The organism is Solitalea lacus (genome assembly GCF_022014595.1).
Taxonomy (GTDB): Bacteria; Bacteroidota; Bacteroidia; order Sphingobacteriales; family Sphingobacteriaceae; genus Solitalea; species Solitalea lacus.
This window is the reverse complement of the sequence record NZ_CP091740.1, coordinates 2,768,228-2,825,898: the sequence shown is the minus strand read 5'-3', so window position 1 is coordinate 2,825,898 and position 57,671 is coordinate 2,768,228. Positions and strand designations below refer to the sequence as shown.

The window sequence follows — 57,671 nt, the reverse complement described above, 5'->3', positions numbered from 1 at the left end:
ATTGCTGGTTCATTTGCAAAGTTTCTGGTTCCTTCAGCAATTTTCATATCTATCACCGAAGGACAATCATTAAAACATCCTTTTACGCCCGCATCAACAATCTTTAATTCAATATTATGCTGGCCTGAAAACACATTAATTGCTGCTCCGCCGTTGATAAAATTGAGCACCATTTGATATGTTACCTCTTGGGGGTATTTACTCACCCCTGATTGAGCAATGCCATGATCGGCGGCAAAAACTACAATATGGGGATTGATAAGTTCTGGATTAAGCGTTTGTTGTATGGCAGAAACTCTACAAGCTATAGTTTCTAGATTGCCTAATGCACCCAACGGTTTGGTTTTAAAATCAATTTTATGCTGAATTTCTTTATGCAAATCGTGATTAGGTTTATTAATAGTAAAGCTTTTCATGTTAAAAAATTAGTGAACAGGAATTAAATCGGTGAACCAAAAGCCATGTTGAAAAGTTCCTTCGGTTGTTTTTGTGCTGTAGGGTTTAAAAATCGTTTCGCCTATTTCAAAATTTATTGGTTTAGTAAAGATGGGGCCATCAAAACAAAAACTGTGGAATTCACCATTCTCACCGCAAGGGTCTACTGTTTCTGGCAACGAGTTTATATAAGTGGTATCAATCTCCTTGCCTGACTGTTCTTTATTTAGCAGTTCTGATTTTACGCAACAGATAATGGTTCGAAAACCTTTGTCAATAAAGTCTTTAACTAATGTACTTGTGTTCTTTTTCCAAAGCGGAAAACAACCTTGAAGGTCTGCTTTTTCTAATAGCTTCTCCCTGTAAATTTTCAGATCATCTAAGAAGATATCTCCATAAATAATGGTAGTAATACCTTCTTGTTTTAGCTGTTTAAATAAGCCAAGTAGTACAGTTTCATAATCTTCATTAGTACAGGTAGCCGGCACGTACATTTTTTTTAACGGAATGCCAATGCTCTGGGCTTGTTGGTCAAGTAGATCCTCTCGAACTCCATGCATTGAAATTCGTTTATATTCTTCATTGATAGTGGTAACTAAACAAGACAATTCAATTTGAGGATGATCATTCAGGATTTTGTAAAGGGAAAAAGCCGAATCTTTTCCTCCACTCCAGAATAAGGCTGCTTTCGTTTTTATCATTGCTATTCTTTTACCGTTAATGGTATGCCTGAAACCATTAATATTACTTTTTGCGCTTTTTGAGCAACATACTGATTGGCCAAGCCTTGTAAATCGGTAAACCTGCGTCCAATGGCAGTTTCTGCATGAACACCCATGCCTATTTCATTGGATACTAAAATAAACGTTCCGGCTTTTTCCATTAGTTGGTCAATTTCAAATTTGAACTGTGTAAGGCATGAATCAATGTTTTGCTTATGATCGATAAAAAAGTTGGTGAGCCATAGGGTTAAACAATCCACTACAACTGTTTTATTGTCAATTGGCAAGGAGCTTACAGCATGTGTTTCTTCAAAGTTTTCCCATTCTGGTCCGCGATCAGACTGATGGCGCTGAACTCTTTCTTTAAATTCATCATCCCAAATTTTGGCGGTAGCCACATAAACAGGATTATCGCTTAAGTTTTTTGCCAGATTATGAGCATACCTGCTTTTACCTGATTTAACACCTCCTGTTACGAAAATAATCATGCTGTTAATAACGAATTATATTTAAAATGAATACTGCGTCTTTGCACCTCGGCGGTAATGATAGATTAGGCCGTAGAGATGCGAAGACGCAGAGAAAATAATTTATCAGCCGAACTGACAAGTTATGCTTGATGAGCCAATACTGGAAAACGGTATTTTACCAGCTCAAACCCACCAAATAATAGAGCACAATAAATGAAGTTAGCCAAAATTGATGTGTTTAAATATGGTAAACCGGCAATGTAGCAGGTGGTAAGTCCTGTTAGATTCATAGGATACATAGTTCCTCCCGCCCAAACACCAAAATTGGTAATAATGAAGAACAATAACCCTGATGCAACTGCACATGCTGCAATGTTTAAAGCTTTTGGTTTTTTAATAGCTATTGAGGCTATAATAACCATTAATATATAGCATCCGTATTGCCAGTAGAAACCATCATAAAAGGGAACGATTTTGTGGTAAAACTGAAGGTTTACAATTTGGTCGCTAATCCAAACAGCAATTAACGGACTGATAAACCCAAGCCAATTGCGGCCAAAATATGCGCCACTGAAAATGGCTATAGCATCAATTGGAGCAAAACCATGGGTCGGGAATAGATAAATTCTGCTAATCAGCGCCAAAGCAATAAAGCTAAGCAGTGCAAAAATGCGTGGTTTGTTGTTCATAATATACAGATTTAGATTATTATAGACTTAGACTTAAACCGGTGCTAAAGTTAAATCCGCGAGTGTTGTATCCTGTTATTTCAACATACTTCTCATCGGTTATATTTTTTATGTCAGCAAAAAGTTTAAGCTTTTTTAACAGTTTATATTCTGCGTAAGCATCCAATAATGCATAACTTTTTAGTGTAAGATTGGTTGACTGATAAGTATTTGAATCGAAATACGGATCAATACGTTCACCGGTAATTTTTAAGTTAGTTGAGACAAAAAAGTTATCGTTAACCTTGTAACCTAAATTTAATCCAAAACTGTTACGTGGACGACGGTAAAGGTTATTAAAAGTAGCATTTTGTGTGGTAACTTTTCCATAAACTAAAGAATAAAAAGCCTTTAAAGTTAAGTCTTTAACAGGTATAACTTCAGTTTCAACTTCCATACCACGATCCTTTTGTTTGTTGTAATTCACATATTTATTTGTAAAGGCTATCACATCTTTACCATCACGTCTGAATGCGTTTAACCCAACTTTAACCGTTCCATCAGAAAATACAGTTTGGAAACCAGCTTCATAGGTAGTTGCCTTTTCAGGACTCAGATTTTTATCCCCATAAATTGAATACAGTTGGTAAAGAGAAGGTGCTTTAAAGGCTGACGAAATATTTACAAAAAGCTTGGTGTTTTCATCAACCAAAAAAGATGGATTTATGGTGTAAGTAAAGTTATTTCCGTAAATAGAATGATGGTTAAATCGAGCCCCGCCTTCAAAATTAAAACCATATAGATTTTTCAGGAAAAATGAAGCGTATACACTGGCAATAGAGTTTTTTGCTGAATCACCATTTAGCTCTGACGTAGATTGCCAGTAAGGGCTTATGTATTTGCTAATCTGATTGGTGTTAGCAAAATGGTAGCTAGTTCCTGTTAAAAGCTCAATATAATTAGAAAGGTTAAACTTACTATAAACTTCTGCATTATGAAGCTGACCTTTCATATCGCTTAAACTATATTCTTGTGGGCCTGTAATGCTATCGTTCAGGAAATAACGCTTTACATTATTGTAGCTATAATTGAAAAACAGGTCGGCTGAATTGAGTTTTAAATTACTTGTAAAACCACTAGCAAGTTCAGAGGATTTCCCTTTATAATCTTTATCATCGGTAAATGCGCCATAATCGATCATCGTTTTTGAGTCACTGTATCGTACAAATGGTCTTATCATTAAATTTGATGTAGCAGCCCATCCTAAATTTGCATTAATTGCTTTTAGATGAAAATCATCATTGTCAAATTCTCCGGTATCTCCAAATTTTTGAGCGCTTGAAAAACCTTTGGAATCTTCGTTAGTAAGAGAAAAGTTGTAATCTACTTTTTTAAAGCGTCCATTTACACCTAAGTTTTGTTTAAAAGTATTGTAACTGCCCCCTGTTAAGAGTGCATTTAAACTTACAGGCTTATCTCCACCTTTTTTTGTAATAATATTTATTACACCTGCCATTGCATCCGAACCGTATAAGGTTGAATGTCCGCCGCGTAAAATCTCAATATGGTCAATCATTTCCAAGCTGATTAAATTCAGATCATAATCATTTGAAATTTGGGAAGGATCATTCACCGGAATTCCGTCAATTAAAATCAGCACGTAACCGCTTGGGGCTCCACGAAGAAAAGTTGAAATATTTATGCCACGGTTAGAGTTAGCTCCATTAAGAGTTAAAGAGGACTGAATATTCAGTAGGTCGTTAATGTTTTTACCTCCGCTACGTTCTAACTCTTCTCTGGAAATGATAGAAACTACTTTTCCGGTCTCAGATGATTGTTTGGCAAATTTAGTAGCTGTAACGTTAACTTCGTCCAGGCTTAACTTCTTGTCCTGGCCAAATGCTGTTAATGAAACGGCAGTAAGCGTCAGTAAAGTAATTGTTTTTTTCAATTTTGATAGTTTATGAGTTGAAGAAGCTCATAACTAACAAGGAAAGTAAATGGAAATACGCTAGCAGTATTCACATTCCAGCTTTGGTCCCCGAAAGCTATGAAATAATTATCGAGCATTGGCAGGTCTTCTGACTTACTCTTTTCTTGCAGCGCCTTCCCGTTGTTGTGTGTTCAACAGTGGCTTGTAGGCCGAAGAAATTTTTACTCTTTAATTCAATGAATACTATTTAAACAATGAACTATAAGTAATTGAGTTTACAGCAGCGGGCCTGTTCAGGATTTTCACCTGATTCCCTTTTAATTGCGTTTCTGAGTAGGGTAAAACGCAAACCAAATGCAATGCAAAATTAGGATTTGCTTTTATAAATTGCAAAAGTTGAAATTGAAACGCTTTAAGAGTTATTATATGAAGAAAGTTTTAGTGCTCTTGCTTATTATTTTATTTAATAAAGTTGCCACAGCGCAAGCAGATAAAAATTTCATTGAAAAGCTGCTTAAATCTAAACCGGAACTGTTTAAAGAAATATTCAATGATCCGGATAAACATGAAGTACAAGTGGTTTACACGCAAATTAATCGTGATAAAAACAACCGTCCCTCTTTTAAAACGTATACTTTTAATGTAGATAGAAACCGTTTTTTCTATGCAGCAAGCACTGTAAAGCTCCCTTTGGCACTTCTTTCTCTTGAAAAGATCAATAAGCTAAATATTAATGGACTAAACAAGGAAGCTGCGCTGAAGATTGACAGTGCTTCCCGCAAGCAAATCGCTGTGAGTGTTGATACTTCGGCTTCAAACGGACTTCCATCGATTTCTAATTATATAAAAAAGATTCTTCTTGTAAGCGATAATGATGCCTATAACCGTTTGTATGAGTTTTTAGGACAGCAATATATCGATGAAAGGTTGAAGGAAAAGGGTTTTCGAGATGTTAGAATTTTAAACAGGTATGTGGTGGGCGATGATACGATTACAGCCAGATATACCAATCCTATGCAGTTTTATTCTGGTGGTAAAATGGTTTATAGTCAGCCCCAGGTTTATAACTCAAACAATATTTATAAAGGACTAAAGCCCATTTTTAAGGGTAAAGGGTATCTTAATGCTAAGGACTCTCTCATAAATAAACCGTACAATCTTCAGTATAAAAACTTTTATCCGCTGCAAGAGCAACAAAAACTACTGAAAACCTTATTATTCCCTGAATCTGTTGCGGCCTCTCAGCGTTTTGGTCTCACTGATGATGATTATAATTTTGTATACTAGTACATGTCGATGTTGCCACAGGAAAGCAAACACCCCAATTATAGCAATACCAAAGAGTATCACCCTTCCTATGTTAAGTTCTTGATGTTTGGTGATAAAAAAGACCAGTTGCCTGCCAATATTCGCATATTCAATAAAGTGGGCGATTCTTACGGTTATATGCTTGATAATGCTTATATAGTTGACTTTGATAATAAAGTAGAGTTTTTGCTTTCGGCGGTGGTTTTCAGTAATAAAGATGAAATTTTTAACGATAGCAAATACGAATATGAAAGTATTTGCCTTCCGTTCCTGGGTAATTTAGGTAGGGTTATTTATGATTTTGAGTTGAAACGGAAGAAAGCTTATTTACCGGACTTAAGTAAGTTTAGGTTTGAGTATACAAATTAGAAGAGTAGTCCATAGTGCTTAATTGAATATAATTTTATATTGGCTATCGAATTTGGTCTTTTAAGTTTTATTCAAACCAACTAAATAATTGATTTAGTTCCAGTTCCTGTTTTGTTTCAGCGGATAAATCCCTTATAATTTTTCCTTCCGAAAACTGGATAATCCGGTTGCCATAGGTGTAGGCATCTTTAAGATTATGTGTAACTAAAATGGCTGTAAGTTGATAGTCGGAAATTAGTTGGTTGGCAGTTTGCATTACAAAATTAGCCGACCGCGGATCAAGAGCTGCCGTTGGTTCATCCAGTAATAGAATCCTGGCTTCATCCATTACACTCATTAATAAGGTAAGTGCCTGTCGCTGTCCTCCAGAGAGAGACCCCATTGGTTGATCTAATTTGTTTTCCAAGCCCATTTTTAAGGTAGATACCTTTTCTTTTACCTTCTGAATAAATGCTTTGGAAGTGCCTATTTTAAGTTTCTTGGACTGTGTTCTAATGGCAGCAAGTCTGAAATTGTCGAGAATATTCAATTCGGAAGCCGTTCCACTTAACGGGTTTTGAAAAACACGTGCAATCCATTTGCTACGCTTGTAATCGGGTAAATTAGTGACGTTTTGCTGCTGAATCTCAATCGTTCCTGAACTTGGAAACAGATTTCCGGCAATTAAATTTAAAAAAGTAGACTTTCCTGAGCCATTGGCCCCAATTACTACAGCAAATTCGCCCCTGTTGATTGTTAAATTGATGTCAAGCAGCGCATTAACCTCATTGGCCTTTCCTTTATTAAAATTCTTCGAAATGTTCTTTACCTTAATCATGATTGCTTACGGAAACGGATTTGAGGAATGCTTACAATTATCAGTACAAAAACAGCAGTAATTAACTTTAACAAATTAGGATCTATACCTAAGGATAATGTAAAGGCCAGAACCAGTTGAAAAGCAATTGCTCCTAAAATAACCAGTAAGAGCTGCATCCAGATGCTTTGGATATGGAACCAATGATTTAGCGCCTCTCCTATCATTACCGAACCTAAGCCAACAATCACAATCCCTATACCCATATTAATATCTGCAAAACCTTGGTATTGAGTCACTAAAAAACCGGCGGTAGCAACCAATCCATTTGAGATTGCTATGCCAATAATTTTCATCCGGTTGGTATTTACCCCTAAAGCCCTTATCATGCTTTCACTGTTGCCAGTAGCACGCATGGCCAAGCCAAAGTCGGTTTTTAGTAAAAGTGTTAACCCGGTAAACAACAAGCCAATAAACAGTAAGAGTAGCATTAAACTATTAAGAGTGTCATTTGAGCTTAGCTGCAACGTTTGGAATAGATTTCTAACGTTTACTAAAGGCAAATTAGAGCGCCCTAAGATGCTTAGGTTGACAGAATACAAAGCCGTCATTGTTAAAATGCCCGCTAAAAGGGCATTTACCTTTAATTTGGTGTGAATGAAGCCAGTTATGCTGCCAGCAACGGCCCCGCTCAATACCGTAAACAAAAAAGTTGGTACCATTGAAATACCATTGGTTAAACAAATAGCCGTAATTACTGCGCCAAGTGTATAACTTCCATCAGTAGTAATATCAGGAATATTAAAAATTTTCATTGAGATGAAAATTCCCAAGGCAATGGCAGATAAACTTAAGCCCAATAAGATTGCAGATATGTAAAAATTCATTGGGTCTAATTTATCCTTTTTGAGGGAAAGATTAATGGTTTTGCTATTTCCTAGTTTCACGCCGCACTCAAAAGAATCTCATGATGAATGTGAGCTTTGGTGGCAGATTTTGTTCAAGTTTACACTCGTGAAAAATAAAATTCTTAGGAACAAAACCCTTTCAGCTAGTGCTTGCCGAATGTGCATTGAATGCATTTTTTAAATTTTAGAACGTTTTTTCAACTCCCAATAACACTTAGCTGTTGCTTTAATATCAACAAATGCATTGTGAGCTTCTTCAAATGTTTCTCCAAAAAGCTTAAAATACAATTCCGAAAGCTTGGGCCATTTATATCCATAAGGTCCATTAATAGCACAAAAAATTGTTGTTTTTTCCATGGTACAGATCTTCCTTTTGGTTCCGACTCCATTTGTCATTTGGTTTCTCAAAAACTCAGCTCCAATGACTTTTTCATCGAAGCTCATGTTATGCGCAACAAGGCATTCTGCCTTATTAAGTAATATTTGAAAATCCTTTAAGACATTAATCAATTCTTTTCCTTCTCTATTAGCTCTATCAGTAGTAATTCCATGAACTCTTGAAGCTTCTAATGGAATGGTAAACCTATCAGGCTTAATTATATGGTTTCCTTCGGTAATTTTGTTTCCGTTATTGTCATATAGTAGATATGCCAATTGAACAAGCCGAGGCCAATTATTTAAATCCGTGACTGGAGCCTTCAGTTAGAAGGAAGTCCTGTTGTTTCAGTATCAAAAAAGAGCAGCATAGAGTGGATAGTTATAGGGTATAAAAAATTATAACTCAATATAATTTTTTATAACAGCTAATTAATATTAATATTTAATTATTTAATAATATTATTAATATGGTACTAGAACGCGCGAGTCGTTACAAGCTGAGAGAAGATGTAGCAACACGTTATGGGTCAGGTTGTGTAGGTCATGATGTTCTTTACCATGCCAAAAATTTCACCTATCATTAGTTCCAAGACACTTGCGAATGGTGTGTAGTAGCGAACCCAAATCATGGGTAAGCACTTTTTTTACCTTTTTTGCCTTAGGTTTTGGCTAAATTATTGGTGATTTAAAACAAATTCTAGATAATAAAAATGAGGAAATTGAATAATCAATTTGTTTTTTCTGCATCTGATTTATCCAATCATGTGCATTGCAAACACTTGTCAAAACTTAACAAAGACGTTGCCGAAGGTTTATTGGAAAAGCCTGTAAATACAAACAGAGTTTTGGATTTATTAAGAGAAAGAGGCCTCGATTTTGAAAATTCATTTTTGACAACTCTTGAACAGCAAGGTCACAGTATTTTAAAAATTGGCCAATATGAATCAGGTGCTCAACAAAAGACGATTGATGCCATGAGAGAGGGAATAGATTATATTTATCAGGCAAGGCTGTGTAATGAAAAATGGCAGGGTTGGGCAGACTTTTTAATGAAAGTGCCAGTGCCAAGTGAATTGGGCGATTGGTCTTATGAAGTTATAGATACTAAATTGTCGACAGAAACAAGAGCAGGTACAATTTTGCAAATTGCCCTTTATTCTGAAATTTTAAAAGAAATACAAGGCGTGTTGCCGGAATATATGCGTGTAAGGACCCCTGAAGATGAAATGAAATACAGGGTAAATGACTACATTTCTTATCTACGCTTAATGAAAAGGAGACTGGATGAAGCTGTTCAAACTCCGGTTTTCACTTATCCTGACCCTTGTTCACATTGTGAAATTTGTAATTGGTGGGAACATTGCAATAAGATAAGAAGGGACGATGATCATTTAAGTTTTATAGCCGGTATGGGAAATTCTCAAATTAAGGAAGTAAAACTTCATGGAGTTGAAACATTGGATGCGATGTCGAAACTGCCTCTCCCGTTACCATTTAAACCAACAAAAGGTTCCATTGAAACATTTGTAAAGTTGAGGGAACAGGCACGTCTTCAGAATGAAGCTAGGACTACAAACAAACCTACATATGAAATTTTAGAAAGAGTTGAGAATACAGGCTTTTACAATTTGCCTGAACCTACTGGTGGAGATATTTACTTAGATTTTGAAGGAGATCCTTTGGTTGAACCGACTGGATTGGAGTATTTATTTGGATGGGTTTATCAAAATGATTATCATAAGATCTGGGTAACCAATATAGAGCAGGAAAAAGCCGCTCTGGAGGAATTTGTTGATTTTGTATTTAAAAAAAGAAAGGAATACCCGAAACTTCATATTTATCATTTTGCTCCATATGAAACCGCAGCACTGAAAAGAATGATGGGAAAATATGCGACAAAAGAAAATGAAATAGATATTCTTTTGCGTACTCAATCATTTGTTGATTTGCACCGTATTTTAAGGCAATCCATCAGGGCGGGAATCGAAAAGTATTCATTGAAAGATTTGGAAAAATATCATGGTTATACCAGGGAAATGGATTTACGCTCACTTTCGAAATTCAAGTCAATGTTTGAATTTTTATTGGAATCTAATAGGTTGGAAGAAGTGACAGAAGAAGTGATGAATGAAATGAAAGAGGCCATTGAACTTTACAATCGGGATGATTGTTTTTCAACTCAAAATCTTCACAAGTGGCTTGAAAAAGAACGGGAAATTCTAATCATTAATTCTGAAAACATACCAAGACCTGTTCTAAATGAAGTAGAAGTGTCTGAAAATATAATTGCCCATTTAGAACGTATTGAGCCTATATATAAAGCCCTGATGCACGACGTATCTCCTTTATCTGAAGAACGGTCTTCAACCGAACAAGCTAAATATCTCCTTGCCAATATGCTTGATTGGTATCGTCGGGAAGAAAAATCTTTTTGGTGGGAGTATTTCAGAATCAAAGAGTTGCAACTAGACGAATTATTGGATGAAAAGGCTGCACTTACCTGTTTACAATTTAAAGGAGAAAGAGTTACCGACAAGCGTAGTGTAATAGATTCTTATACTTTTCCTAATCAGGAATGTGAACTAAAAGTAGGAAATCAGATAAAAAATGAAAGCGATATTACTTTTGGTGATATTGTTGAATTTGATGAAACTAAAAACATAATTAAATTAAGAAAAGGTCCTAAAATTAAGGATATACATCCTGAAACATTGTTCAAATTTGAAAGATTCCCAACTAAAGATAAAGAGAATGCTTTAATACGGTTCGCAGAATGGATCGTGGAGAACGGATTCGATAGCACTAGCTCTGAATACAAGACTGCTCGCGATTTATTATTAAATAATATTCCAAGGGTTTCCGACACTGTTATGAGCAGTAATAATACTGTAGAAAAAAGTATCGATTGGGCGACAAAATTGGATAACAGTTATTTACCGATTCAGGGACCTCCAGGAGCCGGAAAAAGTTATACTGCAAGTCATATGATTTTTGAATTGCTTAAAAACGGGAAAAGGATTGGAATTACTGCTCTAAGCCATAAAGTTATTGTCAATATTCTTTATAAAGTAAAGCAAATTGCAGACAGTGAAAATTTTGACTTAAAAATACAATATAAAGGCTCCTCATCCGATGAAAAGGAATACCCGTGGGATATTGCTAAGAATGTGGATCAGGTAGTTTCTAAACTTTCTGATAATCATATTATAGCCGGGACTAGTTTTATGTGGTGTAACGAAAAATTAATTGGTTCAGTGGATTATCTGTTTATAGATGAGGCAGGTCAATTTGCCTTGATTGATACAATTGTTGTATCGCATTCTGCAAAGAACATCATATTATTGGGTGACCATCAACAGCTTAAACAACCTATCAAGGGAGTCCACCCCGAAGGAACTGATGTGTCTGCATTGGAACATTTGCTTGAAGGAAGAAAAACAATTCCTGAAACAAAAGGAATCTTTTTAGACAAAACATGGAGAATGCATCCGAGTATCTGTTCTTTTGATTCTGAAATGTTTTATGAGTCAAGACTTCATTCTGTTGACGGTCTTGATGAAAATCAAAAAATTGAAGGCAATACCTGTTACAAAGGTTCAGGCCTGTTTTACAAGCCGGTAGAGCATGAAGGCAATACGAATTTGAGCATTGAAGAAATTGATGAAATTGTACAAATCATTCAGGAACTGACAAAAGGAGATGTTTTTTGGGTAGATGAAAAAAATAACAGCCGTCTTTTACAATTTGGTGATATAAAAATTATTACGCCATATAACAGTAATGTTTTTGAATTGCAAAAAAGAATACCGAATGTAGAGGTTGGGACAGTTGATAAATTTCAGGGACAGGAAGCCCCTGTGATTATTTACAGCTTGGCAAGTTCATCACCTGAAGATGCCCCTCGGGGAATGGACTTTTTGTATAGCCCCAATAGATTCAACGTAGCTGTCTCAAGAGCAAAAGCGATTTTTATTATGGTTGGGAGCCCAAGATTATTTGAACCTGATTGTAAATCACCCGAACAAATTAAGCTTGCCAATCCATTTTGTAGGTTTATGGAATTAGCGACAATTGAACGATTGATAAAACAAACAGAAACGAATTAGAATTCTTGGGAATAGGTGATTTAGATGAAGGCAAATAATAAAAAATATCGGTACAAATTTGATTGAGTGATTTCAACAAGACATTCCGACAGGAAGATTTGAAGCTTTCGGATTTATACTTTTTTTGCTTGATTTCTTTTGTGTAAGCAAAAGAAATGAAGGGAAAGTTTATATATGAGCATAAATTGACTTATTGAGGTATTAATATGGTGCTTTCATTGCATCTTTTTAAATTGCATGCTCAATACACAACCTTAATGAACACTATAGAGGCCTTTTTAGCCAGTCAGTTAACCAACCTACAATCAAAGCATTTACTTAGGGCACTTAAGCCCGATTCTGATTTGGTTGATTTTTCATCGAATGATTATTTAGGCTTAGCCCACTGTGCAGAGCTTAAACAACTTATTGATGAAGAATTGAACAAGTATCCCGATTATTTGATTGGTTCTACTGGCTCAAGATTAATTTCAGGCAATACCAATTACGCGACAGAATTGGAGCAATGGTTAAGCGCTCAACATAATGCTCAGGCGGGTTTATTGTTTAATTCGGGCTATGATGCCAATTTGGGCGTTTTTTCCTCCATTCCGCAAAAAGGCGATACAATTATTTTAGATGAAAAGGTTCACGCCTGTATTATTGATGGGGCAAGATTGAGTTATGCAACCAGGTATAAATTCATGCATAATGATTTAGGCAGTCTGGAGCAGAAACTAAAAGTAGCAAGGGGCAACATTTTTATAGGTATTGAAAGCATTTATTCAATGGATGGTGATTCGCCTGATTTAAAAGCCATGGTTGAATTGGCAGCCAAATACAATGCAAATATCATTATTGACGAAGCGCATGGAGCCGGCGTGTTAGGGTATTGTGGTAAGGGTTTGGTTTCCGAATTAGGACTTGAAAGTAAAGTGTTTGTGCGCATTCACACCTTTGGGAAAGCCATTGGTTCTCACGGGGCCATTGTTTTAGGCTCAACTAACCTGCGGGATTTCTTAATTAATACAGCACGCAGTTTCATTTTTACAACAGCAGCGCCCTTTCATTCGTTGGTTGCCGTTAAAATGGCTTATCATTATTTAAATGTGCATCCAGAACTTCAAAAATTATTAAGGGATAAGATTGACTTGTTCAAGTCGAAACTGAGTAGCAGAATTCAGTTGTTAGAGAGTAGTGCTCCTATTCAGTCTATTATTGTGGAGGGAAATGAGACGGTGGTTGCTGCAGCAGAAAGTTTGAAAAAAAACGGGTTTAGTGTAGGAGCGGTTCGCTCGCCAACCGTTGAAAAAGGCAAAGAAAGATTACGCATTTGCCTTCACTTGTTTAATAGTGATGAAGATGTAGCTAGATTGGCAAATGAAATCAATCAAAACTTATAAAAAATAACTATTGGTAGTTGGTAATCAAGAATCTATTTACTCTATTTATCCCTTGTAAAACCAAACCTTTTAGTATGTATGCGATAACAAATTCTACCATTTACACCGGAACCGGTCTCGAGTATCGTAAGGCTATTTTAATTGATGAAAACAGTATCATTGATATTATTAACGAAAAAGATCTGCCAAGTGATATACGGACCTTTAATTTAAACGGATTAAATCTTGCTCCGGGTTTTATTGACTTACAGGTTTACGGGGGCGATGCCATTTTATTTTCTACCAATGCAAGCAAACAAGGGCTTTATCGAATTGCCGAAAGTTTTCAAAAAGTAGGTACCACCAGCTTTTTGATCACCATTCCAACCAGTTCACCAGAAACCATCTCTAAATGTATTAAAGCAACCAGAGAGTACCTGGACGAAGGCGGACCGGGTTTAATTGGTTTGCATTTAGAAGGACCTTTCATAAATGCGGAGAAAAAAGGAGCTCATATTGAACGGTTTATACAGCCCTTAACAATCAAACACCTGAAAAAACTGGTTGACGAAAGTGCAGGAGCTGTAAAAATGATTACAGTGGCTCCGGAACAGTGTACTGAAGAGTGTGTTGAGTTCTTACATGAAAATAATATTATTGTTTCTGTAGGGCACAGTAATGCTACTTATGATCAGGCTAATGGTGTATTCAATATGGGGGTAAAAGTAGCTACTCATCTGTTCAATGCCATGTCAGGGTTTAATCATAGGGAACCAGGTTTGGTTGGTGCCATTTATGATTCAGAATCGGTTTATTCAAGTATTATTCCTGATGGTGTTCATACTGATTTTGCTTCAGTAAGAATCAGTAAAAAAATTATGAAAGACCGCTTGTTCATCATTACTGATGCAGTGGTTGAAAACCTGAAAGGAGATTATGTATATAAGGCTGAAACAGATAGGTTTGTGGATGTAAACGGGACTTTAGCAGGTTCGGCTCTCACTATGATGAAAGCAGTTAAAAACTGTATTGAAAAAGCGGGTATTGATGTTGAAGAAGCGCTTCGCATGGCTTCTACTGGTCCTGCAAAGGTGATTAATCTGGATCATTATTTGGGTAAAGTTGCGCCAGGTTATGCGGCTGATTTTGTGGTTTTTGATGATAATTACAATGTTCATTATACAATTGCCAATGGTGAAATAATTACTAATGATTAATTAATAAGATTGTATAGAAGGTTTAAACGTAAATCTTCTATACAATGAATTGTACACTAAGTATTCCAAGTCTCTCTGGGGTCACAATTAACGCCATTAATCATTGTATTAATGACGTTTTTAATAGCTTGGTATATAATTTTCTTCCTCGTCCTTTACCTATCATTTGAGCTCTTTTTTATATTTTTCTTATTGATCGGCAGTATCAGAGAAGGTGTATTTGAGAAACCTGAGGGAGAAAATATGTTAACGAATAATTCGTCGCTTCAAATATATGCCTGAATAGAGGCCCCTACTTATAGTTAGTAGTTACTTATTTGAAAGAGATTTTTCAAACCTCCTCTAGCGTTATTAAATAGTAGATAGCAACTATTATCTACATCGAAGCGGTGAGAGAAAGTTATACGACCAAATTTATTCCAAACTAAATAAGAATAAATCCTAAATCTTCTAGTATCACTTTTACTTTCCCCTTTTGACGGAGAACCGGTAAAAACAAATGATACATTTGGGTTAGTTTGATAAATTTTAAACATTATTAAAACACATGTTGCCATTATTCTTGTTGGGAAATGCGTTTTTTTTAGCGGTAAATGATTTGTAAGATTAAATTTGTTTGATGATAATGAATGATTTTTATCAAAATATTTTATTGCATAAAGATCATTGTCAAATTGTTTTAATTCGATTAGCCAATCGAAAATCATAGGAAGAGTCAAACATTCAAAAAACTAAGGCAATAGAAGGGTATAACCAGTAACACGATTCTTATCAATAAGTTCTTTTGGGACCTTTCTGAAATTAAGTACGTGACTGATCTGTGTATTAGTTTTAGGATCCATTGCTATTTTAGCATCTTTAGAAACAACTATAACACCACCTACATTATTATTAATAAACTTATTTTTCCCCATGACAATAACCGGTTTATAACTATAACTATAAACTTGTATCAATACAAATATATAATATTATAATATATTATATAATTATTGAAAATCCCTATACATTTGAGTTTTTTAGATTTCAGTATTTCATCCACTTTATACCCTTCGGAATGTTTTTTAGCTTATTTCGTTAACTCATAAATTAACTAAAACTATAACTTTGGCCCCTGAAGTTATGTTCCCCCATAAATGAGCCATAGTCAAAAAAAACCTTATTTTATTACAGGAATTGGTACCGGAATTGGAAAAACATTGGTATCGGCAATAGTAGTTGAAAAGCTACATGCTGATTATTGGAAACCGGTACAATCAGGTGATTTGGATACTGCTGATACCCTAACCGTACAATCATTGGTTAGTAATCAAACATCAATTTTTCATCCTGAAACATACCGATTAACCCAACCATTTTCACCACATAAATCTGCTGAAATTGATGGTGTAACTATTGAACTGAATAAGTTTAAGCTACCTCAAACCAGCAATCAATTAATTATTGAAGGTGCTGGCGGTTTAATGGTTCCCTTGAATGACAAGGATTTGATTGTTGACCTTATCCAAAAGTTAGGTGCTGAAGTGATTTTGGTTTCCAAAAACTATTTGGGAAGCATCAATCATACCCTGTTATCCATAGAATTATTAAAAAGCAGATTGATACCTATAAAGGGAATCGTTTTTAATGGTGAAACTAATGCCAATTCTGAAGAGTATATCCTTAATTACTCAAAATTGAATTGCTTAGGCAGAATTCCAGAAATTTCTGACATATCTAAGGAGACTATTTCAGCCTTAGGAAATTTAATTAATTTAACAGCTTAGTTATTAGCAAAAAAAATTACATGAAAGCTTTTTATCTTATTGGAGCTTCGCTTTTCGTTAGCGGAGTTGCTTGTTCCCAATCTTTAGATGGTATTTTTAATGAAAAAGAAATAACCAGAGTAGAGACGATTCTGGCTCACGACAATATGAAAGGAAGGGCTACATTTACTCCTTCTATTGATAAAGCTGCAGAGTTTATAAGTACTGAATTTAAAAAGGCTGGTCTGGAGCCTTTAGATAAAAACGGCTCTTATTTGCAGACTTTTTCAATGGTACAGCCTAAATTTATTAGTACTAGTGCAACTATAAATAACAAAAATTTTGAGTCGAAAAACGTATTGGTGTTTACTGCTCAGCCGAAGGTTAAAATTACTGAACAATTAAACTATGAAAAAGGATATATAAAAGCCGGGCAGAATTTATTTGGTGCTGCTCAATCCTTTATTCAAGCAGATAAAAATTATATTGTTCAGGTTGATTTATCTTTTGCAAAAAACTTTAACAGGCTCATTTTTCTTAAGAAGTATCTGTTTAAAACCGATAAAAACGTAGTGTTTGTTCTTTCAAATGAAGAGATAAAGGGTTACACAATTGAAGCCGAACACGAAATCCAGGACTTAAAATTATCTAACGTTGTTGGGGTGTTGCCTGGAAGGAAACTCAAAAATGAATATGTAATCTTCTCTTCGCATTATGATCATATTGGAATTGAGAATTCAGGAAAACCGGATTCTATTTATAATGGAGCAAATGATGATGCGGCCGGAACAACTGCTGTGATTTCTTTGGCTAAGTATTTCAAATCACTAAAAAATAACGAACGCTCGATAATTTTTGTAGCTTTTACAGCTGAAGAAGTCGGCGGATTTGGTTCCCAGTATTTTTCAAACCAGTTAAATCCTGCAAAGGTTGCAGCCATGTTTAATATTGAAATGATTGGTACCGAAAGTAAATGGGGCGAAAACGCAGCTTATATTACCGGTTTTGATAAATCAAATATGGGTGAGATTATGCAGAAAAACCTTGATGGAACTCAGTTCAAGTTTTATCCGGATCCTTATCTAGAGCAAAGTTTGTTTTACCGAAGCGATAACGCTACCCTAGCCCGTAAAGGTGTGCCTGCGCATACTATCTCAACCTCTAAGATGGATGTTGAGCCAAATTATCACAAAGTTTCTGACGAAGTAAGTACGTTGAATTTAACCAATATGGCTAATATAATTAAAGCTATTGCTTTAAGCTCTACTTCAATTATCAGCGGAAAAGATACTCCTAGCAGAGTAGATACTACTCAGTTGCAATAACAAAACTTTAACAATATTATTTTAAGAGATGATGCAAGAAATTGTGTCATCTCTTTTAGTTTTCAGGCAGTTCGTCACAAATAAAATACAACTAAGCACTTATAAAATTCACATAAAGTGAATAGAATCAATAATTTTGGCGCTTTAGCAAATCCAACTAGTAGAATGAAGTTTAATTACAAGTTTATTGCCTTTGCGTTTCTGTTGATTTCAGGGTCGCAGACTGTTTTTGCACAAAGCAAAGAAATTACCTTGCAAGATGCTATCCTGGGGCGTTTTACAAAATTCGGAGAAGACCGCCTTCGTGGTTTGCAATGGGTTGGTGGTTCCACTAATTACAGCTATGTAGATGGTAAGAATTTAATGGTTGCTTCTGTAATTAATACGAAAGCATCGGTATTGGTTACTATTGATGATGTTCAAGCTGCCACCGGTGCAAAGTTCAGAAGCTGGCCACAGCTAACTTGGGTTGATGCTGACCATTTTCGTTTCAGTGCTGAAGGAAAGTTGTTTTTATTTGATGTAAAGGCTAAGTCGGCAAAAACACTGAACTCCTTCCCTGCTGATGCAGAGAATGTGGATATAGAATATACAGATTCAAAAGCTGCTTATACTAAGGGTGATAATCTATTTGTAAGTATCAATGGTGCTGAAGTTCAGGTAACCAATGATACCCAATGGGGAATTAAAAACGGAAAGAGTACTCACCGTGAAGAATTTGGAATTTCTAAAGGAACGTTTTGGTCGCCAAATGGCAGTCTGCTTGCATTTTACCGTGAGGATGCAACCATGGTAACAGACTATCCATTAGTGAACACCGATGTTCGTCCGGCTAAGTTGGAGAATATTAAGTATCCGATGGCAGGCATGAAAAGTCACGAAGTGACGGTTGGAGTTTATAATCCTGCGACTAAGAAAACCGTATTCCTTCAAACCGGAGAACCAAAAGAACAATACTTGACCAATATTCATTGGGGCAACGATGACAAATCAATTTACATTGCAGTTGTTAATCGTGAGCAGAATGAGTTGAAGTATAATCAATACGATGCTGCTACAGGTCAGTTTGTTAAAACCTTGTTTACAGAAACTCATCCTAAGTATGTACATCCTGAGCATGAGGCAATCAACCTGAAAAACTCATTCTTATGGCAAAGTGAAACCAAGGGTTATAACCAGTTTTATCAATATGATTTCAATGGAAAGCTGATTAAGCATATTAATACAGGTAAAATCATTGTACGCAAGTATTTAGGTGTTGATGCAACTGAAACGAAGTTGTTCTTTACAGGCAATCATGCTGATAGTATTGATATGCAGGTTTATGTGGTTGATCTTAAGAAAAAGCCAGGAAAGCTTGGTGTGTATGCTGCGTCTCGTTTAACCAATGAAAGCGGTTATCATGATCAGGCAAGCTTATCTGCAGATGCTAAATATATACTTGATCCGTTTAGCAGTCCAGCTGTTCCTCAAAAGGTAAACTTATTGTCGGTTGATGGCAAAACATCAGTAGCACTTTTAAACTCGAAGAATCCAATTGCTGATTATAAATTCGGGTCAAATACCTTAGTTCAATTAAAAGCTAATGATGGAACGTTGTTACATGGTCGTATGATTAAGCCTTTCGACTTTGATCCATCAAAAAAATATCCGGTAGTAGTTTATGTATACAATGGTCCTAACGTTCAAATGGTAACAAATACCTGGACAACTGGTGCTTCTTACTGGATGTACTATTTGGCAAATAAAGGCTATATCGTATTTACAGTAGATGGAAGAGGCAGTAAAAACCGTGGGCAAGCTTTTGAGCAAGCTACTTTCCGTCATTTAGGTCAGGAAGAAATGAAAGACCAGCTTGTTGGTGTTAACTACCTGAAATCATTGCCATTTGTAAATGCAGATAAAATGGCTGTGCACGGCTGGAGTTATGGAGGTTTTATGACCACTAGTTTGATGACACAATATCCTGATGTATTTAAAGTTGGTGTTGCAGGTGGGCCTGTTATTGATTGGAGCTATTACGAAATAATGTACACCGAGCGATACATGGATACTCCTCAGGCCAATCCTGAAGGTTTTGCACAAGCATCATTACTTGATAAAGCTAAGAACTTGAAAGGTAATTTGATGTTAATCCATGGAACAATAGATCCTGTAGTAGTTTGGCAGCATAGCCAGGATTTTATCAAAAAATGTGTTGAAAGCGGTGTGGAGGTTGATTATTTTGTTTACCCTGGTCATGAACACAATGTCGGAGGTAAAGACAGGGTTCATTTGTATAATAAAGTGATAGAATATATCGACCAAAAGCTGAAAGCTTCTGATAACAGCAGTGCTAAAGCGAATTAATAAAGTTAAAAAGGCCATCATCATAACAATGAGATGGCCTTTACACTTAAACTAACACTCTACAACTATTTTTATGAGACTTTGATCTGTTTAGCTTTCAACTGTGCTTCCTCTTTTTTAGGAATAGTTAAGCTTAAAACTCCGTCTTTGTACTCTGCTCCAATTTTTTCTACATCCACTGTTTCTGGTAAGTTAAATGAACGTTTGAATGAAGTATAGCTAAACTCTCTGCGATGATAGTTTTTGCCTTCTTCTTTGCTTTCATTTTCTTTTTCAACCGAAACAGTAAGGGTGTTTTTCTCTAAATCGATGTTAAAGTCATCTTTCTTTAAGCCCGGAACTGCAAGTTCAATTGCATAGCCATCAGCGTTTTCAACCACATTTACAGCAGGTGTCTTAAAGCTTGTATCAGGCATGGTATTGTTGTTAAACATGCTTTCTAAAAAGTCATTAAACATTGGTGCAAATGGGTTAACGCGTTCAATGTTTCTAACCGGGTAGCTTCTTTTAATTAGTGTCATGATTATATCCTCCTACTAAATTTTTCAAGTTTTGATTTCTGTACTGTGTTAATCAACTTATATGCCGCTCGGTTTTTCAAGCATAATTGATAAAATTATAAGACATATTGTCATTTTATACTTATTTTTAAATGCCAATATGTCATTTTTGAATAAAAAAGAGCTGCAATCATTGATTGCAGCTCTTGAACTATAGGCTTATTAAGATCCGTTAATTGAAGATCTTTCCTGGATTTAGAATTCCTTTAGGGTCGAAAACTTGTTTAATATTGCGCATCAGTTGAAGGTGAGCTTCACTGAATTTAATATTCATGTAAGGCTGTTGAATTAAGCCTATACCATGTTCTCCCGATAAAGTGCCTTGTAAACTAACGGTCAGTTCCATTATTTCTTTAATACCCAATGGGAGTTTTGTTTTCCAATCATGCTCACTCATCGAATCCTTAATAATGTTTACATGTAAATTACCGTCGCCTGCATGGCCATAACAAACCGATTTGAAGCCATATTTATTGCCAATGCTTTTAATTCCCTTTAGGAGTGTGGGTAATTCTGCTCTTGGAACAACAGTGTCTTCTTCTTTGTAAACAGAATTTGCTTTTACAGATAACGGCATTTTTCGACGGATTTTCCAAAGTTCATCCTTTTCATTGGCTGATTCTCCCAGAAGTATATCCTCGCATTTATGATGATATAACACCTCTCCTATTTTTTCACAATCAGTGCGTAATACATCAAGGTTATTGCCATCAACCTCAATTAATAAATAAGCTTCAATGTGATTCTTAACTTCAAACTTTATATCATCATATTTAATAACCCACTCTATGCCTGATCGCTCCATGAATTCAAGCGCCGAAGGAGTCATGCCGGCTCTGAAAATTGCTGAAACGGCCTGGCAAGCAAGCTCTGCCGAAGGAAATGAGGCCATCATTAACAAATTGTAACAGGGTTTAGGAATTAGTTTTACAACTGCTTTGGTAATTACACCCAGTGTTCCTTCACTTCCGATCATTAATTGAGTAAGGTTATAACCGGATGCGTACTTTAAAGTATTGGCTCCTGTCCACATTATTTCACCATTTGGTAAAACTACTTCCAGGTTTAAAATATAGTCACGTAATGTTCCGTATTTCAACACTCTTGGTCCTCCTGAACCATGAGCAATGTTTCCACCTATAAAACAGGATCCCTTGCTTGACGGATCAATCGGATATAATAAATTTAGCTTTGCAACTTCGTCAATCAGCACCTCAGTAATTACACCTGCCTCAACATGCGCCTGCAAATTACGTTCATCAATTTGAAGGATTTTATTCATCCTTTCCATTGATAATGAAACTCCCCCATAAATTGGCAGGGCTCCGCCACTTAAACCTGTTCCTGCACCTCGCGGTGTTACGGGGATGTTGCGTTCATTGCAAAACCTCATGAGCCTTGCAACCTGCTCGGTTGTGCTGGGTTTTACTACTAATTCGGGTAAATAATAAAGATCTTCAGTTTCGTCGTGAGCATATTCTTTTAGCGTTTCAGGTTCGGTAAATACTGATTCAGTTCCTAGTAAGTTTTTTAACTGTTCAATAATTTCTGTATCAACGGCTTTAAAGCGCATGGTTGGGTTTGGTGTAAACAATACTTATGGATGAGCTTTCAATTTTTGCGGTAAAAGGAGGATTTAACTTCTCGAGCAATAATTCAATACGTTGAATTTTAACGGATAATGAGGCTATGCTGTCCACTATTCGTTGTCCAACGTGTTCCAAAAGCTTAGAGGGAATCTTCATTTCCGTCTTTACAATGCTAAAAAGTGCCTCATAATTCAATGTCTGACTTAATTCGTCGGTTTCAGTTGCTTTTGAAAAATCGGTATCTACCTTAACTGTAATCCTGAATTTTCCGCCAATTAATTGTTCTTCAGGGTAATAGCCATGGTTGGCAAATAATTCTAAGCCATTAAGTGCTATCGTATGAATCTTTTGAAATGACATAATACAAAAATAGCGTCAATTTTCTATTTTTGATAGATCAACACCAATCAATATGTCATTACTCACCACTGAAGATCAAATTAAACGATCGTCTAAACAAGATTTGTACGAATCACCTGATTATTATTTGCTCGATGAATTGTTAACCGAGGAGCAAAAACTTATTCGTAGTTCAGTTAGAGAATTCGTTAAGAAAGAAATATCCCCAATTATTGAGGAATATGCCCAACAAGCCAAATTTCCAAGGCATTTGGTAAAGAAACTGGGAGAAATAGGTGCCTTTGGTCCGACCATTCCGGTTGAGTATGGTGGAGGCGGATTAGATTATATTTCCTACGGCATCATTATGCAAGAATTGGAGCGTGGTGATTCAGGCATACGTTCTACTGCTTCTGTTCAAGGATCGTTGGTAATGTATCCGATTTATGCCTATGGATCCGAGGAACAACGTCGTAAATATTTACCAAAATTAGGTTCTGGTGAATGGTTAGGCTGCTTTGGCTTAACAGAACCGGATTTTGGCTCCAATCCGTCAGGAATGATAACCAACATTAAGGATGCAGGTGATCATTATATTCTAAACGGAGCTAAAATGTGGATTTCCAATGCTCCTTTTGCTGATCTGGCAGTTGTTTGGGCAAAAGACGAACAAGGTATTATCAGAGGAATGGTGGTTGAACGTGGTATGGAAGGATTCAGTACTCCTGAAACACATAATAAATGGTCGTTACGTGCTTCTGCAACCGGTGAGTTGGTATTTGACAACGTGAAGGTGCCTAAAGAAAATGTTTTTCCAAATGTACAAGGACTAAAAGGTCCATTGGGTTGTTTGAATCAAGCACGTTATGGTATTGCCTGGGGAGCACTGGGTGCTGCAATGGATTGTTATGATACGGCATTGCGTTATTCAAAAGAACGCGTTCAGTTTGACAAGCCAATTGGCGCATTTCAGCTTCAACAAAAGAAATTAGCTGAAATGATTACTGAAATTACTAAAGGACAGTTGTTGGTTTGGCGTTTAGGAGTATTAAAAAGTGAAAACCGCGCAACTGCAGCGCAAATATCAATGGCTAAGCGAAATAGTGTGGAAACAGCCCTGAACATTGCCCGGGATGCTCGTCAAATGCTTGGAGGGATGGGTATTACGGGAGAATATCCGATTATGCGCCATATGATGAACCTTGAGTCGGTTGTTACCTACGAGGGAACACATGATATTCATTTACTGGTTACAGGTATGGATGTAACAGGATTCAATGCATTTAAATAAAAAACGATAGAACGTTTTGGTTGTATTTTATTACCATCAAAACGTTTTCTTTTTCTTATTACACTCCCCTGAAAGTCGACTTATTTTTATTATATTAAATAAGTGATAAGTTCTCGATTTTTAACATTTACTACAAACGTCTGTTAAATCTATCCGGTTAAATGAGCAGTCAAGCAGGTTACATTTTAACTCAATTTACTCCCTTTACCTTTGTAGGGAAATCAATTCGGACATCAAATGAAACTGCTGAAGCAGATATCGGTAATCTGTGGAGACAATTTTTAGAGCAAAAATGGTATGATGCAATCGAGCATAAGTCAGGTGATAGAATCATTGGATTGTATTATAATTATGAAGGTGATTTTACCAAACCTTATTCATTTGCAATCGGATGCAGAGTTGAAAATACTGAATCAGTTCCTGAAGGGATGATAGTAATAGAAATTCCGGAATCGAATTATGCCGAATTCATCTCAAAAGGTACTATTCCTGATTGTATCGCTGATACTTGGATTAAAATCTGGAATTCGGATATTGAACGCAGTTACACGTTCGACATTGAAGTATATTCCTTGGATGATTTACAATCGGATAATGCCCAGGTTCCGATATTTATCTCTGTGAAATAAGTGACGGTTGTTTCCTTACAACATATGTTTTAGAAATAGAATCATGCCAACCTATGGGTGTAAACAGAAATGATAAAGCTTCAAGGGGAATGGCTCTGCACAAAGTTCTTGCTAGTATTCTTAAAAACCCGGGTTTGTTTCCATAATCATCCACAACATGCGTTCGTGTAACAAACTTGCCTACGGTTTGACCAAAAACACTTTCGCATACCAAATAGTATAATAGCGTGACTGCAAAGTTTATTATACTAAACTTTATAAATATTGGATCAGACAGAAAATCCTGAATGGTTTGGTATTTATTGAAATCAAGTTCGGCATTGGGCATAAAAAACGACATGGCTGTACTCAGAAATAAGTAGTCGATAACGTAGTTTATAAACCTTGTATATGAGGGTACAATGTGTAACTCCCCTGCTCCACTTTGTTTCTCGCTATTTTCTAGAACTTCATTCATTTTCTAAAATAATACTAATTTAAAGCTGCAAGTTTAAGCAGCAAAACTGAAAGAACATAACCCTCCTGAAGAAATAAAGGCAATTTTCTTATAATCAGTATTTTGCCGATGTTGAGGACATTGGGTTTTGCATTTATTTTATTCAAACCAGCCCAAAGTACCTCCACAAAGCCAGGTCGCATTATAGCCAGCTTGTTTCAGTTTTTCTGCTCCAGCTTCCGATCTCCCTCCTCCTTTTTTGCAAACGGTTATATAAAGCTTGCCTTTGTCTAAATTTGGCAATGCGCTCTCCACCGTGTCCAGCGGAATATTGATTGCCCCTGGAATATGCCTTTCGGTATATTCTTCTGGACTTCTTACATCAAAAATCACAATATTACTTTCATTGTCCAGTGCTTCTTTTAAACTTTCAAGAGCAATGCATTTGTTTGAGGTTTCCATCTTTATTAGTATTAGTGTTTTTTCCTAAAACCCATGATAGCATCTTTACCGACTCTTTTCCATCACATTTCATTCTTAATAAGATAATTAAGGATGAAAACAAAGTTAAGCACCCTATAAACAGAATGGCTGCATTTATGCTTACTAAATCAGCAATTATTCCTGTTAAAATTGCACCAATAGCATAGCCTAAGTCTCTCCACAGCCTGAATATACCAATGCTTTTTGCTCTGTCTTGGGGATGCGTGTTCTCAGCAACGGTAGCTAAAAAGGTTGGATAAACCATTGCTGTTCCCCAGCCTAAAATTGATGACAAGATCACAAAGTGAAGTATCGAATTTGCCTGAATTAAAAAGATCAGCGCTATTGCTTGTAAAAACATCCCGAGAAAGAGCATATCCTTTTTACAAAATTTGTCGGCCATTTTACCAGTAAATAGTTGCCCAATACCCCAAACAGCCGGATACAAAGCAGTTACCACCCCAATTTGTTCAAGTGTATAATTTTTACCTGCCAGCATAATAGGGAAAATGCCCCAAGCCATTCCGTCATTTAAGTTGTTGATTAGACCGGCCTGAGTAACCGAACCTAAATTTTTATTTTTCCATGTGGTGTCCCAGAAAATTTTTTTTAACCGGGGAATTCTATTGGAGGACGTTTCTTTGGTCACATGGTGCTTCGTATCTTTTACCCAAAAGATACTGCCAATTAATCCTAGTAACACCAAAATAATCCCCAAATAAAACGGGTAAGGCCTAATTCCATAATTTCCTGCAATCCATCCGGTTAAAAAAGCAACAAGTGCAACGGAAAGATAGCCGGCAAATTCATTTAAGCCCATTGCAAAGCCCCTTTGTTTTTCGCCCACAAGGTCAATTTTCATTACCACTGTACTTGACCATGTTAGTCCTTGGTTTATCCCTAACAATACATTAGCGCCTATTATCCAATTCCAATCGGGAGCATACATTAATATAAAAGGAATTGGAATTCCAATGAACCAGCCCGCAACCAGTAGATTTTTCCTTCCAAATTTATTGGCTAATGTACCGGCGAAATAATTTGTAATAGCTTTTATAATACCGAATACAATAATGAATGAAAGAATGGCTGTTTTTGCAGCAATTGCAAACTCTTTTTCGGCAATTTGTGGAAGAATAGATCGCTCTAATCCTACCATTCCGCCTACAAATCCGTTAATGATAACCAGTATTGTAAACTGTTGCCAGTTTTCCTTTAAACCTAGTTTGATGTTATCCATGAATTAAAATTAGAGATGAATATTAAAGCTTTTCTAAGAGTTCCTTTTGATTTTTGAGGTTTTCTATTAAAACTTCACGCATTAACCTGCATGCCTGGGCTACTTTTAATGAAGCTAATGAATAGTAATTGCACTGCCCTTCTCTCCTGACTTTTAAAATGCCCTTCTTGGTCATAACTGAAAGATGTTGTGAGAGATTAGACTTAAGTCCTCCGGTTATTTCTAATAGATCAGTAAAACACAGCTCTTTATTCTCAAGCAAATTAATAACCTCAATACGCAAAGGGTTGCCTAATGCTTTGCAGACATCAGCATGGAGTTGAAATATCTTTTTATCCATCTTTATTTTAATAGTTCATAAAACTATGAACTACTAAACATTTAAACAAGTTATAATGCGATCTTATTGTTTTTCTTAAATATTTATAGATGAGTGATTTATGTTTCTTTTAGCTATTAACCTACGTGCTTTCATATTAATGAATGATTTCAGCGATTTTTAACTGTTACATTTTATTGAAAAAAAATTTGGGTAGACTATAAATCAGAAAGTAATAAAAATAAAACTAGTTTTTCTTGCTGAAAATTAGGACCTTTGCGCCATGATTGAAGTATCGAATTTATCACTGAAATACGGAAAACGTGTTCTATTTGAGGAAGTAAATGTTAAATTCTCGCATGGAAACTGCTATGGCGTAATTGGAGCCAATGGCGCCGGTAAGTCAACTTTCATGAAAATCCTTTCTGGAGAGATTGATCCTACTACCGGAAAAGTGTTCATTACTCCCGGCGAACGCATGTCGGTTTTAAAACAAAATCACTTTGAGTTTGATGAGTGTCAGGTGTTGCACACTGTATTGATGGGTAACAAAAAGCTTTGGGATATTATGCATGAGAAAGATGCAATTTATGCGAAAGCTGATTTTACCGAAGAAGACGGTATCCGCGCCTCAGAACTTGAAGGAGAATTTGCTGAAATGGAAGGCTGGAACGCTGAAAGTGATGCTGGTTCGTTATTAAGTTCATTAGGCATTAAAGAAGAACTTCATTTTAAATTAATGAACGAGCTAAACGGTAACGAAAAAGTTCGTGTATTGTTGGCTCAGGCTTTGTTTGGCAATCCTGATATTTTATTACTCGATGAGCCTACCAACGACCTTGATGTTGAAACCATTGGGTGGTTAGAAAACTTCTTGGCCGATTTTCAAAATACAGTTATTGTAATTTCCCACGACCGTCACTTCTTGGATGCGGTATGTACACACGTTGCTGATATCGATTTTAGTAAAATTCAATTGTACACCGGTAACTATTCATTCTGGTATGAGTCAAGTCAGTTAGCATTACGCCAACGTTCTGATCAGAATAAAAAGATTGAAGATAAACGTAAAGAGTTGCAAGAGTTTATTGAGCGATTCAGTGCTAATGCTTCAAAATCAAAACAAGCAACCAGCCGTAAGAAATTGTTGGAAAAACTTACCATTGATGAGATTAAACCATCAACCCGTAAGTACCCTGCAATTATCTTTAAACCAGAGCGTGAAGTTGGCGACCAAATTTTAACGGTTGAGCACCTATCTGGTTCTCATGAAGGACAAACTTTATTTGCCGATATCAGCTTTATGGTGAACAAAGGCGATAAGATTGCTGTCCTTTCTAAAGACAGTTTGGCGATTACCAACTTCTTTGAAGTATTGACGGGTAATAAAAAAGCTGATTCTGGTGAGTTTAAATGGGGTGTTACAACAACACAAGCCTATCTTCCACTTGATAACTCATCGGAGTTTAAAGACGAAATCAATCTGATAGACTGGTTACGCCAATATTCAAAAGAAAAAGATGAAACTTATATCCGTGGATTCTTAGGAAAAATGTTGTTCACTGGTGAAGAAACTTTGAAAAGCTGTAAAGTGCTTTCAGGAGGAGAAAAAGTACGATGTATGGTTTCGAAAATGATGTTGCAGAGCTCAAACGTACTTGTGTTAGATGAACCTACCAACCACTTGGACCTTGAGTCAATCACTGCATTTAACAACTCACTAAAAGATTATAAGGGTAATGTGCTGTTCCACTCACATGACCATGAGTTTATGCAAACGGTAGCAAATCGTATTATCGAAATTACTCCTAATGGTGTAATTGATAAGCTGATGACTTATGATGAATACCTTGAGAATCCTGATGTAAAAGCCTTACGTGAGGAGTTGTATTCGGTTAGCGTTTAATCTATATGGAATTAGTAATGTTGGATTATGAGTTATAAAATGAATCCATTGATAACTCATAATTCAACATTCATTACTCTTTACTACAAATGAAGGATATAAAAAAATATTACCTCATTCATGCTGCTCCGGAAGATGTTTACCTGGCTATTACCAATCCATTAACCATTGAGTTGTGGAGTGGTTATCCTGCCGAGATGAGTACTGAACCGGGTTCTGAATTTTCACTTTGGGATGGAAGCATTGTAGGTAAGAATATTGAATTTGAAGAGAATAAGAAAATTGTTCAGCAATGGTATTTTGGTGATCAGCCTGAAGAATCAATTGTTACCATTAAATTACATCCCGATAAACACGGTACTTCAGTTGAATTGCGTCATATAAACGTACCTGACACAGAACTGGAGGATATGCTTTATGGCTGGAATAACTATTATTTTGGTGCCATTGAGGATTACTTTGATGAATAGACTTTAATCTTAAGATAAAACATAAAACAGGAAATTGATTTAAATTGATTTCCTGTTTTTTTTGGTGGTTATTTGACAGCTGTTGGACATCATCTTTTTTATTCCCAATTAATACTTTTGATCGTTTAGAAATTACTTATAAGTGAAGTCTAAAGCCAATTAATAGGCATTGTGGAATTTGATTCAGTTCATGTTGTCCCATTCCTATATTTAAAGTTGTGTTTGGGCATCATAATATTACTACCTTTGGGATATTGCTCCTCGATATCAAGTTCTACCTTGCAAGTATTGTATTTGGTTTAAATTCGATGTTTTTGAACTATAAACTAAAATAGTATTCTGTGTTTGTTCAAACTTTTAAACTAGAGCAATTAAGCAAGTATCAACATGCAAGTACCAAAGAGTGTTATTACCGGAACCGGTTCATTTATTCCTTCCCTTGTTAAAACTAACAGAGATTTTGCAGCTCATGATTTTTATGATGAAAAGCAGCAGTTGATTAATCAACCGCCTACTTTAATTGCTGATAAATTTCAACAAATAACCGGTATTGCTGAACGTCGTTATGCCACTTGTGAACTCAATACGTCAGATATGGCAGTTATTGCTGCTCAGATAGCCATTGCTGATGCAGGCATTGATCCAGAAACAATTGATCAGCTGATTGTAGCCCATAACGTTGGTAATGTTATAAAACACACCATTCAAACAGATTTAATACCAACTCTGGCCAGCAGGGTAAAGCATGGCTTAGGAATTAAAAACCCTGCCTGCGTGCCCTATGATTTGTTATTTGGTTGCCCCGGTTGGTTGCAAGGAGTTATTCAGGCGGATGCTTTTATTAAAGCAGGAGTTGCCAAACGATGCTTAGTTATTGGCGCGGAAACCCTTAGCAGGGTTATTGATGTATATGATCGCGATAGCATGATTTTTTCTGATGGTGCTGGAGCCTGTATTGTTGAAGCAGAGACTTCTTCAACTTCCGGTGCTGGTATTTTAGCAAGCAGTGTGCTCAGTCATTGTAATGAAGAAGTTGATTATTTGTTTATGGGGAAAGGTAATTTCCCAGGAAGTGATCCTCGGGTTCGTTATATTAAAATGAAAGGTCGAAAAGTATTCGAATATGCCATGAAGCATGTTCCTTCGGCAATGAAAGCTTGTTTAGATAAGGCTGGTGTTGATGTTAGGGACGTAAAAAAGATATTCTTACATCAGGCTAATGAAAAAATGGATGAGGGATTCACTAAAGAGTTATACAAGCTTTATGATATTAAGGATATTCCTGAGAACATTATGCCAATGAGCATTCATAAACTAGGTAATAGTTCGGTTGCTACCATCCCCACACTGTATGATTTGGTTAGAAAAGGAGAATTGGGTGATGAGCATGAAATAAATAGTGGAGATATTATATTATTTGCCTCAGTTGGTGCCGGTATGAATATAAATGCTGTTTGCTATAAGGTGTAATTGTTTTAAAGCACATTGAGCATTGCAGGTTTTTTGTGTAAATTATAACATGTTAATTTACAGCTATGAAACGGTATGCTTTTTATGTTTTGATTTTACTGTTTTTGGTCACCAATAGTGCAAATGCACAAATTGCAGGTAAGATCATCGACCTTACCTATCCTTTTAATAATGAAACTATCTACTGGCCTACCGAGAGTGGGTTTCAATTAAAAACTGGTTTTAAAGGAACCACCGAAAAGGGATATCACTATGAAGCCAATTCGTTTTGCGCAGCCGAACATGGAGGCACTCACCTTGACGCTCCTGCCCACTTTTATGCAAACAAGGCAACTGTTGACCAAGTTGCTTTGGAAAAATTAATCGGAGAGGCTGTTGTTATTGATATTAGTAAGGTAGCGGCAAAGACTCCGGATTATCTGGTTAAAAAGGAAGATTTTATCAATTGGGAATCTGCAAATGGGAAAATTAAGCCTGGTATGATTGTACTGCTTAATACCGGATATGGAAATTATTGGCCTGATAGAAGTAAGTATATGGGTACCGATTTACGTGGACAGGAAGGCGTTAAAGCACTTCACTTTCCTGGTTTAGATCCTGCTGCTGCCAAATGGTTAATTGAGCAGCGGAACATAAAAGCTGTTGGCATTGATACGCCTAGCATTGATTTTGGCCAATCACAAACATTCCAAACTCACATTGTACTGGCTCAAAGTGAAGTCCCCATCTTTGAAAATGTCGCCAATCTTCATTTATTGCCACCCAAAGGTTTTAGCATAGTAGCCTTACCCATGAAAATAGGTGGAGGCAGTGGAGCCCCGCTGCGTATTATTGCCCTTACCGATTATTCAATAAATAAATAAGGCCCAGATTACTAAAAATCAAGGCCCTATTTATTCTCATTTGTTGATTATGATCTCTACGGATGCATGCTTAACTTATGCTCCAAAACCTTTTTGTATCCCAAACGGTCAATTTTGTCAACATTGGTCATTACCTTGTCGCGTAATTCGTTTTTGTAAGTTTGAAGCTTTTCAGCAACTGATTTATCAAATGCACCAATAATGTTTGCAGCTAAAATACCCGCATTGGCAGCTCCGTTTAATGCAACAGTAGCCACTGGAATTCCAGCAGGCATTTGAAGAATTGATAATACAGAATCCCAACCATCAATTGAATTGCTTGATTTTACCGGAACACCAATTACTGGTAAAGTAGTAATAGAGGCAACCATCCCTGGAAGGTGAGCCGCTCCACCGGCTCCTGCAATAATTACTTTTAATCCACGCTCAGCAGCTTGTTCAGCATATTCAATCATTCTGTGAGGTGTACGGTGAGCCGAAACAATGGTTAATTCAAAAGGAATATCGAATTTTTCTAAAATTTCAGCAGCGGCCGACATTACTTTTAAATCTGAATCGCTGCCCATTATAATTCCAACTTGTGGATTGCTCATTATTTTTAAAATTATTAATGATAAATTGTATTATTTGAATGAATTTAGTTGATTGTTAAAATCTACGCCTGAATCTTGAACGTTTCTTTAACAATCTTAGCCTTTGAAAAGGCATTCTCTAAATCATTGTCAATAATGGTGATGTGCCCCATTTTACGGAAAGGTTTGGTTATTTTCTTTCCATACAAATGCAAATAAACACCATCAAGCTTGGTAATTTCATTAATACCAATGTATTTGGCTTCTCCAACAAAATCATCTTCGCCTAATAAATTTACCATCACAGCCGGCTGGCGTAACTCGGTAGAGCCAAGTGGAAGATTTAAAATTGCACGTAAATGTTGTTCGTACTGAGAAGTAATGCAGGCCTCAATTGTATGGTGACCACTATTGTGAGGACGCGGAGCAAGTTCGTTTACCAATACTTTGCCGTCTTTGGTTACGAACATTTCTACTGCAAGCAGGCCAACAATCTTAAGTTTGTCAACTACATCCACCGCAATTTCTTTTGCTCGTTTCTCGATATTCTCTGAAATTCTGGCAGGAGTAAATAAAAGTTCAACCAAATTAGCTTTAGCATCAAACTCCATTTCTACCACATCAAATGTTTTTATTTCACCTGATTGATTGCGAGCAACTAATACAGCAATTTCCTTTTCAAAATCAACTAAATCTTCTAAAATACTTGGTTCATTAAATGATTTTGGAAGATCTTCAATGCTGTTGATTTTAAATACTCCCCTGCCATCATAACCTGCTTTACGTAATTTTTGAACAGCTGGAAACTTATCTGCGTAATATTTTAATTCTTCTCTGTTTTGAATTTTAACATACGGAGAGGTGGGTATATTGTTTTCCTTATAAAAGTCTTTTTGTAATCCTTTATCCTGTATTAATTCAATAATATGGGGTTGAGGATAAACGGTTACCCCTTCGGCTTCTAAACGTTTTAATGCTTCAACATTAACGTTTTCTATTTCAATTGTTATTAAATCGAGATGGCGACCGAAATTATAAACCGTGTTATAATCATTGAAACTGCCTAAATGAAAGTTTTTACAAAAAAAACTGCAAGGAGAAGCTGGATCAGGATCTAAAATGGAAACATCCACGCCATAATTCATGGCTGGTTGTAATAGCATTTTTCCTAATTGGCCACCGCCTAAAATACCTAATTTGAAATTTGATGAATTAAATGTTTTCACTAATTCTGGTTTAATTTCTCAAAAATAGGAATACAATTTTAGAAGTACGATTTTAGAGGTATGATTTTATCCTTTAATCGTAGTTTTTAGTGAAAACTATTGTAAAATGTATAAATGTAACCTTAATTGAATCGTGGATTTTCGGGAAAGTTAATTATCATGGCAAACTTTTCACCTAAACTCTTTACTGCGTGTGCCCAAAGTTCTCGCTCGTTGCTTTCTCCGAAAAGGAAATCTTTGTTTGTTTCCGCAACAAGCCATGCATTTTCATCAAGTTCATCCTGTAATTGTGTTTCTCCCCAGCCCGAATAGCCGATAAAAAATCTAATCTCATTACGTTCAACCTTGCCGGCTTGAATTAATATTTTTAACAGTTCAAAATTGCCTCCCCAGTAAATGCCATTATCAACCGATACGCAGCCATCTAAATCATTTATAGTATGTATGTAATGCAAGCTGTCATTTCCGACTGGCCCTCCAATATAAACCGGAAAATCAGCCTCCTCTATATCGTCAACCAAATTATTTAAAGTTAATTCGGTTTTTTGATTTAAAACAAAACCCACGCTTCCCTGTTCGTTATGTTCAGTCAGATACACAACAGAGCGCTTAAAATTGGGGTCCGACATAAATGGCTCCGAAATCAGCATTTTGCCGGCTGTAGGTTTTATAAGATTGAGCATAAACTTAAATGGAATAAGTTAATAAAATGAACCTGATGTAATTGTTTAAAAGGACCTTGTCTTAACTCAGTAGTTTCAACTTTAAAATACAAAAAATATCGAAAATTTTATTGACAAAATTACAACCTGATTTTCCTGATTAATGTCATTGTTATCAACTGTTGAATACCTAATTTTGTTGTATGAACCTCGAAAAAACTACCTTAGAGAATTTGCGCCAGGAATACAGCGCCAGATCCTTATCAGAAAAAGATGTTAATTCAGATCCCTTTCGCCAGTTTGAATTATGGTTCAATGAAGCCATGCAATCAGGTATTTTAGAGCCTAATGCACTAACCTTGTCAACGGCAACCTCTCTGGGAAAGCCATCTGCCCGGGTTGTATTGCTTAAAGGGTTTTCTGACGAAGGATTTACATTTTTCACAAATTATAACAGTCGTAAAGGACACGAATTGCGACAAAATCCTTTTGCCTGCATTTCTTTCTTTTGGTTAGAGTTACAACGGCAAATAATTATTGAAGGGGTAATTGAAAAAGTCTCTTTAGATGAATCTACCCGCTATTACCAAACTCGTCCTAAAGGCAGCCAGCTTGGGGCATGGGTTTCCGAGCAAAGTACAGTAATTGCCGATCGGGAAGTTTTGGAAAATAAGCTTGCTGAACTGGAAAATCAGTATGCAAACCAGGAGGTTTTACCTAAACCCGAATACTGGGGAGGATATTTACTGAAACCTTCTTCAATTGAATTTTGGCAAGGACGCCCTAGTCGTTTACACGACCGAATTCAGTATATTTTAGAAGCAGATGGTAATTGGAAAATTCAGCGTCTGGCTCCTTAATGCTCAATTGTTTCCTAAATTTATAATCAAATACTCTATTAACCTTGTGGGTTAATAGCTGAAATATCCTATTTTTGACGATATGGATTTTAACGAAATCAAGCAATTGCTCATTGATAAATTTGGAAATGAGGTAATTGTTGCTGAACAGGCTGATGGTTTACAACCTTCTCTCACCATAAAAAAGGAAATGATAGCCGATGTATGTCGTGAATTAAGAGATAATGAACTCACATACTTCGATTTTCTTTCCTGCCTTTCCGGGGTTGATTATGGTTTAGAGTTGAAAAAAATGGGAGTTGTTTATCATCTTTCATCTATTCCTTACAAAAAACAATTAACCTTAAAAGTTGAGTGTGACTTTGACAGGGAAAGTAATGACCTGCCCTCCTTTCCAACGGTTTCAGAGGTTTGGCGTACTGCCGACTGGCATGAACGCGAAGCGTATGATTTATTTGGAATCAACTTTGAAGGTCACCCTGATTTGCGAAGAATCCTCCTTCCTGATGACTGGGAAGGTTATCCTTTAAGGAAAGATTATAAAACCGCCGCCGAGTACAAGGGTATTAAGATTGATTATTAATCGTTTTTACAGTCTAAAAACTTCGTTTTGACTACAGCATTAAATAAATATCACGAGCGCATCAATAATTTAAAGTCGGAAGAGATGATCCTTAACATGGGGCCACAACATCCTTCCACACATGGTGTTTTGCGTTTAGAGCTCATTACCGATGGTGAGATAATAGTAGAGGTGATACCACATTTGGGATATCTTCACCGTTGTTTTGAGAAGCATTGCGAGTCGCTTACCTATCCACAAATTATTCCATACACAGATCGTATGGATTATTTGGCATCAATGAATAACAACCATGGTTTTGTAATGGGTGTTGAACGGATGTTGGGCATAGATAAGGATATTCCAAAACGGGTTGAATATATACGTGTTTTAGTTTGTGAGCTTAATCGTATAGCCTCCCATCTTATTGCGATAGGAACTTACGGAATTGATATTGGTGCTTTTACACCTTTTATGTGGTGTTTTCGTGATCGTGAGCACATTATGAATTTACTCGAATGGGCTTCGGGCGCGAGAATGTTGTATAATTATATATGGGTGGGTGGTTTATTTTACGATTTGCCGGTAGGTTTTGAAGATCGTTGTAAAGAGTTTATTAACTATTTCAAACCTAAAATGGGTGAGTTGAATGGTCTATTAACTCACAATCAAATATTTATTGATCGTACCGCCAATGTTGGGGTGTTGCCATTAGATGTAGCCATAAATTATGGGGTTTCAGGGCCTATGTTGCGTGCATCAGGTTTAAAGTATGATTTACGTCGTATAGATGAATACTCGGCTTACCCTGAAATTGAATTTGATATTCCTGTTGGAAAAGGTGAAATGGGTACCGTTGGTGATTGTTGGGATCGTTATAAAGTTAGGGTTGATGAAATAGAGCAGTCGGTTAAAATTGTTGAGCAATGTTTGGAAAGATTAACCAAAGAACTTAAAAGGGATAAAGAGTTCGACCCTCGGGCTAAACTTCCGCGTAAGTGTACTCCAAAAGCTCAGGATTTCTATGTAAGGGCCGAAAATCCTAAAGGAGAGCTTGGCTTTTATTTCATAGCTGATGGCAAGCGAGAAATTCCTTTTAGGGTAAAATCTCGTGGTCCAAGTTTTAATAACTTATCTGTAGTTAATGAAATATCCAAAGGCTGCATGATAGCAGATTTAATTGCCATTTTAGGATCAATGGATTTCGTTTTGGGTGAAGTGGATCGATGATATTAATGCCAGTATACAACTATCTGCTTTAGAAAATACTTATTGAAATTCTCTGCTTAATTCTAAATAATATGCAATCAATAAACCCGCTTAACAGCGAAATCATAAAAACCTTTACCACACATACAGCAGTTGAAGTTGCCACAAAAATAACCTCGGGAGATGAGGCCTTTAATAGATGGAAAACAACTTCATTTGAACATCGCTCTGCATTGCTTTTAAAATTAGCTGATGTTTTGCGAAGTCGTAAAGATGAGTTGGCAGAACTCATGGCCTTAGAAATGGGCAAACCCTATAATCAAGGGTTGGCTGAAATAGAAAAATGCGCTTTTTGTAGTGAATATTATGCTCAGCATGCAGCTGATTATCTCAAAAAACAATTAATAGAAACTGAAGCTCAAAAAAGTTTTGTGAGTTTTCAGCCTTTGGGTGTAATACTGGCCATAATGCCCTGGAACTTTCCTTTTTGGCAAGTGTTTCGGTTTTTATGTCCAGCCTTAATGGCAGGCAATGCCGCTGTTTTAAAGCATGCTTCTAACGTGCCCGGCTGTGCTTTGGCCATCGAATCAATAATGAATGAGGCTGGATTCCCTCAAGGACTATTTCATACCCTCCTTATTGGCGCAAAGGAAGTTGACCATGTTATTGAACATCCTAAAATAAAAGCGGTTACTTTAACAGGTAGTACGGAAGCAGGTAAAAAGGTAGCAGCTAAAGCAGGCAGCCTAATTAAAAAAACTGTTTTAGAGCTGGGCGGTAGCGACGCTTATATAATTTTGGATGATGCAGATATTGATAAAGCGGTTGAAATATGTGTAAACAGCCGTTTAATAAATAGTGGACAAAGCTGTATTGCTGCAAAACGGTTTATAGTTGTGAAAGAAGTTGCAGAAGAATTTACAGCAAAGTTTATAAACTTAATGGCAGCCAAAAGTTTTGGAGATCCATTGCAAAAAGAAATAGCAATAGGTCCCTTGGCTAGGATTGATTTAAGAGATCAATTGCATGATCAGGTTCAGAAGAGTATTGCTGATGGTGCTGAATGTTTGCTCGGCGGCTATATTCCTCAAATCCCGGGGGCGTTCTACCCTCCTACTATTTTAACTAATATAAAACCGGATAATTTTGCCTATAAAGAAGAGTTTTTCGGTCCCGTAGCATTATTGTTTTCGGTTGAAAATGAGGAGGATGCTATTCGGGTTGCGAATGATACCTCTTTTGGTTTAGGCAGTGCGGTATTTACCAAAGATGTTGCCAGGGGTGAATCTATAGCAGAAACAAGGCTTCAGGCAGGTTCATGTTTTGTAAATGCATTGGTTAAGTCTGATCCTCGATTGCCTTTTGGAGGCATTAAAGAATCAGGTTTCGGAAGAGAACTAAGTTTATTTGGCATTCATGAATTTGTTAATATTAAGACTGTTTTTATTGCTTAGTCTATCAAAAAAGTAGCTTAATATTACTTAAAAATAAAAACTCCCGGTCAATTATTAATTTGACCGGGAGTTTCTCTTTATATTTTTACTGACTACTTACGTAAAGTGATTTCAGTAGTTTTTCCGTTTACGGTTAGTGTAGCTTTGTTATCGATGGTACCATTACCATAGTCTAAAGTAATAGTTGGTAATTTGCTTGATTTGTGTTCGATAACACCTGAAACAATCCAACGAGAAATAACAGGTTTCTTAAGTTCAGTAGTAATGGTGGTTGTAAACTCCACTCCTCTTCTGTTAATTCCTGAAGTTGAACCGGTCAAAGTAATGTAATCATCTCTAAGGTCTAAAGGAGTTCCACTTGTAAAGTAAGAAACAGTTCTTTCTGCACTCCAGGTAAAGGTTTTGCCATCCTCTGAAATACGAGCTCTGTCAACTTTAACTTTGTAAGAAAAACAATTGGTTGTCTGATTAAACCCGTTGCTGGTAAATGTTTTGGTGCCGGTCACTTGTACTCCGTTAACATAGTAATCTACCATTTCGACGCGTAACTCAGCATCTTTAACCATCCAGTAATTAGTTAAGGTACCTACAATTTTTCCTTTGCGTATAATATTTGCGTTATTCGGATCTGGAGTACCTGTACCAAAGTCAATGGTAATTTTTACAGGAAAAATTGTTCCAGGAGTTGGTACTATTGTTACAATTCCGCTTGTTTTACGAGTAGTTAAATTTGGAGTTGTTTCTTCAACCGATTTGGAAAAAGCACTGCTTGTAGTATAGTTTTTTTCCTGAATAGTCATGTTAAACTGGTCGAAAACATCAGTTGATAAATCATCTGCAGCCTGATTGTCAACAGCGCTGACTTCGCTTGATTGAGGATCAGGATTTTCATCTTTTTTACATGCGGTAAATGTTAAGGCAAGTGCACTTGCAAGGATCAATGATTTAGTGGAGATAAGTTTCATAATTATTAACAGTTGGTTAGTTTACTTGTTCAGACTCAAAGTATTCTGAATAGTTTAACGATGGATAAAAAAATACGTTTCGTTTTTTTAATTATTGTGAATATAAGAGTTTAAATAGTTGAATAATAGTAAATAAATTTTTTTATAAATGAAAGAGCCCAAGGTTTACTTGGACTCTTTACTATAAGTAGGTTAAGATTGATCATCATTATAATTCAATGGCTTTAACGGTTTTAACAATAAATCTCCCTGAACGTTAAAGTTGAATTTAATTTGAAATGTTTTTCTTTCTTTTGCGTGGTAATTAGATGAAATTCATTTCTAATTTAATGAAACGGATTACTCAAATTTATTGCCACATTTTTATTTACCTTAATACGTAATTAATTAATCTTAACTTTATTGATATGAAATTCGGTACTAAAGCCATTCATGCAGGTGTTTTTCCTGATCCATCAACCGGAGCCATCATGACACCGGTTTTTCAAACTTCTACTTATGTACAAGAAGCTCCTGGAAAACACAAAGGATATGAGTATGCACGTACACAAAACCCTACACGTGCTCAATTACAGGATAATATAGCAGCTCTTGAAAACGCTAAACATGGTTTCTGTTTTAGTACCGGTATGGGGGCAATAGATACAGTAATGAAGTTGTTCAATCCTGGTGATGAGATAATTTGTACCAATGATTTATATGGCGGAACCTATCGTATTTTTACGAAGGTTTACCAGAATTATGGGTTAAAGTTTCATTTTATCGGCATGGAAGATGCCGCCAATATTGAAAACTATATTACATCGAATACTAAACTTATTTGGATTGAAACACCGACCAACCCTACTTTAAAAATTATAGATATTAAAGCTTGTGCTGCTATTGCTAAAAAGCATAATATCTTGTTAGGGGTTGATAATACATTTGCTTCGGCTTATCTACAAAATCCAATGGATTTGGGTGCAGATTTGGTGATGCATTCTTTAACCAAATATATGTCTGGGCACTCTGATGTTGTAATGGGCGCCTTGGTGGTAAATGATGATGAGTTGGCACAACGCATTGCCTTTATTCAGAATGCATGTGGAGCAACTCCCGGGCCGCAGGATTGCTTTTTGGTTTTGCGAGGTATAAAAACCCTTCATCTTCGTATGCAGCGCCATAGCGAAAATGGTAAAGCGATAGCTCATTTTCTACGTAATCACGCTAAGGTCGATAAAGTTTATTGGCCAGGGTTTGAAGATCATCCTAATCATCAAATTGCAAAACAACAAATGCTTGATTTCGGCGGAATGATGTCATTCTCTTTAAAAGGGGATCATTTAGAAGATGCAATGAAAGTGTTAAGTGGTACTCACCTATTTTCGTTAGCAGAATCATTGGGTGGTGTTGAATCATTAATCGGTCATCCGGCTTCTATGACACATGCTTCTATTCCTAAGGAAGAACGATTAAAGAGTGGAGTTACAGATACGCTTATTCGTTTAAGTGTGGGTGTTGAAGATGTGGGAGATTTAATAGCGGATCTAGATAAAGCACTTTCATTAGTTTAAGTGTTCAACGCTTGTAATCTTGTATCTTTGTTCTAAAATCAATTTAACATGTTAGGAAATTTATTTGAGGCCAAGAAAAAAGCAGAGGAAATTAAAAACAGGTTAGAAACTATTACTGTTACCGGAGAAGTGGAAAATGGAGCTGTTGTGGTTACTTGTAACGGCAATCGTAAGGTAATGGATATCAAAATCAATCCAAGCGTATTTAATGTGCGTGATCGTGAAGAAGTGGAAGAGTTGATAACAGTTGCTGTAAACAGAGCACTTGAACAGGCCGAACAGCTTATGGCCGCAGAAATGAAGTCGATAATGCCTAATATTCCCGGATTAGGAAATTTAGGATTTTAATAAATAATAGCTAAGATGTTGAGTTGAGGGTTAGAAGTACGTAATTTTAACCCTCAATTTTTTATTCCTCAAAATGCCCAGGATTTTAGATTTAAAGCCTTTTCTCGATTCAAAAGTAGCGCAATACAATCAGCCCGGATTTATAAAAAATGACCCTATTTGTATTCCGCATTTATTTTCCCAAAAACAGGATATAGAAATAATGGGTTTTTGGGCTTCCATTTTAGCTTGGGGGCAACGGGTTACTATTATTAAAAAGTGTAAAGAACTAATTGAACTGATGGATGGTGTCCCCCACCAGTTTATTACTCAATGTGATGAAAAGGATTTAAAGCGATTTCTGCATTTTAAACATCGCACCTTCAATGCTACCGATACGCTTTATTTTATTGAATTTTTCAGGCAGCACTATAATAACCATAACAGCTTAGAACATGCATTTATCCCTCAAAACAAACCTGATGGATTGACAGTTGAAGATAGTTTGAATCATTTTCAAACTTATTTCTTCTCCCTGCCCGACTATCCGCATCGTACCCGAAAACATGTTACCAGTCCGAATAACAAATCTACTTGTAAACGATTAAATATGTTTTTAAGGTGGATGGCCAGAAAGGATGATAAAGGAGTAGATTTTGGTATTTGGGATAATATTGAGATGAAAAATTTGCTTTGTCCTCTTGACTTACATGTTGAACGGGTTGCACGTAAACTTGGTTTAATTACACGTAAACAAGTTGATTGGCAAACAACACTCGAACTTAGTGAAAACCTAAGATTGCTGGATCCTAATGATCCGGTGAAGTATGATTTCGCCTTATTTGGTTTGGGAATTGAAGAGAAATTTTAATTAATAAGACTTCGGATTTACGATTTTAGAGTATACGTCTAAACATAACCTTTACAACATGGTGGCCTTTGAAGCAGTCGTTTTTAAATATAAACAGAAGGGTGAAAAAACAGGCTGGACTTATATTGATGTTCCCGCAGACGTTGCTAATGAAATTAAACCGGGTAACAAAAAGGAAATGAGAGTTAGGGGACGATTGGATTCTACTCCGGTTTATGGAATGGCCTTGTTGCCTGTCGGTTCGGGTAATTTTATTCTAAGTTTGAATGCACAATTGCGTAAAAAATTAGGCAAAAGTGAAGGTTCAATGCTCCACGTTGAGTTAGAGGAAGACGTTGATTTTAAAATAGAAATACCTGAAGATTTATATACCTGCCTTTGCGACGAGCCTGAAGCTATAGTTCAATTTGAAAGTTTAAACAAATCAAATCAAAACTATTTTATTAATTGGGTTAACAGTGCTAAAACTGAGCCTACGCGTATTAAACGCATTGCGCTAACAGTAAATGCAATGATTTATAACCTTACATTTGGGGAGATGTTGCGTGCCGAAAAAGCCAAAAAACTTTAAAGCTGCACTGTTCAATCTCTTATCTTTGCCACAAATCAAAACGCATGTTACAAACCACTCCTTTTGCTGAAGATACCATAGTTGCATTAGCCACACCATCAGGAACCGGAGCTATAGCTGTTATCCGACTTTCAGGCCCTGATGCAATTAAAATTTGTAATAAGGTTTTCTTTGGAAAAAACTTGGAGAAACAAACCTCTCATACGGTTCATTTTGGAACCATTCGTGAAAATGATGTAATTGTTGACGAGGTTTTGGCAACTGTGTTTGTAGCACCCCATTCTTATACCCGCGAGAATTCTGTTGAGGTTTCTTGTCACGCTTCGCCATACATTATCCAAAAGCTAATCAACCTGTTTATAAAAAATGGGGCTCGTACAGCAAAGCCTGGTGAGTTTACATTACGCGCTTTTTTAAACGGTCAGCTAGATTTATCTCAGGCCGAAGCTGTTGCCGATTTAATTGCCAGCCGCACTGAGGCATCGCACAATATGGCCTTACGTCAGCTACGAGGCGGTTTTTCAAATGAACTGAAAGTTTTGCGTCAGCAGCTGATTGACTTTGCAGCGTTAATAGAACTCGAACTCGATTTTTCAGAGGAAGATGTAGAATTCGCCAACCGCCCTCAGCTAAAAGCTTTGATTAACAGCATTCAGAGTGTAATACGTAAACTTATTTCTTCTTTTGACTTAGGAAATGCCATAAAAAATGGCATTCCGGTAGTAATTTCGGGTAAACCGAATGTAGGAAAATCAACTTTATTGAATGCGTTGTTGAACGAGGAAAGAGCTATTGTTTCTGAAATTGCCGGTACAACGCGTGATACTATTGAAGATGAAATCAATATTGGTGGCATCAATTTCCGTTTTATTGATACTGCCGGTATTCGGGAAACTTCAGACAAGATTGAAGCCATTGGGGTTGAAAAAGCATACGAAAAAATTCGTCAATCTGCCGTAGTAATTTATTTGTTTGATCCGGAAGAAACCGATGCTAAAGAGTTGGGCGAAATTGTTCTGGAATTATCCAAACATACTTCAGCTGAATCAATATTGTTGGTAGCCAATAAATTGGATAAAGGTAACGAGCAGGAATGGAAAAAACGTTACAAAGAACTTAATGGAGTTTTATTTATTTCAGCCAGAGATAAAGTGCACCTAGATCAATTCACTGAAACCTTATTGCACAAAGCACATGTAGATCAGTTGAATAATGATGAAACGATGATTTCAAATGTTCGTCACCTGGAGGCCCTGCAAAAAACTAATGAAGCATTAGATGACACCCTGCACTTGATGGATCAGCCATTTGGAGGTGAATTATTGGCCTTTGAAATTAAGCGAGCATTACATCATTTAGGTGAAATAACTGGCGATATATCAAATGAAGACTTGCTGGATTCAATTTTTACAAGATTTTGTATCGGAAAGTAAGCCTACAAAATAAACGAATAATAAATATTGTAAAATAGCTATATAGCTATCAAGCTTTCATAACTCCTAAGGATGGTGTCGAGGTTATCGAATTTGAAATTTTCCTAGATGGCAAAAACTTCGGATCTTTTGGAACAACAATGTTGAAAATTAGGTTCCTACTATGTTGCCTCAATACTTTTCTCCTGAGGTTGAATCATTTAATGGTAATTGGTATTGATTACGGAAATGTTACTCTCGTCAACACCCAAAGTGAACCTACTGTTGTAGGCGTGCCGGTTGTCTATGCCTGTAGATTTTCTGGGGCAAAAGCTGGAGAAACACTTTTCAATCAACCAGCTATGGAAGAAGTTATGAATATCTGCTCGGAATATGCAACTGTATCAGAAAGTTCAATTAATATTAAAAATGAAGGGGTTGCAATTGGGTACAATATTTCATTAATTCAAACAGCTTTTAATTTGGCCGATCCCGTTGGGACATGCTCTTTGAAAAGTTTAAAAGGAATTAGTAGTCACTATAAATAAAACATACATGAATTGGGAATTCACCAACGGCCATGAAAATTGTTACTACCTAAAACACTTCTCATGGAACAAGTTGTTGAATTTCCTCTTCAAATCGAACGTTGCTGTGGTTTAGACGTTCATCAAAAAACGGTTGTAGCAACCGTAAGAGGTACCGGTATTACAGAATGCACCCGTACGTTTCTCACCTTCACGCCGGATTTAGAATCCCTTTGTTACTGGCTTGAATCCTTAGGCGTTACCGATGTGGCCATGGAGAGTACCGGGATTTACTGAAAACCGATTTTTACGATTCTGGACACCCATTTCAGGGTCATCCTGGTCAATGCCCGGCATGTTAAAAATGTCCCTGGGCATAAAACCGACAAGAAGGATAGTGCCTGGATTGCCAAACTGCTGGCCAGTGGCTTACTAAAACCCAGTTTTATCCCCCAGCAATCTATTCGCGAACTCCGAGAATTGGTGCGCTACAAGAAAAAGCTCATTAATCAACGCGTAGAGCATGTGAACCGGCTTCATAAAGTTTTGCAGGATGGCAACATCAAGCTGGCCAGTGTGGTCAGCAATGTACGGGGGTAAGTGCCGCGGCGATGATAGAGGCCATTATTCAAGGCCTTACCGACCCCGAACAATTATACCAACTAGCCAAAGGAATGCTTAAAAACAAAAAAACAGAACTACTCAAAGCCCTATCGGGACGCTTGACTGACCATCATCGGTTTATGTTGTGCGCTATTAAAAGTGCAATCAAAGACGTCGACGGGCAAATTGAAGTCATCCAAACCCGAATCGACCTGTACAAACAAACACATCGGGCAGTAGTGAACCGGTTAAAAACGGTTCCGGGGATAAGCGAGGCCATCGCCATGAACCTTTTGGGAGAAATCGGACCGAATGTGCAGACGTTTCCCGATGAGCATCACCTGGCCTCCTGGGCCGGGGTTTGTCCGGGCAACAATGAAAGCGCCGGCAAAAAGAAAAGTGAGCGTACCGTAAAAGGCAACAAGCTCTTAAAAACCACATTGGTGGAGGCTGCTTGGTCAGCTGTGCATACCAAAAACACTTTTTATCAACGCAAGTATCATGCGCTGGTTGTCCGAAGGGGGCCGAAAAAAGCAATTGTGGCCATTGCGCATAAAATCATTAAAGCCGTCTATTTTATCTTAAAAGATCAGGTAGAATACAGGGAAGTGGACCTGCAACGCTGGGAAGCCAGAAAAAGGCAAACGCTTGAGGCATATTACCACAAGCGTTTGAACGAGCTCAGCCATCAATAAGGCTGTCTCAAAGTAATATAAAGATCGGGCTTTTATTGGTGATTATCAATCCTGTAAATAAAACTGATTTATTTCATTAAGAACCAACGGTTGTTGCCCTGAGCACGAAGAAAAAAATATAATTCTATAACAATGTTGGTGACTTATACTTGTAGGCTAAGGCTGAAAGGGTGAAATACAGCCCATTCATCAAGGAACACGAGTATTTCAGGCCGCAAACGCATATCTAATTTTTAGAAAAAAAGCTGCTCTAGGGAGCAGTTTTCTTATAAGTTTTTACCAGGCATAAATAAAATCACTCATTTTACTCAATTCATTGAATGATAGCACTTGATATGATTTATTAATAGGTTTCCTGTGTGTTTGTGTCTTAGAAACAATTGCCAGCATTTCGGTAATACTATAATCTATGTTCTTAAACACAATATCAAATTTATTATCACCTGTATTAATTTCTTTATGAAATTGATCAGCAAAAGATCGAGACATAAAAACTACATCAGAGAAATCTAATTCAATTTTGTTATTATCTTTTAGTTCTTCCTTAATTACATGAACCAATTTACTGGCTCCTTCTCTAGTATCTAAGGTGTTCGGTAAAAGATCCGTTAATCTAATTTCTGCAACTATCATAACATCTTCTCTTTTTTCTAAGGGTTACAAAGATAACTAAAACTGGCCAAAAAACCATTTCTATTCTAAATAGTCAACATAATTGAATATTGAACTAGCAACAGTTGGTATTCGCATTAATAAAAGCACGCCTTGCCAAAAAGTTTGATCTGGCAATTCTACTATATTTTCAGTTTCTGAAGTATGAATTGTAAATACATTACCTGAAAATAAAAAATACTTTCCGTTTATTCCATCAACCAACATTTTCTTTGAAGTACTTATACCATAGCCACGATCTACATTATTACTCTTTGTGGACTTACCTGCAAGGGCTGCTTCCATAGCAAGCAAGTGGCTTGTAACTTCATTTTTATACTTATCGAAATTTTGATAAGATTCCAATAGAGTTCTTCCAATATCTCCAATTGCAATATCAATATACCCTTTTGAACGATAAAACTGCGCTAAAAGATACCCTTTGTCATCATTAGCATGGTGCAATATATTGTTTACGGCTTCATCAATCAAATACATGACTGCAGTTTTAATTGAGCCGGATAAGCCACATTGTTTTGCAATTAAATTATTTAATGCGCTTAGAAACTTATCCCTAATTTCCGCAACTTGAGTACTGCTTCCTGTTGGGAAATTAATAATCGGAAGATAGCTTTTATCTTGAAACTGCATTAAGTAATCACCGAGTTGCTGCTGAGGAATATTCTCAGGATCAACACCCAATGGGAATCCGATACGAGACATATAATCCGATACATTCGCCTTTTCAAAAACACTAGAGATCTGAATGTTATACCCTTTACGTTCGAACTTTTTCTTAATTAAAGGGAGTGCCAGAGAATAAAAGGGATGTGTGAATTTTGCATTACCATAATCTAAGGTAAAATTACGTTGAAATACTGCACTATTTAACTGTATAAGCAAGTTGAATATATGCTGAATGGGTTCTCCAAAATTATCCGAAAAACGTTCAGGCAGCGTTATTGTCACTTCGGTTCTCATCAACCCACCTCCAATTCCTTAGGCCTTAAAACCTCTTTTAACACCTGCTGCAACAATTGTTCGTTTTGGGTTTTGCTTTCTAAAATGCTTTGCTCCAACTCATCACAGATTTGCATCAATTTTTCCAGTTTAGTTACAATGCGATTTTGCTCAGAAAAAGGTGGAAGAGGGATTGGAAGGCTATTCAAAATCTTATGATTTAAGTTATCCATTGTTGATCCAACTGAAATGCCTTGTAGATATTTTTTTGAATAATCAGATCCAAAGACCATTATAAAATATGGTCTGTAAATATCTTTATAAAGATTCATAAAAAAGGAACCAGTCCCATATTTGGTATCGACGACCAAGAATTGGCATGAATGACAATTTAATTGCCTTTATATATTAGATAATGAATAAGTTGTGCGCCAACTAAATAAGCAAACTGATGGAATGTACTTCCTTACTCCAGCCTCCTCTTATTTTTCAACAAGCTTTTTTAATAATACCACTTTTTCTTTTTCACTTTCTAATAAGCGTTCGTACTACTCAATAACTTTATCCAATGGATTGATTGAACACAAATAGTTATTGTTATTAGAACTGCTATCGGTAAAAGTGTTGTTAATTATTTGAAATATAGCTTCTTCACTAAAGTTCTTAATCCCTTCAGGCGTAACTCCTAGAATTTTCGCCACTTTTTCCAAAATATCGTTTTCAATCGTTTCACTTTGCTCAATTTTAGAAAAAGCTTGTTGGCTGACGCCTAATTCAGCTGCCATAGCTTCCTGTTTCATGCCTCTAAGTTCACGGATACGGCTAATCTTACGGCCAATATGGGATTTGTGTGTAGGTGTTGATGCTTCCATACTTTCAAATATATTAACTTTTAAATTAAGTAAGAAACAACTCGATGGTTGTAAAATACAACCCATTGTGGTTCGCTACAGGTTCATTCTCCCAGAACTTTGATTGCATCACCTTTAAAACACTTAGATTATGAAAAAGCATTTTATTCGCACTTGCAATTATCAAGATGGAGAATTGCAAGTACTAATCAAACAACTTATCGAAAAATACAAACCAGAGCGAATTCTCTGTTTTGGCAGGATCCGATCAAGTAATCAGTGTTCTGGTTGTTTTTTAGCTTCAAGCGAGGATTCAGTTTATGATTATTTCTTACTGATGATCACAACTGAAAGCACCCGAATTGAACATCAGGTACAAGACTTTGTCAATTATCACTTTACCACTGGCAAAATCACTATTCTGTCTCATGGAAAAGAAACGATTTATGAAGCTATATTAAAAAACAGTCGTTTTTTTACTACTGTTTTAGATCAAGGTTGTTTACTATATTCATCCGACGGATTATTTCAACCCGTTATAGTTCCGGATCTGAATCCAAAACAAACCCTTGAAAAAGCGAAAAAACATTATGAACATCGTTTCCCGATGGCCAAAGGCTTTTTAAATGCTGCAATGGAAGCATTGGATAGCGGTCATTTTAATGTGGCTATTTTCATTTTGCACCAGGTAATGGAACAATCTTTAGCCGCTTTAATCCGCGTATACATTGCCTACCGTACTGATATACATCATTTAGGAAGACTGCTTGATCTCTGTAATTGCTTTTTAACAGAATCCGATGTTTTATTTCCCAGAAACACTAAAGAAGAACAACGTTTATTTACACTGCTTAATAACAGTTATTCGGCGGCACGCTATAAAGATTCTTTCAATGCCAGTAGTCAGGATGCTTCCCTCCTTTATGAAAAAGTAGGTGTTTTTTTAGAATGTGTAGACCTTCTTTGCAAAAACAAACTTGCTGTTTTTGAAAAAGAAGCCCAAAAGCAAGAACCTTTACCCGAAGTTACTAGTGCCGTTTTAGAAATGGAGGTGTGTAATGGCTGAACGTAATAAAAAAATGCAGTGGGACTTCGATCTGACTGAATTAACTGAACCCTATATTTTGCCTTTTGAGAATGAAGATTTTACATTGACTCAAGAGACGCTCAATAAACATTCTGAGTACCGTCAAAATAACCGTCGTTATGTCTCCGTTTCTACCGAAGAACTGGCTTTTAAAGACAGCGTCTTAAAAATACTGGTAAGTATACATGGTGATACTGAAGAATTACTTTGTTTAAAAGTTACCCCCAAAGCCTTATGGATATGGTGTAGCAAAATGGATGTTTATCGGACCTTAAGTCGTCATGCTTATTTTGGATTAAACAGTTATGTATTTATTGGCGGTGCTGCCTGTTTTAAACCTTATTACTGGCCTGAGTTTTCTAAAGAGAAAAACAAGTTTCTTAACATCAGCAAAACATATTCAAGTTTTAACATTCAGGTTAAGCCACAGTTTGGGCAGTTCTTTCGTCCCGGAGTTACTTTACTTAATGATATAGAAGCTTGCAATACAGACTTTCTTCCACCTGCTTCTGTACAATCTCAACTTGCTGGTGAAACGATTGTTGGGTATACACTGGCCCATACCAATCTGCGCTCTTTTCACTCTCAGCATTATCCTTTTTTAATTCCCTTTTGCGGGAAGGTCAGTAAAGACAATTCTTCGGTTGTATCGTTTGAAACTTATTTACAAGGGCTGGCAAAAGAACCTGTTTTACAATATACTGATGAGCAGCAGGTATTAAATGCTTATTGCATGCAAATGCAAAAGATCGCATTGCTTAATCAACCTGGTGGGAATAATCTCGTTAAAGAAACAAATGAAGAACAACTAGCCCGGAAAAAGTTGCTGTTTGGTTATTGGCAGGCAGTTTTGCCATTAATCATAAAACAAAGTTTTACTTACCGTCATTACTCCTATGGAATGAAAAACATAAAGGGCAAACCCCGAAAGCATGAAATGCATGCTTGCCGCTTTTCACTTGATACGCCTCAACTTTGCTTTTACATGCACGATAAAGGTGATTATTATTTATTGCACTTAAAGGTTAAAATAAACAACCAGTATGCAGATTTGAACAACTTGCGTATTCCCTTCTTTCTTGTTGACAATAAGAATCGCTTGTATTTATTATCATCCTTGTTGGATGATGAACTGATGGAGTTATTTCATCAATCAGATTATAAACTCTCTATTCTAAAAGAGCATTTCAAAGTCTTTTACGAAACTTATTTAGTCCATTTAAGTAATGCCTACCCGTTGACCCTGTTAGGGGATCAAAAGGAGAAAAAAGAACCCTCTATTCGAAATCAGACAGTTCTTTGCCAGCAGCCAGTACTTCATTTCTCAAAACAGAAAACCATGGTATTCTTGGAACCTTGCATGCGCTATGAAGATGGAACGGAATGCAATGTATTGCAAAATGGCACCATCTTTTTTAGAAGGAAGGATAACGATTTTCTAGTTTCTCGACGTGATCTAATGATTGAGAAGGTCTATAAAGAACTGATTATTTCGTTGCATCCCGATTTTAAAATGCAGAAAGAGCCAATTCTTTCATTGCCATTTAATGCCGTCAATAAAAACTGGATAAAAGGAGTAAAAAAAATGATTGAAAAACATACAATAAGAGTGACAGGATTTGATGAGTTATTGCCCACAGCAAATAAGCAAATAGTCGATATGCTTTAGGCCTTAATTTTTTTTAAATGATTTATCAAGTTTTATACTTTTAACATAATATTATTCGTCTGCCCATTCGCGTAGTTATCAACCTCTTAAATTAGTTTATTTTACAAGCTGATTTAAGAAAAATCAGCCTGTTGACAGGAAGTACTAGCGAATGGCAAGGGTGTCGCGGGTGACTGCGAATCTGAAGGCCGTATGTTTGTAAAGGAATAAGTTCCAGGAAGTTATGTAAATTTAAGAAAGAACCCCTAAAATTTTATAACACTGGAACTTATGCAACCACAAGTTAATCAATTAGATTTTAGCGGTCAAAACATTTATGTTGGTTTTGACGTGCACTTAAAAAGCTGGCAGGTTACCGTTATGACTGAACTGCTCACCCATAAAACCTTTTCGCAGCCACCTAAACCCGAAGTATTACACCAGTATCTCCGGCAGAATTTCCCCGGCGGCACCTATCATTCCGCCTACGAAGCAGGCTTCTGCGGCTACTGGATCCATAACCGCTTGGAGGCTCTGGGCATTCACTCCATCGTGGTCAATCCTGCCGATATTCCCACCACCGATAAAGAAAAAGTGCAAAAAGAGGATTCCAGGGATAGCCGTAAAATCGCACACTCATTAAGAAGTGGCGCCTTAATCCCGATTTATGTTCCTTCCAGTAAAACCCTAGAGGACCGTTGTTTAGTTCGCACCCGGTCCATACTGACCAAGGACCTTGCCCGGTATAAAAACCGGGTAAAATCGTTCCTGTACTTTCATGGCATTGAACTACCTGCGCCCTTCACCAAAAAACAGTCCCACTGGTCGAAACCTTTTGTTGATTGGCTGGAAAGCATCGCTATGGCTGAGCAGAGTAGTAAAACGGCCCTGCAGGCCATGATTTTAGAAGCGAAACATTTGAGAGCCTCTGTATTGCAACTCACCCGGCATTTACTAGAGCTATCAAAAACAGGTACTTACCAGGAAGCCATCGCTTTACTGCGAAGTATCCCTGGCATCGGATTATTAACGGCCATGACCTTATTAACCGAGCTGGAGACGATTAACCGGTTTAAAAACACGGATCAACTCTGCAGTTTTATAGGACTCATCCCCTCGACGCATTCAAGTGGGGAAAAAGAACTAGCCGGTACTATCACCCGACGGGGGCATAGCGTGCTGCGCAGCGCCCTGATTGAAAGTGCATGGGTAGCCGCACGCCTGGATCCGGCACTGACTAAAAGTTTTCATGAGTATTGCCGGCGAATGGAACCGAATAAGGCCATCGTAAGAATAGCCCGGAAATTACTCAACAGAATCAGGTATGTATTAATAAACAAACAAGAATATGAGTGTGCAGTGGTTAAATAAAACTAAAACGCCATATAAAAACATCCTTTTAATCTGAGACTGATAACACGCTTCCTGCAGTGCTGGTCATTCTGTATCTGCTATCTGAAGGCTACAGCTCACTATCTATAAAAAATTAAACACGGCATTGCAGCCCGATTTACCGGTTCTGCTAATAGAAGGATGTTTTTATAGGCTTTTAGTTCATTGAAAAGACAGGTGTGTCTGAAGATTCAGGGCAAGAGAGTTTTCTTTAGCCATTTAGGACAATGAATACAGCAAAAAAGCCCCTGTCATTGTGGGGCTTCAAAGCTATATTCACCGTCATAAATCCTATTGCTGGTGAGTTGCTCTCCAGCAGCGCCCACTTCCTCTTCGGATTTATATCACAAAGGTAATCATTAAAAAAACTTCCAGATCTCTTGCTTTACAACATAGAAGGAAGCCATCAGCAAAGATCCGATGCTGACGAACAGAAACTTGATACTAAGCTCTTCTGAGGGGGCCGAGTTATATAGATTGGGAAAACCCGAAAGTCATCCGTCACCTCAATGTGTAAATCAAGCTGAACCGATCGAAAGCAAAATTGAATTATGAATGAACACAAAATCTTAATAGAATCTCAGATAAGAGAAATATATGGAAGAGTTTGTTCACACACACAATACACGAAAATTGTGCTGAAATTCTTACGAAAAGAAGTGATTGCTTGAAATTTTTCTGATGCAGAAATTGACAAGTTTTTATCTGTAAGTTTAAGAAGAAATAATTGGTAATGCTCCTCAAACTCCAATACGCATCCGACCTCCATCTTGAATTTCCTGCCAACAAGGAATTCCTGAAGCAGCATCCTTTGCAACCAGTGGCTGACGTATTAGTATTGGCAGGTGATATTGTGCCTTTTGCCGAAATGAATAAACACCGAGATTTTTTTAGTTATGTGGCTGATCATTTTGAAACCACCTACTGGCTGCCTGGCAATCATGAGTATTACTACTTTGATATAGCCGAAAAAAGTGGTGTGTTGAATGAGAAAATCCGCAGCAATGTGTGTTTGGTGAATAATACTACAGTGGTAAATGGAAAAGCAAAGTTTATATTCTCCACCCTGTGGAGCAAAATCAGTCCCGGCCATCAATGGCAGATTGAAAGAAGTCTGAACGATTTTCACCTGATCAAACACAAGGGCTTTCGCTTTTCAGCCGAACAATACAATCAATTACATGAGGAGAGTTTAACCTTTATTCAAAACGAGTTCAAAACGGTGAACGATGAAAAGGTGGCTGTTTTCACCCATCATTGCCCTACCTTTCTAAATTACCCCGTACAATATAAAGGCGATGTCCTGAACGAAGCTTTTGCAGTGGAACTGCATGACCTAATTGAACCATCTGGCACTGCGTGTTGGGTGTACGGGCATCACCACAACAATACCTCTGAATTCAGCATTGGAAATACGCAGATTATTACCAACCAGTTGGGTTACGTACAACAGAACGAACATCGGCTATTTGAAACCAATAAATACTTAGAAATATGAAAATCAGAATAATAAACCTATATTTGCACAATAAAGTCAATAGCTTTATCAAGCAAAAACGGGTTTAATATCAACCATAGGATGAAGAAAACATTAGGATATATACAGGAAACGCTGGGCTTACAGATAACTGCAAGCCAAATACCAAAAAGCTATATGGATAAGCTGCCCATATATATAAATGAAAACTACAAACTGTATAGAACCGATTTTTTCAATATGGAAATCATCCTGGCTGAATTGAAAAACGAAGAAGAACTTAGTATTCAGCAAACCGAAAAACAGGTTAAGCAAATTAAAAACCTGCTAAATCAGAAAGTTGTGGTGGTGCTGGAAAACGTACAAGCATACAACCGCAAACGATTAATTGAAAAAGGTATTAACTTTATTGTGCCTGGCAAACAACTGTACTTGCCAGACCTGTTGTTGGATTTAAGAGAAAGCTACACCCATCCAAAAACGAAACAAAAAAATGAAACCCTGCTGCCATCTGCCCAGTTTCTCCTGATTTACCACATCATCCAGCGACACAATAAGTGGAAACTGGAAGAACATCCATTTAAAGAAATTGCTCAGAATTTAGGCTATACACCTATGGCTATTACCAACGCCATTGATAATTTGAAATATCATGAATTGGTAGAAGTGCATGGTGAAAAAGAAAAGTATATCAGTTTCCGATACGACAGACATGAATTGTGGAACTTAGCACAGCAGCAAAATCTGCTGGTGAATCCGGTAATCAAAACCGTATTTGTGGATGAAAAACCAAAGGACTTATTTCTGCTGCAAAGTAATGCGTCTGCCCTGCCCGAATATACAGACCTGAACCCAAGCAAACAGCAATACTACGCCATTGAGAAAACAGTCTTTTACAGTTTACAGAAAAGAAATACATTGGTTAATCCGAATGAATATGAAGGAAAATATGCCCTTGAAATCTGGAAGTACAACCCGTTGATGTTGGTGGGCGAGCTGCCCAACAAATTAGCTTTAGTTGATCCGCTTTCCCTTTATCTGAGTGTGAAAGACAGCAGAGATGAACGGATTGAAATGGCATTAGACCAAATTATAGAAAAATTTATATGGTAAGAGGATTAGATATTTTTAAAAAATACTTCGATCAATTCCCCGATAACTACATGATTATTGGCGGTACTGCCTGCGACATTATTATTGATGAAGCAGGTTTTGTTCCAAGAGCCACCAAGGATATTGACATAATTTTAGTAGTGGAAGCATTAAGTACCGAATTTGTAAAGCAGTTTTGGCAATTCATCAATGACGGCAAGTATCAGCAACGGGAAAAGAGCAATGACGAAAGAGAATACTTCCGTTTCATAAAACCAGAGAATACAGACTTCCCTCATCAAATAGAACTGTTTTCAAGAACACCCGATGTAATTGTTTTGGAAGGAGAGGCACACCTCACACCTATTCCGGTGGATGATGACCTTTCAAGCCTGTCGGCCATCCTTCTAAACGATGATTACTACAATTATATTATTGAGCATAGTAAGGTTGAAGATGGTTTACATCACGCGAGTATTGAAGCTTTGATATGCTTAAAGGCAAAAGCATTTTTGGAAATCAAAGAAAGAATTGAAAACGGAAGTAAAGAAGGTGTAAAACAGCTGAAAAAGCACAAAGCCGATGTGTTTCGATTAACAGTTATGCTGACTCCTGAATCAGCATTTGATTTACCTGAAACAATTCAATCACATATTAATCAATTTGCCGAGTTGACTTCAGGTGATTTACCTGATAAAGCAATCTTTAAAGAAATGGGGATGGTTAACATAAATCCAAACAACGTATTCGAGCAATTTAAAAAGTCATTTAAGGCCAATGGACAGTGATGCACAGTAATCAAAAGCCTAACATAGAAGCCCAAGTGACGATTCAGTAAACAGTTTAATCAATGATGGACTACTGAAAGACCATTTTGTAGATGATACATGGACACATTATCAGGAAAGAAGTCAGTCGCTTAGACTACATTCTACCCCATAATTCAATAAATGTAATTGGGACAGAAATATTTCGTAATGGGACTTACGACAAAATGCAAGCAATATACTGGCGACAGATTTCCAACTATTGGCCCAGAGCATACAGAAGCAAGTGACCATTGCCCTACAAGTATCATAATAGAAATATGATACACTCTTGCAAGCCTCTCAAGCGAACGCTGAAACCAAGTAAGCGTGTTTTTCTAATGCACTTCGGAATCGAAATTTAAAATGTATTTTCCATTTACCAAGCGTATGACCAGCATCTTCATGTGTTTTAATACTTGCAACAACTCAAAAGGAGTCATGAAAAAGCAAGTCTCACTGACCAATCGCATTTGTTAAGGGAGAAGGCATGACTCCCAGCCTCTACAAGAATGGACGCACAAGTTGACAGTTAATTCCAAAAAACGGGGAAGCTTACATCAGCTAAGTAATTCAATGGAATTGATATTTGTCAACAAATTCCTTTGTGCTTGATTCATAATTTATAGTGTATTAGCTTTAATAATTCTGTCTAAAATAGAGCTAAATCATTTAGCCTGTAATTGATCTACTACTATGGAATTATTGTTTAAATCTCTGTTCGCCATTACCCCTTTATCAGCTGCATACAAGCAGCAGCTAAGACAATTCGTTATTGAAAAACACTACACAAAGCACCAATTATTACTTACCGCAGGCGACAAACTGTATAATGTTTATTTTATCAAAAAGGGGTTCGCTCTAGGCTAATTTTACACAAAAGGAAAGAGAGTTACAACTTCGTTTTGGAATCAAGGCCAGTTCTTTTGATTTTGTTTCTGGAAAGAGAGCGTCTAGTTACATTGAGCTGGTTGAGACAGCATCATGCTTTCATTGTCCTATGAACATTTATTGGAAACTCAACAATCTGTTTTCGGAGGCTAAGGCTTTTGAATGTTTCTTGGTGCGAACAAAAGTGGCCAATTGTTCAGTTTATTTTAAGCAGCGAATAAACTTCGGTATAATAGCTGGAAAATCATTCCTGCTTTTGAAAAACGACTACAAGCCAGCCTGCGACACTTTTTCCGATTTCTTTTTGCTTGTATTCGGCCACCCGTTTTAAGCTTTCTTTTTTTCGTTTTTTCTTTAAAATAAGATTTTTAGACAAATAAAATATAGCTAATAAATAAAGTATTCACTCTAAAATTTACACAAAATGGCTCACAACATCAATTTCAATGAAAGCACAAATCAACACAGTTTCTTTTCCGTTGGGCAAAAAGCATGGCATGGACTGGGTACAATTGTTTTGGACTATCTGACAAGCAGCGAGGCATTACAGTTCGCCGGCTTGGATTATAAGGTGATAAAAAGTCCTTTGTTTACCAGACCTAAATCCAATAACGAGTCAGACATCTATGTGCCGGAGTATTACGCTACTTTGCGAACAGATAATAATGCTGTTTTAGGCGTAGTAGGCAAGGATTACCAGATTGTACAAAACACCGATGCTTTTTCATTCTTTGACAGCATAGTGGACGGCGATGGTATCATGTATGAAACTGCCGGTGCCTTGGGTAAAGGAGAACGTATTTTCATTACGGCAAAATTGCCAGACTATATCAAAGTTGGCAAGGATGATTTAATAGAAAAATACCTTTTCCTTACGACTTCGCATGATGGTAGCGGCAGCATTACCGCTGCCTTTACTCCAATTCGTATTTGCTGTCAAAATACACTTAATGCGGCCCTTAAAAACATCAGCAATTCTGTTAAAATCCGTCATACATCAGGTGCTAAAGAACGGTTGGAACTGGCTCATAAAGTCTTGGGTATTTCCAATAAACTGAGTAT

Annotated in this window: 58 protein-coding genes and 1 riboswitch (2 of these 59 running past the window's edge); of the genes, 34 read left to right on the top strand and 24 right to left on the bottom strand. The window is 36.8% G+C overall.

Annotated features, from left to right (window positions below; all coding sequences use genetic code 11):
- The 5 genes from cobT to L2B55_RS12130 all read right to left on the bottom strand — a co-directional run.
- Positions 1-416 carry the 5' end (the start) of a nicotinate-nucleotide--dimethylbenzimidazole phosphoribosyltransferase gene (cobT, locus tag L2B55_RS12150; protein ID WP_237845976.1) on the bottom strand. Its footprint begins 622 nt before the window's first position, so 416 of the gene's 1,038 nt are visible here — the first part of the coding sequence; its start codon is at positions 414-416; the stop codon falls past the left edge of the window.
- Between the two features lie 9 nt (positions 417-425).
- Positions 426-1,136, bottom strand: a complete 711-nt coding sequence (locus L2B55_RS12145; protein ID WP_237845975.1) for a Dph6-related ATP pyrophosphatase — start codon at positions 1,134-1,136, stop codon at positions 426-428.
- Positions 1,137-1,138: 2 nt separating this feature from the next.
- On the bottom strand, positions 1,139-1,645 hold the full coding sequence (locus L2B55_RS12140; RefSeq protein ID WP_237845974.1) for a bifunctional adenosylcobinamide kinase/adenosylcobinamide-phosphate guanylyltransferase: 507 nt from the start codon (positions 1,643-1,645) through the stop codon (positions 1,139-1,141).
- A 122-nt stretch (positions 1,646-1,767) separates the two neighbouring features.
- A complete protein-coding gene (locus L2B55_RS12135) occupies positions 1,768-2,316 on the bottom strand; it encodes a DUF6580 family putative transport protein (RefSeq protein ID WP_237845972.1) in 549 nt (182 codons plus the stop codon).
- A 19-nt stretch (positions 2,317-2,335) separates the two neighbouring features.
- Complete coding sequence (locus L2B55_RS12130) at positions 2,336-4,246, bottom strand: TonB-dependent receptor plug domain-containing protein (protein WP_237845970.1); 1,911 nt, start codon at positions 4,244-4,246, stop codon at positions 2,336-2,338.
- 103 nt (positions 4,247-4,349) lie between these two features.
- A riboswitch (cobalamin riboswitch) is annotated at positions 4,350-4,599 on the bottom strand.
- A 55-nt stretch (positions 4,600-4,654) separates the two neighbouring features.
- On the opposite strand from L2B55_RS12130, the gene L2B55_RS12125 reads away from it, so the two are divergent.
- Together L2B55_RS12125 and L2B55_RS12120 are read left to right on the top strand one after the other, a co-directional pair.
- Positions 4,655-5,515, top strand: a complete 861-nt coding sequence (locus L2B55_RS12125; RefSeq protein ID WP_237845969.1) for a serine hydrolase — start codon at positions 4,655-4,657, stop codon at positions 5,513-5,515.
- A 3-nt stretch (positions 5,516-5,518) separates the two neighbouring features.
- Positions 5,519-5,905, top strand: coding sequence for a hypothetical protein (locus L2B55_RS12120; protein WP_237845967.1), 387 nt, complete (start codon positions 5,519-5,521; stop codon positions 5,903-5,905).
- A 67-nt stretch (positions 5,906-5,972) separates the two neighbouring features.
- Here L2B55_RS12120 and L2B55_RS12115 read toward each other — a convergent pair whose 3' ends face one another.
- The 3 genes from L2B55_RS12115 to L2B55_RS12105 form a co-directional block, all read right to left on the bottom strand.
- On the bottom strand, positions 5,973-6,722 hold the full coding sequence (locus tag L2B55_RS12115) for an ABC transporter ATP-binding protein (RefSeq protein WP_237845965.1): 750 nt from the start codon (positions 6,720-6,722) through the stop codon (positions 5,973-5,975).
- Positions 6,719-7,588: an ABC transporter permease gene (locus tag L2B55_RS12110; RefSeq protein WP_237845959.1), complete on the bottom strand. Its 870-nt coding sequence runs from the start codon at positions 7,586-7,588 to the stop codon at positions 6,719-6,721. Before L2B55_RS12110 ends, L2B55_RS12115 begins: the two co-directional genes overlap by 4 nt.
- A gap of 198 nt (positions 7,589-7,786) precedes the next feature.
- A complete protein-coding gene (locus L2B55_RS12105) occupies positions 7,787-8,311 on the bottom strand; it encodes a 3'-5' exonuclease (RefSeq protein ID WP_255696578.1) in 525 nt (174 codons plus the stop codon).
- Positions 8,312-8,697: 386 nt separating this feature from the next.
- Here L2B55_RS12105 and L2B55_RS12100 point away from each other — a divergent pair, with 386 nt between their 5' ends.
- From L2B55_RS12100 to nagA, 3 genes are all read left to right on the top strand, one after another.
- Entirely contained in the window at positions 8,698-12,093 is a 3,396-nt protein-coding gene (locus L2B55_RS12100; protein ID WP_237845953.1) for a TM0106 family RecB-like putative nuclease, read from the top strand.
- A gap of 257 nt (positions 12,094-12,350) precedes the next feature.
- A complete protein-coding gene (locus tag L2B55_RS12095) occupies positions 12,351-13,475 on the top strand; it encodes an aminotransferase class I/II-fold pyridoxal phosphate-dependent enzyme (protein WP_237845950.1) in 1,125 nt (374 codons plus the stop codon).
- Positions 13,476-13,549: 74 nt separating this feature from the next.
- Positions 13,550-14,671: an N-acetylglucosamine-6-phosphate deacetylase gene (nagA, locus tag L2B55_RS12090; RefSeq protein ID WP_237845947.1), complete on the top strand. Its 1,122-nt coding sequence runs from the start codon at positions 13,550-13,552 to the stop codon at positions 14,669-14,671.
- A 731-nt stretch (positions 14,672-15,402) separates the two neighbouring features.
- Here nagA and L2B55_RS12085 read toward each other — a convergent pair.
- Complete coding sequence (locus L2B55_RS12085) at positions 15,403-15,585, bottom strand: hypothetical protein (protein WP_237845940.1); 183 nt, start codon at positions 15,583-15,585, stop codon at positions 15,403-15,405.
- A 222-nt stretch (positions 15,586-15,807) separates the two neighbouring features.
- Here L2B55_RS12085 and bioD point away from each other — a divergent pair, with 222 nt between their 5' ends.
- The 3 genes from bioD (at position 15,808) to L2B55_RS12070 (ending at position 20,090) form a co-directional block, all read left to right on the top strand.
- Positions 15,808-16,437: a dethiobiotin synthase gene (gene bioD / locus L2B55_RS12080; RefSeq protein ID WP_237845938.1), complete on the top strand. Its 630-nt coding sequence runs from the start codon at positions 15,808-15,810 to the stop codon at positions 16,435-16,437.
- A 20-nt stretch (positions 16,438-16,457) separates the two neighbouring features.
- Positions 16,458-17,741, top strand: coding sequence for a M28 family peptidase (locus L2B55_RS12075; protein WP_237845936.1), 1,284 nt, complete (start codon positions 16,458-16,460; stop codon positions 17,739-17,741).
- A gap of 117 nt (positions 17,742-17,858) precedes the next feature.
- Complete coding sequence (locus tag L2B55_RS12070; RefSeq protein ID WP_237845934.1) at positions 17,859-20,090, top strand: S9 family peptidase; 2,232 nt, start codon at positions 17,859-17,861, stop codon at positions 20,088-20,090.
- Between the two features lie 71 nt (positions 20,091-20,161).
- Here L2B55_RS12070 and L2B55_RS12065 read toward each other — a convergent pair whose 3' ends face one another.
- The 3 genes from L2B55_RS12065 to folB all read right to left on the bottom strand — a co-directional run bounded on the left by L2B55_RS12065 (position 20,162) and on the right by folB (position 22,599).
- Positions 20,162-20,611 carry an Hsp20/alpha crystallin family protein gene (locus tag L2B55_RS12065; RefSeq protein WP_237845932.1) on the bottom strand — a complete coding sequence of 150 codons (450 nt, stop codon included), beginning with the start codon at positions 20,609-20,611 and terminating at the stop codon, positions 20,162-20,164.
- 211 nt (positions 20,612-20,822) lie between these two features.
- Entirely contained in the window at positions 20,823-22,223 is a 1,401-nt protein-coding gene (locus tag L2B55_RS12060) for an FAD-binding oxidoreductase (RefSeq protein ID WP_237845930.1), read from the bottom strand.
- Entirely contained in the window at positions 22,213-22,599 is a 387-nt protein-coding gene (folB, locus tag L2B55_RS12055; RefSeq protein WP_237845918.1) for a dihydroneopterin aldolase, read from the bottom strand. The genes L2B55_RS12060 and folB overlap by 11 nt, the downstream gene beginning before the upstream one ends.
- Positions 22,600-22,651: 52 nt before the next feature.
- Between folB and L2B55_RS12050 the strand changes: the two genes are divergently transcribed.
- Together L2B55_RS12050 and L2B55_RS12045 are read left to right on the top strand one after the other, a co-directional pair.
- Complete coding sequence (locus L2B55_RS12050; RefSeq protein ID WP_237845915.1) at positions 22,652-23,869, top strand: acyl-CoA dehydrogenase family protein; 1,218 nt, start codon at positions 22,652-22,654, stop codon at positions 23,867-23,869.
- A gap of 161 nt (positions 23,870-24,030) precedes the next feature.
- Positions 24,031-24,498, top strand: a complete 468-nt coding sequence (locus L2B55_RS12045) for a GyrI-like domain-containing protein (protein ID WP_237845912.1) — start codon at positions 24,031-24,033, stop codon at positions 24,496-24,498.
- On the opposite strand, the gene L2B55_RS12040 is transcribed toward L2B55_RS12045, so the two are convergent.
- The 4 genes from L2B55_RS12040 to L2B55_RS12025 form a co-directional block, all read right to left on the bottom strand.
- Positions 24,482-24,955, bottom strand: coding sequence for an RDD family protein (locus tag L2B55_RS12040; RefSeq protein WP_237845909.1), 474 nt, complete (start codon positions 24,953-24,955; stop codon positions 24,482-24,484). The genes L2B55_RS12045 and L2B55_RS12040 overlap by 17 nt on opposite strands.
- Before the next feature lie 138 nt (positions 24,956-25,093).
- Positions 25,094-25,396, bottom strand: coding sequence for a rhodanese-like domain-containing protein (locus L2B55_RS12035; protein ID WP_237845906.1), 303 nt, complete (start codon positions 25,394-25,396; stop codon positions 25,094-25,096).
- A complete protein-coding gene (locus tag L2B55_RS12030) occupies positions 25,365-26,657 on the bottom strand; it encodes an MFS transporter (RefSeq protein WP_237845905.1) in 1,293 nt (430 codons plus the stop codon). Before L2B55_RS12030 ends, L2B55_RS12035 begins: the two co-directional genes overlap by 32 nt.
- 22 nt (positions 26,658-26,679) lie before the next feature.
- Positions 26,680-26,997 carry an ArsR/SmtB family transcription factor gene (locus L2B55_RS12025; protein WP_237845902.1) on the bottom strand — a complete coding sequence of 106 codons (318 nt, stop codon included), beginning with the start codon at positions 26,995-26,997 and terminating at the stop codon, positions 26,680-26,682.
- Between the two features lie 262 nt (positions 26,998-27,259).
- On the opposite strand from L2B55_RS12025, the gene L2B55_RS12020 reads away from it, so the two are divergent.
- The 4 genes from L2B55_RS12020 to L2B55_RS12005 all read left to right on the top strand — a co-directional run bounded on the left by L2B55_RS12020 (position 27,260) and on the right by L2B55_RS12005 (position 31,685).
- Positions 27,260-28,882, top strand: a complete 1,623-nt coding sequence (locus L2B55_RS12020) for an ABC-F family ATP-binding cassette domain-containing protein (RefSeq protein WP_237845895.1) — start codon at positions 27,260-27,262, stop codon at positions 28,880-28,882.
- A gap of 89 nt (positions 28,883-28,971) precedes the next feature.
- Entirely contained in the window at positions 28,972-29,352 is a 381-nt protein-coding gene (locus tag L2B55_RS12015; protein WP_237845892.1) for an SRPBCC domain-containing protein, read from the top strand.
- 387 nt (positions 29,353-29,739) lie between these two features.
- A complete protein-coding gene (locus L2B55_RS12010; protein WP_237845889.1) occupies positions 29,740-30,822 on the top strand; it encodes a 3-oxoacyl-ACP synthase III family protein in 1,083 nt (360 codons plus the stop codon).
- Between the two features lie 65 nt (positions 30,823-30,887).
- Positions 30,888-31,685: a cyclase family protein gene (locus L2B55_RS12005; RefSeq protein WP_237845888.1), complete on the top strand. Its 798-nt coding sequence runs from the start codon at positions 30,888-30,890 to the stop codon at positions 31,683-31,685.
- A gap of 56 nt (positions 31,686-31,741) precedes the next feature.
- Here the strand turns inward: L2B55_RS12005 and purE are convergent, their stop codons facing one another.
- The 3 genes from purE to L2B55_RS11990 form a co-directional block, all read right to left on the bottom strand.
- A complete protein-coding gene (purE, locus tag L2B55_RS12000) occupies positions 31,742-32,278 on the bottom strand; it encodes a 5-(carboxyamino)imidazole ribonucleotide mutase (protein ID WP_237845886.1) in 537 nt (178 codons plus the stop codon).
- A 62-nt stretch (positions 32,279-32,340) separates the two neighbouring features.
- Positions 32,341-33,483 (bottom strand): 5-(carboxyamino)imidazole ribonucleotide synthase, encoded by a 1,143-nt coding sequence (locus L2B55_RS11995; protein WP_237845885.1) that lies wholly within the window; start codon positions 33,481-33,483, stop codon positions 32,341-32,343.
- A gap of 122 nt (positions 33,484-33,605) precedes the next feature.
- Entirely contained in the window at positions 33,606-34,166 is a 561-nt protein-coding gene (locus L2B55_RS11990) for a YqgE/AlgH family protein (RefSeq protein WP_237845883.1), read from the bottom strand.
- A gap of 182 nt (positions 34,167-34,348) precedes the next feature.
- On the opposite strand from L2B55_RS11990, the gene pdxH reads away from it, so the two are divergent.
- The 4 genes from pdxH (at position 34,349) to L2B55_RS11970 (ending at position 38,230) form a co-directional block, all read left to right on the top strand.
- A complete protein-coding gene (gene pdxH, locus L2B55_RS11985) occupies positions 34,349-35,005 on the top strand; it encodes a pyridoxamine 5'-phosphate oxidase (RefSeq protein WP_237845881.1) in 657 nt (218 codons plus the stop codon).
- A gap of 82 nt (positions 35,006-35,087) precedes the next feature.
- Complete coding sequence (locus tag L2B55_RS11980) at positions 35,088-35,588, top strand: NADH-quinone oxidoreductase subunit C (protein ID WP_237845879.1); 501 nt, start codon at positions 35,088-35,090, stop codon at positions 35,586-35,588.
- A gap of 84 nt (positions 35,589-35,672) precedes the next feature.
- On the top strand, positions 35,673-36,797 hold the full coding sequence (locus L2B55_RS11975) for an NADH-quinone oxidoreductase subunit D (RefSeq protein ID WP_237850291.1): 1,125 nt from the start codon (positions 35,673-35,675) through the stop codon (positions 36,795-36,797).
- 71 nt (positions 36,798-36,868) lie between these two features.
- Entirely contained in the window at positions 36,869-38,230 is a 1,362-nt protein-coding gene (locus L2B55_RS11970) for an NAD-dependent succinate-semialdehyde dehydrogenase (RefSeq protein WP_237845877.1), read from the top strand.
- 92 nt (positions 38,231-38,322) lie between these two features.
- Here the strand turns inward: L2B55_RS11970 and L2B55_RS11965 are convergent, their stop codons facing one another.
- Positions 38,323-39,195: a hypothetical protein gene (locus tag L2B55_RS11965; protein ID WP_237845875.1), complete on the bottom strand. Its 873-nt coding sequence runs from the start codon at positions 39,193-39,195 to the stop codon at positions 38,323-38,325.
- Between the two features lie 407 nt (positions 39,196-39,602).
- Between L2B55_RS11965 and L2B55_RS11960 the strand changes: the two genes are divergently transcribed.
- The 9 genes from L2B55_RS11960 to L2B55_RS11925 all read left to right on the top strand — a co-directional run bounded on the left by L2B55_RS11960 (position 39,603) and on the right by L2B55_RS11925 (position 45,754).
- The gene (locus tag L2B55_RS11960; protein ID WP_237845873.1) at positions 39,603-40,748 is read left to right on the top strand and encodes a trans-sulfuration enzyme family protein; all 1,146 of its coding nucleotides are present in this window, start codon (positions 39,603-39,605) and stop codon (positions 40,746-40,748) included.
- Positions 40,749-40,796: 48 nt separating this feature from the next.
- Complete coding sequence (locus L2B55_RS11955) at positions 40,797-41,096, top strand: YbaB/EbfC family nucleoid-associated protein (protein WP_237845872.1); 300 nt, start codon at positions 40,797-40,799, stop codon at positions 41,094-41,096.
- A gap of 73 nt (positions 41,097-41,169) precedes the next feature.
- Complete coding sequence (locus L2B55_RS11950; RefSeq protein ID WP_237845868.1) at positions 41,170-41,946, top strand: TIGR02757 family protein; 777 nt, start codon at positions 41,170-41,172, stop codon at positions 41,944-41,946.
- A 58-nt stretch (positions 41,947-42,004) separates the two neighbouring features.
- Positions 42,005-42,517 (top strand): YdeI/OmpD-associated family protein, encoded by a 513-nt coding sequence (locus tag L2B55_RS11945; RefSeq protein ID WP_237845866.1) that lies wholly within the window; start codon positions 42,005-42,007, stop codon positions 42,515-42,517.
- 44 nt (positions 42,518-42,561) lie between these two features.
- Positions 42,562-43,950 (top strand): tRNA uridine-5-carboxymethylaminomethyl(34) synthesis GTPase MnmE, encoded by a 1,389-nt coding sequence (mnmE, locus tag L2B55_RS11940; protein ID WP_237845864.1) that lies wholly within the window; start codon positions 42,562-42,564, stop codon positions 43,948-43,950.
- 191 nt (positions 43,951-44,141) lie between these two features.
- Entirely contained in the window at positions 44,142-44,477 is a 336-nt protein-coding gene (locus L2B55_RS11935; protein ID WP_237845856.1) for a hypothetical protein, read from the top strand.
- Positions 44,478-44,540: 63 nt separating this feature from the next.
- Positions 44,541-44,753 carry a hypothetical protein gene (locus tag L2B55_RS11930; protein ID WP_237845854.1) on the top strand — a complete coding sequence of 71 codons (213 nt, stop codon included), beginning with the start codon at positions 44,541-44,543 and terminating at the stop codon, positions 44,751-44,753.
- Positions 44,754-44,759: 6 nt separating this feature from the next.
- Positions 44,760-45,056 carry an IS110 family transposase gene (locus L2B55_RS19065; protein ID WP_420854524.1) on the top strand — a complete coding sequence of 99 codons (297 nt, stop codon included), beginning with the start codon at positions 44,760-44,762 and terminating at the stop codon, positions 45,054-45,056.
- Positions 45,057-45,067: 11 nt separating this feature from the next.
- Complete coding sequence (locus L2B55_RS11925; RefSeq protein ID WP_237845852.1) at positions 45,068-45,754, top strand: transposase; 687 nt, start codon at positions 45,068-45,070, stop codon at positions 45,752-45,754.
- 276 nt (positions 45,755-46,030) lie between these two features.
- Here L2B55_RS11925 and L2B55_RS11920 read toward each other — a convergent pair whose 3' ends face one another.
- From L2B55_RS11920 to L2B55_RS11905, 4 genes are all read right to left on the bottom strand, one after another.
- Complete coding sequence (locus L2B55_RS11920) at positions 46,031-46,387, bottom strand: STAS-like domain-containing protein (protein ID WP_237845851.1); 357 nt, start codon at positions 46,385-46,387, stop codon at positions 46,031-46,033.
- Between the two features lie 60 nt (positions 46,388-46,447).
- Positions 46,448-47,386 (bottom strand): ATP-binding protein, encoded by a 939-nt coding sequence (locus tag L2B55_RS11915; RefSeq protein WP_237845850.1) that lies wholly within the window; start codon positions 47,384-47,386, stop codon positions 46,448-46,450.
- Positions 47,386-47,658 carry a restriction endonuclease subunit S gene (locus tag L2B55_RS11910; RefSeq protein ID WP_237845849.1) on the bottom strand — a complete coding sequence of 91 codons (273 nt, stop codon included), beginning with the start codon at positions 47,656-47,658 and terminating at the stop codon, positions 47,386-47,388. The genes L2B55_RS11915 and L2B55_RS11910 overlap by 1 nt, the downstream gene beginning before the upstream one ends.
- A gap of 255 nt (positions 47,659-47,913) precedes the next feature.
- Positions 47,914-48,237 (bottom strand): helix-turn-helix domain-containing protein, encoded by a 324-nt coding sequence (locus L2B55_RS11905; RefSeq protein ID WP_237845843.1) that lies wholly within the window; start codon positions 48,235-48,237, stop codon positions 47,914-47,916.
- A gap of 130 nt (positions 48,238-48,367) precedes the next feature.
- Between L2B55_RS11905 and L2B55_RS11900 the strand changes: the two genes are divergently transcribed.
- The 7 genes from L2B55_RS11900 to L2B55_RS11870 form a co-directional block, all read left to right on the top strand.
- Positions 48,368-49,282: a HEPN domain-containing protein gene (locus L2B55_RS11900; RefSeq protein WP_237845841.1), complete on the top strand. Its 915-nt coding sequence runs from the start codon at positions 48,368-48,370 to the stop codon at positions 49,280-49,282.
- On the top strand, positions 49,275-50,972 hold the full coding sequence (locus tag L2B55_RS11895; protein ID WP_237845839.1) for a hypothetical protein: 1,698 nt from the start codon (positions 49,275-49,277) through the stop codon (positions 50,970-50,972). Before L2B55_RS11900 ends, L2B55_RS11895 begins: the two co-directional genes overlap by 8 nt.
- A 270-nt stretch (positions 50,973-51,242) precedes the next feature.
- On the top strand, positions 51,243-52,322 hold the full coding sequence (locus L2B55_RS11890; RefSeq protein ID WP_237845150.1) for an IS110 family RNA-guided transposase: 1,080 nt from the start codon (positions 51,243-51,245) through the stop codon (positions 52,320-52,322).
- A 754-nt stretch (positions 52,323-53,076) separates the two neighbouring features.
- Positions 53,077-53,841: a metallophosphoesterase gene (locus tag L2B55_RS11885; protein WP_237845835.1), complete on the top strand. Its 765-nt coding sequence runs from the start codon at positions 53,077-53,079 to the stop codon at positions 53,839-53,841.
- Positions 53,842-53,922: 81 nt separating this feature from the next.
- Positions 53,923-54,933 (top strand): hypothetical protein, encoded by a 1,011-nt coding sequence (locus L2B55_RS11880; RefSeq protein WP_237845828.1) that lies wholly within the window; start codon positions 53,923-53,925, stop codon positions 54,931-54,933.
- Positions 54,927-55,700, top strand: coding sequence for a hypothetical protein (locus L2B55_RS11875; RefSeq protein WP_237845825.1), 774 nt, complete (start codon positions 54,927-54,929; stop codon positions 55,698-55,700). The genes L2B55_RS11880 and L2B55_RS11875 overlap by 7 nt, the downstream gene beginning before the upstream one ends.
- A gap of 1,333 nt (positions 55,701-57,033) precedes the next feature.
- Positions 57,034-57,671, top strand: partial view of a DUF932 domain-containing protein gene (locus tag L2B55_RS11870; protein WP_237845823.1) — the 5' portion only. It continues 403 nt past the right edge of the window; the window shows 638 of its 1,041 coding nt (coding positions 1-638); its start codon is at positions 57,034-57,036; its stop codon lies off the right edge, out of view.

What these genes read in the sequence shown, in the direction of transcription:
- L2B55_RS11955 (WP_237845872.1), top strand. Translation starts at nt 40,797, where the DNA reads ATGTTAGGAAATTTATTTGAGGCCAAGAAAAAAGCAGAGGAAATTAAA.
- L2B55_RS11915 (WP_237845850.1), bottom strand. Translation starts at nt 47,386, where the DNA reads ATGAGAACCGAAGTGACAATAACGCTGCCTGAACGTTTTTCGGATAAT.
- nagA (WP_237845947.1), top strand. Translation starts at nt 13,550, where the DNA reads ATGTATGCGATAACAAATTCTACCATTTACACCGGAACCGGTCTCGAG.
- L2B55_RS12085 (WP_237845940.1), bottom strand. Translation starts at nt 15,585, where the DNA reads ATGGGGAAAAATAAGTTTATTAATAATAATGTAGGTGGTGTTATAGTT.
- L2B55_RS12035 (WP_237845906.1), bottom strand. Translation starts at nt 25,396, where the DNA reads ATGGAAACCTCAAACAAATGCATTGCTCTTGAAAGTTTAAAAGAAGCA.
- L2B55_RS12030 (WP_237845905.1), bottom strand. Translation starts at nt 26,657, where the DNA reads ATGGATAACATCAAACTAGGTTTAAAGGAAAACTGGCAACAGTTTACA.
- L2B55_RS12045 (WP_237845912.1), top strand. Translation starts at nt 24,031, where the DNA reads ATGAGCAGTCAAGCAGGTTACATTTTAACTCAATTTACTCCCTTTACC.
- L2B55_RS11900 (WP_237845841.1), top strand. Translation starts at nt 48,368, where the DNA reads ATGAAAAAGCATTTTATTCGCACTTGCAATTATCAAGATGGAGAATTG.
- purE (WP_237845886.1), bottom strand. Translation starts at nt 32,278, where the DNA reads ATGAGCAATCCACAAGTTGGAATTATAATGGGCAGCGATTCAGATTTA.
- L2B55_RS11950 (WP_237845868.1), top strand. Translation starts at nt 41,170, where the DNA reads ATGCCCAGGATTTTAGATTTAAAGCCTTTTCTCGATTCAAAAGTAGCG.
- L2B55_RS12140 (WP_237845974.1), bottom strand. Translation starts at nt 1,645, where the DNA reads ATGATTATTTTCGTAACAGGAGGTGTTAAATCAGGTAAAAGCAGGTAT.
- L2B55_RS12040 (WP_237845909.1), bottom strand. Translation starts at nt 24,955, where the DNA reads ATGAATGAAGTTCTAGAAAATAGCGAGAAACAAAGTGGAGCAGGGGAG.
- L2B55_RS11880 (WP_237845828.1), top strand. Translation starts at nt 53,923, where the DNA reads ATGAAGAAAACATTAGGATATATACAGGAAACGCTGGGCTTACAGATA.
- L2B55_RS12075 (WP_237845936.1), top strand. Translation starts at nt 16,458, where the DNA reads ATGAAAGCTTTTTATCTTATTGGAGCTTCGCTTTTCGTTAGCGGAGTT.
- L2B55_RS11905 (WP_237845843.1), bottom strand. Translation starts at nt 48,237, where the DNA reads ATGGAAGCATCAACACCTACACACAAATCCCATATTGGCCGTAAGATT.
- L2B55_RS12120 (WP_237845967.1), top strand. Translation starts at nt 5,519, where the DNA reads ATGTCGATGTTGCCACAGGAAAGCAAACACCCCAATTATAGCAATACC.
- L2B55_RS12125 (WP_237845969.1), top strand. Translation starts at nt 4,655, where the DNA reads ATGAAGAAAGTTTTAGTGCTCTTGCTTATTATTTTATTTAATAAAGTT.
- L2B55_RS12020 (WP_237845895.1), top strand. Translation starts at nt 27,260, where the DNA reads ATGATTGAAGTATCGAATTTATCACTGAAATACGGAAAACGTGTTCTA.
- L2B55_RS11975 (WP_237850291.1), top strand. Translation starts at nt 35,673, where the DNA reads ATGATCCTTAACATGGGGCCACAACATCCTTCCACACATGGTGTTTTG.
- L2B55_RS11960 (WP_237845873.1), top strand. Translation starts at nt 39,603, where the DNA reads ATGAAATTCGGTACTAAAGCCATTCATGCAGGTGTTTTTCCTGATCCA.
- L2B55_RS11895 (WP_237845839.1), top strand. Translation starts at nt 49,275, where the DNA reads ATGGCTGAACGTAATAAAAAAATGCAGTGGGACTTCGATCTGACTGAA.
- mnmE (WP_237845864.1), top strand. Translation starts at nt 42,562, where the DNA reads ATGTTACAAACCACTCCTTTTGCTGAAGATACCATAGTTGCATTAGCC.
- pdxH (WP_237845881.1), top strand. Translation starts at nt 34,349, where the DNA reads ATGAACCTCGAAAAAACTACCTTAGAGAATTTGCGCCAGGAATACAGC.
- L2B55_RS11920 (WP_237845851.1), bottom strand. Translation starts at nt 46,387, where the DNA reads ATGATAGTTGCAGAAATTAGATTAACGGATCTTTTACCGAACACCTTA.
- L2B55_RS12005 (WP_237845888.1), top strand. Translation starts at nt 30,888, where the DNA reads ATGAAACGGTATGCTTTTTATGTTTTGATTTTACTGTTTTTGGTCACC.
- L2B55_RS12015 (WP_237845892.1), top strand. Translation starts at nt 28,972, where the DNA reads ATGAAGGATATAAAAAAATATTACCTCATTCATGCTGCTCCGGAAGAT.
- L2B55_RS12135 (WP_237845972.1), bottom strand. Translation starts at nt 2,316, where the DNA reads ATGAACAACAAACCACGCATTTTTGCACTGCTTAGCTTTATTGCTTTG.
- L2B55_RS12010 (WP_237845889.1), top strand. Translation starts at nt 29,740, where the DNA reads ATGCAAGTACCAAAGAGTGTTATTACCGGAACCGGTTCATTTATTCCT.
- folB (WP_237845918.1), bottom strand. Translation starts at nt 22,599, where the DNA reads ATGTCATTTCAAAAGATTCATACGATAGCACTTAATGGCTTAGAATTA.
- L2B55_RS11925 (WP_237845852.1), top strand. Translation starts at nt 45,068, where the DNA reads ATGATAGAGGCCATTATTCAAGGCCTTACCGACCCCGAACAATTATAC.
- L2B55_RS11875 (WP_237845825.1), top strand. Translation starts at nt 54,927, where the DNA reads ATGGTAAGAGGATTAGATATTTTTAAAAAATACTTCGATCAATTCCCC.
- L2B55_RS11970 (WP_237845877.1), top strand. Translation starts at nt 36,869, where the DNA reads ATGCAATCAATAAACCCGCTTAACAGCGAAATCATAAAAACCTTTACC.
- L2B55_RS12145 (WP_237845975.1), bottom strand. Translation starts at nt 1,136, where the DNA reads ATGATAAAAACGAAAGCAGCCTTATTCTGGAGTGGAGGAAAAGATTCG.
- L2B55_RS12065 (WP_237845932.1), bottom strand. Translation starts at nt 20,611, where the DNA reads ATGACACTAATTAAAAGAAGCTACCCGGTTAGAAACATTGAACGCGTT.
- L2B55_RS11990 (WP_237845883.1), bottom strand. Translation starts at nt 34,166, where the DNA reads ATGCTCAATCTTATAAAACCTACAGCCGGCAAAATGCTGATTTCGGAG.
- L2B55_RS11980 (WP_237845879.1), top strand. Translation starts at nt 35,088, where the DNA reads ATGGATTTTAACGAAATCAAGCAATTGCTCATTGATAAATTTGGAAAT.
- L2B55_RS12100 (WP_237845953.1), top strand. Translation starts at nt 8,698, where the DNA reads ATGAGGAAATTGAATAATCAATTTGTTTTTTCTGCATCTGATTTATCC.
- L2B55_RS11945 (WP_237845866.1), top strand. Translation starts at nt 42,005, where the DNA reads ATGGTGGCCTTTGAAGCAGTCGTTTTTAAATATAAACAGAAGGGTGAA.
- L2B55_RS12110 (WP_237845959.1), bottom strand. Translation starts at nt 7,588, where the DNA reads ATGAATTTTTACATATCTGCAATCTTATTGGGCTTAAGTTTATCTGCC.
- L2B55_RS12115 (WP_237845965.1), bottom strand. Translation starts at nt 6,722, where the DNA reads ATGATTAAGGTAAAGAACATTTCGAAGAATTTTAATAAAGGAAAGGCC.
- L2B55_RS11965 (WP_237845875.1), bottom strand. Translation starts at nt 39,195, where the DNA reads ATGAAACTTATCTCCACTAAATCATTGATCCTTGCAAGTGCACTTGCC.
- L2B55_RS12060 (WP_237845930.1), bottom strand. Translation starts at nt 22,223, where the DNA reads ATGCGCTTTAAAGCCGTTGATACAGAAATTATTGAACAGTTAAAAAAC.
- L2B55_RS12050 (WP_237845915.1), top strand. Translation starts at nt 22,652, where the DNA reads ATGTCATTACTCACCACTGAAGATCAAATTAAACGATCGTCTAAACAA.
- L2B55_RS11885 (WP_237845835.1), top strand. Translation starts at nt 53,077, where the DNA reads ATGCTCCTCAAACTCCAATACGCATCCGACCTCCATCTTGAATTTCCT.
- L2B55_RS11930 (WP_237845854.1), top strand. Translation starts at nt 44,541, where the DNA reads ATGGAACAAGTTGTTGAATTTCCTCTTCAAATCGAACGTTGCTGTGGT.
- L2B55_RS11890 (WP_237845150.1), top strand. Translation starts at nt 51,243, where the DNA reads ATGCAACCACAAGTTAATCAATTAGATTTTAGCGGTCAAAACATTTAT.
- bioD (WP_237845938.1), top strand. Translation starts at nt 15,808, where the DNA reads ATGAGCCATAGTCAAAAAAAACCTTATTTTATTACAGGAATTGGTACC.
- L2B55_RS11910 (WP_237845849.1), bottom strand. Translation starts at nt 47,658, where the DNA reads ATGGTCTTTGGATCTGATTATTCAAAAAAATATCTACAAGGCATTTCA.
- L2B55_RS12095 (WP_237845950.1), top strand. Translation starts at nt 12,351, where the DNA reads ATGAACACTATAGAGGCCTTTTTAGCCAGTCAGTTAACCAACCTACAA.
- L2B55_RS12025 (WP_237845902.1), bottom strand. Translation starts at nt 26,997, where the DNA reads ATGGATAAAAAGATATTTCAACTCCATGCTGATGTCTGCAAAGCATTA.